This is a genomic window from Pseudomonas parakoreensis, assembly GCF_021602155.1.
GTDB classification, from domain to species: Bacteria; Pseudomonadota; Gammaproteobacteria; order Pseudomonadales; family Pseudomonadaceae; genus Aquipseudomonas; species Aquipseudomonas parakoreensis.
Window position 1 is genome coordinate 343,331 of record NZ_BQHY01000005.1, and the last position, 45,600, is coordinate 388,930.

42 protein-coding genes, 5 tRNA genes and 1 riboswitch (1 of these 48 running past the window's edge) are annotated in these 45,600 nt (G+C 59.8%); of the genes, 37 read left to right on the plus strand and 10 right to left on the minus strand.

The window, feature by feature from the left end; all coding sequences use genetic code 11:
- From L6D63_RS10160 to astE, 13 genes are all read left to right on the plus strand, one after another.
- Positions 1-646, plus strand: the 3' portion of a protein-coding gene (locus L6D63_RS10160; RefSeq protein WP_027612633.1) for an ABC transporter substrate-binding protein. 128 nt of this gene lie to the left of the window's left edge; the window shows 646 of its 774 coding nt (coding positions 129-774); its start codon lies beyond the left edge, outside the window; the stop codon is at positions 644-646.
- A gap of 91 nt (positions 647-737) precedes the next feature.
- Positions 738-1,427, plus strand: coding sequence for an ABC transporter permease (locus L6D63_RS10165; protein ID WP_003227287.1), 690 nt, complete (start codon positions 738-740; stop codon positions 1,425-1,427).
- The gene (locus L6D63_RS10170; RefSeq protein WP_047295854.1) at positions 1,424-2,122 is read left to right on the plus strand and encodes an ABC transporter permease; all 699 of its coding nucleotides are present in this window, start codon (positions 1,424-1,426) and stop codon (positions 2,120-2,122) included. Before L6D63_RS10165 ends, L6D63_RS10170 begins: the two co-directional genes overlap by 4 nt.
- A gap of 1 nt (position 2,123) precedes the next feature.
- Complete coding sequence (locus L6D63_RS10175) at positions 2,124-3,236, plus strand: M14 family metallopeptidase (protein WP_131671204.1); 1,113 nt, start codon at positions 2,124-2,126, stop codon at positions 3,234-3,236.
- Positions 3,237-3,263: 27 nt separating this feature from the next.
- Positions 3,264-4,028: an ABC transporter ATP-binding protein gene (locus tag L6D63_RS10180; RefSeq protein ID WP_003227281.1), complete on the plus strand. Its 765-nt coding sequence runs from the start codon at positions 3,264-3,266 to the stop codon at positions 4,026-4,028.
- Positions 4,029-4,271: 243 nt separating this feature from the next.
- The gene (gene argR, locus L6D63_RS10185; protein ID WP_179294966.1) at positions 4,272-5,264 is read left to right on the plus strand and encodes a transcriptional regulator ArgR; all 993 of its coding nucleotides are present in this window, start codon (positions 4,272-4,274) and stop codon (positions 5,262-5,264) included.
- Between the two features lie 410 nt (positions 5,265-5,674).
- The gene (locus L6D63_RS10190) at positions 5,675-6,895 is read left to right on the plus strand and encodes an aspartate aminotransferase family protein (protein WP_047295848.1); all 1,221 of its coding nucleotides are present in this window, start codon (positions 5,675-5,677) and stop codon (positions 6,893-6,895) included.
- Between the two features lie 240 nt (positions 6,896-7,135).
- Entirely contained in the window at positions 7,136-8,155 is a 1,020-nt protein-coding gene (gene aruF, locus L6D63_RS10195; RefSeq protein ID WP_025112905.1) for an arginine/ornithine succinyltransferase subunit alpha, read from the plus strand.
- 51 nt (positions 8,156-8,206) lie between these two features.
- Positions 8,207-9,232, plus strand: a complete 1,026-nt coding sequence (gene astA, locus L6D63_RS10200) for an arginine N-succinyltransferase (RefSeq protein WP_131671205.1) — start codon at positions 8,207-8,209, stop codon at positions 9,230-9,232.
- The gene (astD, locus tag L6D63_RS10205; protein WP_236170323.1) at positions 9,229-10,698 is read left to right on the plus strand and encodes a succinylglutamate-semialdehyde dehydrogenase; all 1,470 of its coding nucleotides are present in this window, start codon (positions 9,229-9,231) and stop codon (positions 10,696-10,698) included. Before astA ends, astD begins: the two co-directional genes overlap by 4 nt.
- 141 nt (positions 10,699-10,839) lie before the next feature.
- A complete protein-coding gene (gene astB / locus L6D63_RS10210; protein WP_131671207.1) occupies positions 10,840-12,186 on the plus strand; it encodes an N-succinylarginine dihydrolase in 1,347 nt (448 codons plus the stop codon).
- Positions 12,187-12,242: 56 nt separating this feature from the next.
- Complete coding sequence (locus L6D63_RS10215) at positions 12,243-12,530, plus strand: hypothetical protein (RefSeq protein WP_007963090.1); 288 nt, start codon at positions 12,243-12,245, stop codon at positions 12,528-12,530.
- Positions 12,531-12,542: 12 nt separating this feature from the next.
- Entirely contained in the window at positions 12,543-13,553 is a 1,011-nt protein-coding gene (gene astE / locus L6D63_RS10220) for a succinylglutamate desuccinylase (RefSeq protein ID WP_047295839.1), read from the plus strand.
- A 128-nt stretch (positions 13,554-13,681) separates the two neighbouring features.
- Here the strand turns inward: astE and L6D63_RS10225 are convergent, their stop codons facing one another.
- On the minus strand, positions 13,682-14,191 hold the full coding sequence (locus L6D63_RS10225; protein WP_047295837.1) for a 6,7-dimethyl-8-ribityllumazine synthase: 510 nt from the start codon (positions 14,189-14,191) through the stop codon (positions 13,682-13,684).
- A gap of 101 nt (positions 14,192-14,292) precedes the next feature.
- Positions 14,293-14,464, minus strand: a riboswitch (FMN riboswitch).
- Positions 14,465-14,652: 188 nt separating this feature from the next.
- Between L6D63_RS10225 and ltaE the strand changes: the two genes are divergently transcribed.
- The 8 genes from ltaE to L6D63_RS10265 all read left to right on the plus strand — a co-directional run bounded on the left by ltaE (position 14,653) and on the right by L6D63_RS10265 (position 20,767).
- Positions 14,653-15,657, plus strand: coding sequence for a low-specificity L-threonine aldolase (gene ltaE / locus L6D63_RS10230; protein WP_047295836.1), 1,005 nt, complete (start codon positions 14,653-14,655; stop codon positions 15,655-15,657).
- Positions 15,658-15,803: 146 nt separating this feature from the next.
- Positions 15,804-18,422 carry an alanine--tRNA ligase gene (gene alaS / locus L6D63_RS10235; protein ID WP_047295834.1) on the plus strand — a complete coding sequence of 873 codons (2,619 nt, stop codon included), beginning with the start codon at positions 15,804-15,806 and terminating at the stop codon, positions 18,420-18,422.
- Between the two features lie 90 nt (positions 18,423-18,512).
- Positions 18,513-19,754, plus strand: coding sequence for an aspartate kinase (locus tag L6D63_RS10240; RefSeq protein ID WP_025112914.1), 1,242 nt, complete (start codon positions 18,513-18,515; stop codon positions 19,752-19,754).
- A 189-nt stretch (positions 19,755-19,943) separates the two neighbouring features.
- Positions 19,944-20,132, plus strand: coding sequence for a carbon storage regulator CsrA (csrA, locus tag L6D63_RS10245; protein WP_002554426.1), 189 nt, complete (start codon positions 19,944-19,946; stop codon positions 20,130-20,132).
- Between the two features lie 62 nt (positions 20,133-20,194).
- Positions 20,195-20,285, plus strand: a tRNA-Ser gene (locus tag L6D63_RS10250).
- 107 nt (positions 20,286-20,392) lie between these two features.
- Positions 20,393-20,469, plus strand: a tRNA-Arg gene (locus tag L6D63_RS10255).
- A 71-nt stretch (positions 20,470-20,540) separates the two neighbouring features.
- A tRNA-Arg gene (locus L6D63_RS10260) sits at positions 20,541-20,617 on the plus strand.
- Between the two features lie 73 nt (positions 20,618-20,690).
- Positions 20,691-20,767 (plus strand) — tRNA-Arg (locus L6D63_RS10265).
- An 18-nt stretch (positions 20,768-20,785) separates the two neighbouring features.
- Here L6D63_RS10265 and L6D63_RS10270 read toward each other — a convergent pair.
- Positions 20,786-21,304, minus strand: coding sequence for a cell envelope protein SmpA (locus L6D63_RS10270; RefSeq protein WP_095668540.1), 519 nt, complete (start codon positions 21,302-21,304; stop codon positions 20,786-20,788).
- A gap of 321 nt (positions 21,305-21,625) precedes the next feature.
- On the opposite strand from L6D63_RS10270, the gene mgtE reads away from it, so the two are divergent.
- On the plus strand, positions 21,626-23,068 hold the full coding sequence (gene mgtE, locus L6D63_RS10275; RefSeq protein WP_007963078.1) for a magnesium transporter: 1,443 nt from the start codon (positions 21,626-21,628) through the stop codon (positions 23,066-23,068).
- A gap of 266 nt (positions 23,069-23,334) precedes the next feature.
- On the opposite strand, the gene L6D63_RS10280 is transcribed toward mgtE, so the two are convergent.
- Positions 23,335-23,661 carry an Arc family DNA-binding protein gene (locus L6D63_RS10280; RefSeq protein ID WP_003178899.1) on the minus strand — a complete coding sequence of 109 codons (327 nt, stop codon included), beginning with the start codon at positions 23,659-23,661 and terminating at the stop codon, positions 23,335-23,337.
- 112 nt (positions 23,662-23,773) lie between these two features.
- Here L6D63_RS10280 and L6D63_RS10285 point away from each other — a divergent pair, with 112 nt between their 5' ends.
- Positions 23,774-23,929 carry a hypothetical protein gene (locus tag L6D63_RS10285; RefSeq protein ID WP_174377054.1) on the plus strand — a complete coding sequence of 52 codons (156 nt, stop codon included), beginning with the start codon at positions 23,774-23,776 and terminating at the stop codon, positions 23,927-23,929.
- A 120-nt stretch (positions 23,930-24,049) separates the two neighbouring features.
- Positions 24,050-24,619: a phosphonate metabolism protein/1,5-bisphosphokinase (PRPP-forming) PhnN gene (phnN, locus tag L6D63_RS10290; protein ID WP_047295829.1), complete on the plus strand. Its 570-nt coding sequence runs from the start codon at positions 24,050-24,052 to the stop codon at positions 24,617-24,619.
- On the opposite strand, the gene L6D63_RS10295 is transcribed toward phnN, so the two are convergent.
- Together L6D63_RS10295 and L6D63_RS10300 are read right to left on the minus strand one after the other, a co-directional pair.
- Positions 24,594-24,773, minus strand: coding sequence for a PA3371 family protein (locus tag L6D63_RS10295; RefSeq protein WP_047295827.1), 180 nt, complete (start codon positions 24,771-24,773; stop codon positions 24,594-24,596). The two genes, phnN and L6D63_RS10295, sit on opposite strands and share 26 nt — an antisense overlap.
- Before the next feature lie 20 nt (positions 24,774-24,793).
- The gene (locus tag L6D63_RS10300; RefSeq protein ID WP_131671208.1) at positions 24,794-25,024 is read right to left on the minus strand and encodes a hypothetical protein; all 231 of its coding nucleotides are present in this window, start codon (positions 25,022-25,024) and stop codon (positions 24,794-24,796) included.
- 294 nt (positions 25,025-25,318) lie between these two features.
- Between L6D63_RS10300 and L6D63_RS10305 the strand changes: the two genes are divergently transcribed.
- The 5 genes from L6D63_RS10305 to L6D63_RS10325 all read left to right on the plus strand — a co-directional run bounded on the left by L6D63_RS10305 (position 25,319) and on the right by L6D63_RS10325 (position 30,982).
- Positions 25,319-25,395, plus strand: a tRNA-Arg gene (locus tag L6D63_RS10305).
- 311 nt (positions 25,396-25,706) lie between these two features.
- A complete protein-coding gene (locus tag L6D63_RS10310; RefSeq protein ID WP_047295822.1) occupies positions 25,707-27,311 on the plus strand; it encodes a tetratricopeptide repeat-containing response regulator in 1,605 nt (534 codons plus the stop codon).
- Positions 27,308-28,000: a sensor histidine kinase gene (locus L6D63_RS10315; RefSeq protein WP_131671209.1), complete on the plus strand. Its 693-nt coding sequence runs from the start codon at positions 27,308-27,310 to the stop codon at positions 27,998-28,000. The genes L6D63_RS10310 and L6D63_RS10315 overlap by 4 nt, the downstream gene beginning before the upstream one ends.
- Before the next feature lie 300 nt (positions 28,001-28,300).
- The gene (locus L6D63_RS10320; protein WP_236170324.1) at positions 28,301-29,542 is read left to right on the plus strand and encodes a glutamine synthetase family protein; all 1,242 of its coding nucleotides are present in this window, start codon (positions 28,301-28,303) and stop codon (positions 29,540-29,542) included.
- A 69-nt stretch (positions 29,543-29,611) separates the two neighbouring features.
- The gene (locus L6D63_RS10325) at positions 29,612-30,982 is read left to right on the plus strand and encodes an MFS transporter (RefSeq protein ID WP_131671211.1); all 1,371 of its coding nucleotides are present in this window, start codon (positions 29,612-29,614) and stop codon (positions 30,980-30,982) included.
- 255 nt (positions 30,983-31,237) lie between these two features.
- Here the strand turns inward: L6D63_RS10325 and L6D63_RS10330 are convergent, their stop codons facing one another.
- The 4 genes from L6D63_RS10330 to flgA form a co-directional block, all read right to left on the minus strand.
- The gene (locus L6D63_RS10330) at positions 31,238-31,984 is read right to left on the minus strand and encodes a flagellar brake protein (RefSeq protein WP_041074294.1); all 747 of its coding nucleotides are present in this window, start codon (positions 31,982-31,984) and stop codon (positions 31,238-31,240) included.
- Positions 31,985-32,076: 92 nt separating this feature from the next.
- The gene (locus L6D63_RS10335; RefSeq protein WP_027612275.1) at positions 32,077-32,544 is read right to left on the minus strand and encodes a flagella synthesis protein FlgN; all 468 of its coding nucleotides are present in this window, start codon (positions 32,542-32,544) and stop codon (positions 32,077-32,079) included.
- Between the two features lie 48 nt (positions 32,545-32,592).
- A complete protein-coding gene (flgM, locus tag L6D63_RS10340) occupies positions 32,593-32,919 on the minus strand; it encodes a flagellar biosynthesis anti-sigma factor FlgM (RefSeq protein ID WP_041074296.1) in 327 nt (108 codons plus the stop codon).
- A gap of 160 nt (positions 32,920-33,079) precedes the next feature.
- Complete coding sequence (gene flgA, locus L6D63_RS10345) at positions 33,080-33,841, minus strand: flagellar basal body P-ring formation chaperone FlgA (protein WP_095668548.1); 762 nt, start codon at positions 33,839-33,841, stop codon at positions 33,080-33,082.
- Between the two features lie 82 nt (positions 33,842-33,923).
- On the opposite strand from flgA, the gene L6D63_RS10350 reads away from it, so the two are divergent.
- From L6D63_RS10350 to flgE, 6 genes are all read left to right on the plus strand, one after another.
- A complete protein-coding gene (locus L6D63_RS10350; RefSeq protein WP_041074300.1) occupies positions 33,924-34,856 on the plus strand; it encodes a chemotaxis protein CheV in 933 nt (310 codons plus the stop codon).
- Between the two features lie 46 nt (positions 34,857-34,902).
- Positions 34,903-35,730: a protein-glutamate O-methyltransferase CheR gene (gene cheR / locus L6D63_RS10355; protein WP_007963053.1), complete on the plus strand. Its 828-nt coding sequence runs from the start codon at positions 34,903-34,905 to the stop codon at positions 35,728-35,730.
- A 338-nt stretch (positions 35,731-36,068) separates the two neighbouring features.
- Positions 36,069-36,476: a flagellar basal body rod protein FlgB gene (flgB, locus tag L6D63_RS10360; protein ID WP_025112931.1), complete on the plus strand. Its 408-nt coding sequence runs from the start codon at positions 36,069-36,071 to the stop codon at positions 36,474-36,476.
- Positions 36,477-36,479: 3 nt separating this feature from the next.
- The gene (gene flgC / locus L6D63_RS10365; RefSeq protein ID WP_003227217.1) at positions 36,480-36,923 is read left to right on the plus strand and encodes a flagellar basal body rod protein FlgC; all 444 of its coding nucleotides are present in this window, start codon (positions 36,480-36,482) and stop codon (positions 36,921-36,923) included.
- A 15-nt stretch (positions 36,924-36,938) separates the two neighbouring features.
- Complete coding sequence (gene flgD / locus L6D63_RS10370) at positions 36,939-37,667, plus strand: flagellar hook assembly protein FlgD (RefSeq protein WP_047295813.1); 729 nt, start codon at positions 36,939-36,941, stop codon at positions 37,665-37,667.
- Positions 37,668-37,697: 30 nt separating this feature from the next.
- Entirely contained in the window at positions 37,698-39,017 is a 1,320-nt protein-coding gene (gene flgE / locus L6D63_RS10375) for a flagellar hook protein FlgE (RefSeq protein WP_047295811.1), read from the plus strand.
- Between the two features lie 668 nt (positions 39,018-39,685).
- Here flgE and L6D63_RS10380 read toward each other — a convergent pair.
- Entirely contained in the window at positions 39,686-42,580 is a 2,895-nt protein-coding gene (locus L6D63_RS10380) for a ribonucleoside-diphosphate reductase subunit alpha (protein WP_041067575.1), read from the minus strand.
- Positions 42,581-43,435: 855 nt separating this feature from the next.
- Here L6D63_RS10380 and L6D63_RS10385 point away from each other — a divergent pair.
- A complete protein-coding gene (locus L6D63_RS10385) occupies positions 43,436-44,158 on the plus strand; it encodes a response regulator (protein ID WP_095668549.1) in 723 nt (240 codons plus the stop codon).
- Positions 44,155-45,600 (plus strand): histidine kinase dimerization/phospho-acceptor domain-containing protein (locus tag L6D63_RS10390; protein WP_236170319.1); only part of this gene is annotated, 1,446 nt, incomplete at its 3' end. The genes L6D63_RS10385 and L6D63_RS10390, both read left to right, overlap by 4 nt.

Consider the following 45,600-nt stretch of genomic DNA (forward strand, 5'->3'; position numbering starts at 1 on the left):
TGGCAGCATCGTTGGTTTCGACTACGACATCGGCAATGCCCTGTGTGAAGAAATGAAGGTCAAGTGCCAGTGGGTCGAGCAAGAGTTCGACGGTCTGATTCCGGCACTCAAAGTGCGCAAGATCGACGCGATCCTGTCGTCCATGTCGATCACCGAAGACCGCAAGAAATCCGTGGACTTCACCAACAAGTACTACAACACCCCGGCCCGTCTGGTCATGAAGCAGGGCACCGTTGTCAGCGACAACCTGTCTGAGCTCAAGGGCAAGAACATCGGCGTGCAACGTGGTTCGATCCACGAGCGTTTCGCCCGCGAAGTCCTGGCCCCGCTGGGTGCCGAGATCAAGCCATACGGTTCGCAGAACGAAATCTACCTCGACGTGGCCGCCGGTCGCCTCGACGGTACCGTGGCGGACGCCACCCTGCTGCAGGACGGCTTCCTGAACACTGACTCCGGCAAAGGCTTCGCCTTCGTCGGCCCGCAGTTCACCGACGTCAAGTACTTCGGCGACGGCGTAGGCATTGCGGTGCGCAAGGGCGACGCGCTGAAAGACAAGATCAACGCGGCGATCGCGGCTATCCGTGAAAACGGTAAATACAAAGCTATCCAGGACAAGTACTTCGCCTTCGATATCTACGGCAAGTAACACGTCTCTGCGACAAGTCAGAAATGGCGCAAGCAACAGGATCTCTGCGGTTTGCGCCATTTTTTCATCCCAACTTTCGAGGACCTGAATCATGTTGAAAGGCTACGGGGCTGTAATCCTCGATGGCGCATGGCTGACGCTTCAGCTCGCCTTGTCGTCCATGGCCCTGGCCATCGTTCTCGGGCTGATCGGGGTCGCGTTGCGCCTGTCGCCGATTCGCTGGCTGGCGTGGCTGGGCGATCTGTATTCCACGGTGATTCGCGGGATTCCCGACCTGGTGCTGATCCTGCTGATCTTCTACGGCGGTCAGGACCTGCTCAACCGCGTCGCGCCGATGCTTGGCTATGACGACTACATCGACCTGAACCCGCTGGCCGCCGGTATCGGCACCCTCGGTTTCATCTTCGGTGCCTACCTGTCGGAAACCTTCCGTGGTGCGTTTATGGCGATCCCCAAGGGCCAGGCCGAAGCGGGCATGGCGTACGGCATGAGCAGTTTTCAGGTGTTTTTCCGGGTGATGGTGCCGCAAATGATTCGCCTGGCGATTCCCGGCTTCACCAACAACTGGCTGGTGCTGACCAAGGCCACCGCGCTGATTTCGGTGGTCGGTCTGCAAGACATGATGTTCAAGGCCAAGCAGGCGGCAGATGCCACCCGCGAGCCTTTCACCTTCTTCCTCGCAGTGGCGGCGATGTACCTGGTGATCACCAGTGTCTCGTTGCTGGCGCTGCGTCACCTTGAGAAGCGCTACTCGGTAGGCGTAAGGGCGGCTGATCTATGATCTTCGACTACAACGTCATTTGGGAGGCCATGCCGCTGTACCTCGGCGGCCTGCTGACCACTCTGAAACTGCTCGCGCTGTCGCTGTTGTTCGGTCTGCTGGCGGCACTGCCGCTGGGCCTGATGCGCGTTTCCAAGAACGCCGCGGTCAACGGCATTGCCTGGCTTTATACCTACGTGATTCGCGGTACGCCGATGCTGGTGCAGCTGTTCTTGATCTACTACGGTCTGGCGCAATTCGAAGCAGTGCGTGAAAGCTTCATGTGGCCATGGCTGTCCAGCGCGACGTTCTGTGCGTGCCTGGCCTTCGCGATCAACACCAGCGCCTACACCGCCGAAATCATCGCCGGCAGCCTCAAGGCCACGCCGAACGGCGAGATCGAAGCCGCCAAGGCGATGGGCATGTCGCGCTTCAAGATGTACAAGCGCATCCTGTTGCCATCTGCCTTGCGTCGGGCGCTGCCGCAATACAGCAACGAAGTGATCATGATGCTGCAGACCACCAGTCTGGCGTCCATCGTGACCCTGATCGACATCACCGGCGCGGCCCGTACCGTCAACGCGCAGTACTACCTGCCGTTCGAGGCGTACATCACCGCCGGCCTGTTCTACCTGTGCCTGACCTTCATTCTGGTGAAGCTGTTCAAGCTGGCCGAGCGTCGCTGGCTGAGCTACCTGGCCCCGCGGAAGCACTGATATGGAACGCATCGACCACGTATTGCCGTGGAGCCATCTGGGCAGCGAGCGCAAGATTTCGGTCTTCCGCTTCGGTCAGGGCGAGCGCAAGGCCTACATTCAGGCCAGCCTGCACGCTGACGAACTGCCGGGCATGCGCACTGCCTGGGAGCTGAAAAAGCGCCTTGGCGAACTCGAAGCCCAAGGCCTGCTCAACGGCGTGATCGAGCTGGTGCCGGTCGCCAACCCGCTGGGCCTCGGCCAATTGCTGCAAGGCAATCATCAGGGGCGTTTCGAGGCGGGCAGCGGCAAGAATTTCAACCGCGATTTCGTCGAGCTGAGCGCGCCGGTTGCAGCGGCGCTGGCCGAGCATCTCGGTGACGATCCGCACGCCAACATTCGCCTGATCCGTCAGGCCATGGCTGAACATCTGGCGGCATTGCCCGAGGCGAGCAGCCAGTTGCAAGGCATGCAGCGCGTGTTGCTCAGCCATGCCTGCACCGCCGATGTGGTGCTGGACCTGCACTGCGATGCCGAAGCCGCGCTGCACATGTATGCACTGCCGCAGCACTGGCCGCAGTGGCGGTCGCTGGCTGCGCACCTGAATGTGAAGGTCGGTTTGCTGGCGGAAGACTCTGGTGGCAGCTCCTTCGATGAAGCGTGCTCGTTGCCGTGGCTGCGTTTGTCGCGGCAGTTCCCGGACGCGCAGATTCCGCTGGCGTGCCTGGCGACGACTGTCGAGCTGGGCGGTCAGGCCAATACCGACCGCGCCGATGCACTGGCCTGGGCCGAAGGCATTCTGGCGTTCCTCGCCGAGCAAGGCCTGATCACTGGCGAGTGGCCAAAGCCGGCCAATGAACCGTGCGAAGGCATGCCGTTCGAAGGCACTGAATTACTGTTGGCGCCGCACCCCGGTGTGGTGAGTTTTCTGCGTAAACCCGGCGAGTGGGTTGAAGCCGGGGATGAGATTTTCGAAGTGATCGATCCTGTGTCCGATCGGGTCAGCACGGTGTGTGCTGGTACCTCCGGGGTGCTGTTTGCCATTGAACGGCTGCGCTATGCCCAACCCGGTTTCTGGCTGGCCAAGGTGGCGGGGCGCGAAGCGCTGCGTCACGGGCGCTTGCTCAACGACTGACTGACTGTTTTTGTGAGAACCGACCGCATGTACAAACTTGAAGTCCAAGACCTGCATAAACGCTATGGCAGTCACGAAGTGCTCAAGGGCGTGTCCCTGAAAGCGGCAGCCGGCGATGTGATCAGCATCATCGGCTCCAGTGGCTCCGGCAAAAGTACTTTCCTGCGCTGCATCAACCTGCTTGAGCAGCCGCACGCGGGCAAGATCCTGCTCAACAACGAAGAGCTGAAACTGGTGGCCAACAAGGACGGCGCGCTGAAAGCCGCTGATCCGAAACAGCTGCAGCGCATGCGTTCGCGCCTGTCGATGGTGTTCCAGCACTTCAACCTGTGGTCGCACATGACCGCGCTGGAAAACATCATGGAAGCGCCGGTCCACGTGCTGGGCGTGTCCAAGGCCGAAGCTCGCGAGAAAGCCGAGCACTACCTGAACAAGGTTGGCGTGGCCCATCGCAAAGACGCGTTCCCGGGGCACATGTCTGGCGGCGAGCAGCAGCGTGTGGCGATTGCCCGTGCGCTGGCGATGGAGCCGGAAGTGATGCTGTTCGACGAACCGACGTCGGCGCTCGATCCGGAACTGGTGGGCGACGTTCTGAAGGTCATGCAAGCGCTGGCCCAGGAAGGTCGCACCATGGTCGTGGTTACGCACGAAATGGGCTTCGCCCGTGAAGTGTCGAATCAGTTGGTGTTCCTGCACAAAGGTGTGGTGGAAGAGAGCGGCAACCCGCGCGAAGTGCTGGTCAATCCGCAATCCGAGCGCTTGCAGCAGTTCCTCTCGGGCAGCCTCAAGTAATCGCTGCCGTTATGCACCAAATTAGGTCATGCTTCGCGACCTAGAGATCGACTCCAATCCCTGTGGGAGCTGGCTTGCCAGCGAAAGCGTTGGGCCAGATTGCCTATCTGGTGCAGACACACCGCCATCGCTGGCAAGCCAGCTCCCACAGTGGATCGGTGCAGGTTTCGAGATTTGCGTTCATTTACGGGCTAGCATTGGCCCATGCCTTCATCACCGTTCTTCGTTTCGGATTGCCCGCCCATGACTGCCCATCGAATTGGTTTCCTGATTTGGCCCAGCACTAAAGCTCTGACGCTGGCGCTGGCGGAGGAGGCCTTGCGTGTTGCTCAGCGGGTGCATCCGGAGGTGGTTTACGAACTGTCGTTCCTGCAGGCTGAAGCCAGTCCTGAAGCGGCGGCCGATGGAGCCTGGCAACTGCCCGGCGAAGCCTGGACCGGCAAGCTGGAAAACTTCCAGAAACTGTTCCTGCTCGCCGACGAGCCGCCGACCACCCTGGCCCCGGCCCTCAGCAGCGCGCTCAAGCAACTGGTGCGTGCCGGTTGCGTGATCGGTGGTCTGTCGGCCGGTGTGTATCCGCTGGCGCAACTCGGTCTGCTCGACGGTTATCGTGCAGCCGTGCACTGGCGCTGGCAGGACGATTTCGCTGAACGTTTCCCGAAAGTCATCGCCACCAGTCACCTGTTCGACTGGGATCGCGATCGCCTGACCGCGTGTGGCGGCATGTCGGTGCTCGATCTGCTGCTGGCGGTGCTGGCCCGTGATCATGGGGCCGAGCTGGCTGGTGCGGTGTCCGAAGAACTGGTGGTCGAGCGCATCCGCGAGGGTGGTGAACGCCAGCGCATTCCGCTGCAGAACCGCCTCGGTTCCAGCCATCCGAAGCTCACCCAAGCGGTGTTGCTGATGGAAGCCAACATCGAAGAGCCGTTGACCACCGACGAAATCGCCCAGCACGTGTGCGTGTCCCGTCGCCAGTTGGAGCGGATCTTCAAGCAATACCTCAACCGCGTGCCGAGCCAGTACTACCTGGAATTGCGCCTGAACAAGGCCCGGCAGATGCTGATGCAGACCAGCAAGTCGATCATCCAGATCGGCTTGTCCTGCGGTTTCTCTTCCGGGCCGCATTTCTCCAGTGCCTACCGCAATTTCTTCGGCGCGACGCCGCGGGAAGATCGCAACCAGCGGCGCAGCAGCAGTCCTTTCGAACTGTCGTCGGTGCCGCCAGAGCGCGGTTGATGCGCGTCCTGTTCAGGGGCGGGCCGAGTGTTTCGTAGCGTCGACCCTGGCCTCTTTCATCTCGCCTTCGTGGGTGTATCGGGTTGCCCGGTTGTTTCGGCGCTTGGGCGATCGCCTGCGCTGGAAAAGCCCGCCCGGTAAAAACGGCTCTTCAGGGTGATGTGCGGTACATATATACCGCACTCGCCAATTCGTTCTCGGGTACAAATCAGCAAGCTGCCGCAAACGGCTGCGGCCAGTTAAACTGCGCCTTTGCGACGCTATATGTCGCATTGCCGTAAACCCGGGAAAATCCGGGGTTTGCGCTATAAGAAGTTGTCGCTTGGCGACAAGGCCGGGCTGAAAACTGTCCTTACAATCCCCCCATCGCTCGCCAGTTTCAGGCGGGTGTTCCTCTTCAGGAGACTCCGATGTCCGTTGAGCACGCTGCGGTAGAACGCGCCGATTTCGACCAGGTAATGGTTCCCAACTACGCGCCTGCCGCTTTTATTCCGGTGCGTGGCGCCGGTTCCCGCGTCTGGGACCAGAGCGGCCGCGAGCTGATCGACTTCGCCGGCGGGATTGCCGTTAACGTATTGGGCCATGCGCATCCGGCGCTGGTCGGTGCGCTGACCGAACAGGCGAACAAGCTGTGGCACGTGTCCAACGTGTTCACCAACGAGCCGGCCCTGCGCCTGGCGCACAAGCTGATCGACGCCACGTTCGCCGAGCGCGTGTTCTTCTGCAACTCCGGCGCCGAAGCCAACGAGGCTGCCTTCAAGCTGGCCCGTCGCGTGGCGTTCGACCGTTTCGGCAGCGAGAAGTACGAGATCATCGCTGCGCTCAACAGCTTCCACGGCCGTACCCTGTTCACCGTCAACGTCGGTGGCCAGTCGAAGTACTCCGACGGTTTCGGTCCGAAAATCACCGGCATCACCCATGTCCCTTACAACGATCTGGCCGCGCTGAAAGCGGCGGTGTCCGACAAGACCTGTGCGGTCGTGCTCGAACCGATCCAGGGCGAGGGCGGTGTACTGCCGGCGGAACTGGCTTATCTGCAAGGTGCCCGTGAACTGTGCGACGCGCACAACGCGCTGCTGGTGTTCGACGAAGTGCAGACCGGCATGGGCCGTACCGGCCACCTGTTCGCCTACCAGCATTACGGCGTGACCCCGGACATCCTGACCAGCGCCAAGAGCCTGGGCGGCGGTTTCCCGATCGCCGCGATGCTGACCACCGAAGCGCTGGCCAAGCATCTGGTGGTCGGCACCCACGGCACCACTTACGGCGGCAACCCGCTGGCATGTTCGGTAGCCGAAGCGGTGATCGACGTGATCAACACCCCCGAGGTGCTGAACGGCGTCAACGCCAAGCACGACAAATTCAAGACCCGCCTGCAGCAGATCGGCGAGAAGTACGGCCTGTTCACTCAGGTGCGTGGCCTCGGTCTGTTGATCGGTTGCGTGCTGAGCGATGCCTGGAAAGGCAAGGCCAAGGACATCTTCAACGCCGCTGAAAAAGAAGGCCTGATGATTCTGCAGGCCGGCCCGGACGTGATTCGTTTTGCCCCGAGCCTGGTGGTGGAAGACGCCGATATCGACGCCGGCCTCGACCGCTTCGAACGCGCCGCCGCCGCACTGACGCAAGCCTGATAGATCCTTCGACGCCCGAGTATTTCGGGCGTCGAACCCAATTTTGATACCGGGCAATATCAAATGTGGGAGCGGGCTTGTGGTGAGGGGATTTATCCCCGATGGGCTGCGCAGCAGCCCCAAGCTTTTTGAGGGCCGCTACGCGCCCCATCGGGGATAAATCCCCTCACCACAAAAGCCCGCTTCCACAGTATCCGGTGTTTTTTTCAGTAAATTTTTATAAGAGAAAGGAGTGACACCATGCTGGTGATGCGCCCTGCGCAAATGGCTGATCTGGGCGAGGTACAGCGTCTGGCTGCGGATAGCCCGATTGGTGTCACTTCCTTGCCGGATGACGTTGAACGTCTGAGCGACAAGATCGCCGCAAGCGAAGCCTCGTTTGCTGCCGAAGTGAGTTTCAACGGCGAGGAGAGCTACTTCTTCGTTCTTGAAGACACCGCCACCGGCAAACTGGTCGGCTGCTCGGCCATTGTCGCCTCGGCCGGCTACTCGGAGCCGTTCTACAGCTTCCGCAACGAGACCTTTGTCCACGCTTCCCGCGAGCTGAAGATCCACAACAAGATCCACGTGCTTTCGCAATGCCACGACCTGACCGGCAACAGCTTGCTGACCAGTTTCTACGTGCAGCGTGAGCTGGTGGGGTCGCCGTGGGCCGAGCTCAACTCCCGTGGTCGCCTGCTGTTCGTTGCCAGCCACCCGGAGCGTTTCGCCGATTCGGTGGTGACCGAGATCGTCGGCTACAGCGACGAGAACGGCGACTCGCCATTCTGGGATGCAATCGGTCGCAACTTCTTCGACCTCAACTACGCCGAGGCCGAGCGCCTGTGTGGCCTGAAGAGTCGCACGTTCCTCGCCGAACTGATGCCGCATTACCCGATCTACGTGCCGCTGTTGCCGGATTCCGCGCAAGAAGCGATGGGCCAGGTGCACCCGCGTGCGCAGATCACCTTCGACATCCTGATGCGCGAAGGCTTCGAAACCGATCACTACATCGACATTTTCGACGGTGGCCCGACCCTGCATGCGCGTGTTTCGGGGATCCGTTCGATCGCCCAGAGCCGTGTGGTGCCGGTGAAGATCGGCGAGCCGGTCAAAGGTGCCGGGCGCCAGTATCTGGTGGCCAACGCGCAGTTGCAGGATTACCGCGCGGTGCTGCTGGAACTCGATTACGCGCCGGGCAAACCGGTGACCCTGGATCTGGAAGCAGCCGAAGCCCTGGGCGTCGGTGAAGGTGCCAGCGTGCGCCTGGTGGCGGTTTAACGCCTTAGCGAGTTTCACGGGTGGCGAAGGCGGCCCGTTTGAGGAGATAGCATGATTGTTCGTCCCGTACGCAGCAGCGATTTATCCGCGCTGATCGACCTGGCCCGCAGCACCGGCACCGGCCTGACCACGTTGCCGGCCAACGAAGAACGCTTGACCCACCGGGTCGGCTGGGCCGAGAAGACCTTTCGCGGCGAAGCCGGTCGTGGCGACGCGGACTACCTGTTCGTGCTCGAAGACGACAACGGTCGCGTGGTGGGGATTTCCGCCATCGCCGGCGCGGTCGGTCTGCGTGAGCCGTGGTACAACTTCCGCGTCGGCCTGACCGTCAGCGCCTCGCAAGAGCTGAACATTTATCGCGAGATTCCGACGCTGTTCCTGGCCAACGACCTGACCGGCAACTCCGAGCTGTGCTCGCTGTTCCTGCACGCCGATTACCGCACCGGCCTGAACGGCCGCATGCTGTCCAAGGCACGCATGCTGTTCATCGCCGAGTTTCCGGAACTGTTCGGCAACAAGATCATCGCCGAGATGCGCGGCGTCTCCGATGAAGCCGGTCGTTCGCCGTTCTGGGAAAGCCTGGGTCGGCACTTCTTCAAGATGGAATTCAGCCAGGCCGACTACCTGACCGGCGTCGGTAACAAGGCGTTCATCGCCGAACTGATGCCGAAATTCCCGCTGTACACCTGCTTTCTGTCGCCGGATGCGCGCAACGTCATCGGTCAGGTGCACCCGGACACCGAGCCGGCGCTGGCGATGCTCAAGGGCGAAGGTTTCAGCTATCAGGGCTACGTCGATATCTTCGATGCCGGCCCGGCCATCGAGTGCGAAACCAGCAAGATCCGCGCAGTCCGCGACAGCGAAGCGCTGGTGCTGGCGATCGGTACGCCGGGCGAAGACGCCACGCCGTTCATCATCCATAACCGCAAACGCGAAGACTGCCGCATCACGGCTGCCCCGGCCCGTCTGGCCGCCGGCACGCTGGTGGTCGATCCGCTGACCGCCAAACGTCTTCAACTCAGCGCCGGCGATCAAGTGCGCGCCGTGGCGTTGTCTGCTGCTCGGGAGTCGAAATAATGAATTCGCTATACATCGCAGGTGAATGGCTGGCCGGTCAGGGCGAAGCCTTCCAGTCGCTGAACCCGGTGACCCAGCAAGTGCTGTGGTCGGGGGAGGGCGCCAGCGCCGCTCAGGTCGAGTCCGCCGTGCAGGCGGCGCGTCAGGCCTTTCCGGGTTGGGCGCGGCGTTCGCTGGATGAGCGCATCAGCGTCCTCGAAGCCTTTGCCGCCGCCCTGAAAAACCACAGCGACGAACTGGCCCGCACCATCGGTGAGGAAACCGGCAAGCCCCTGTGGGAAACCGCGACCGAAGTCACCAGCATGGTCAACAAGATTGCGATCTCGGTGCAGAGCTATCGCGAACGTACCGGCGAGAAGAGCGGCCCGCTGGGCGACGCCACCGCCGTGTTGCGCCACAAGCCGCACGGTGTGGTGGCGGTGTTCGGCCCTTACAACTTCCCGGGCCACTTGCCGAACGGCCACATCGTGCCGGCGCTGCTGGCCGGTAACAGCGTGCTGTTCAAGCCAAGCGAGCTGACGCCGAAAGTCGCCGAGCTGACGGTCAAGTGCTGGATCGAAGCCGGTCTGCCGGCCGGCGTGTTGAACCTGCTGCAAGGCGCTCGCGAAACCGGTATCGCCCTGGCGGCGAACCCGGGCATCGACGGTCTGTTCTTCACCGGCTCGAGCCGTACCGGCAATCACCTGCACCAGCAGTTTGCCGGGCGTCCGGACAAGATCCTCGCGCTGGAAATGGGCGGCAACAATCCGCTGGTGGTCGATCAGGTCGCTGATCTGGACGCAGCCGTTTACACGATCATTCAGTCGGCCTTCATCTCCGCCGGCCAGCGCTGCACGTGTGCGCGTCGTCTGCTGGTGCCGCAAGGCGCGTGGGGCGACAGCCTGCTCAAGCGTCTGGTTGATGTCAGCGCGACCCTCGAAGTCGGTGCGTTCGATCAACAGCCGGCGCCGTTCATGGGCTCGGTGATTTCCCTTGGCGCGGCGAAAGCGCTGATGGATGCCCAGCAACATCTGCTGGCCAATGGCGCGGTGTCGCTGCTGGCGATGACGCAGCCGCAAGCGCAATCGGCCTTGCTGACCCCGGGCATTCTTGATGTGACCGCGGTGGCCGAGCGTCCGGATGAAGAATTGTTCGGCCCGTTGCTGCAAGTGATCCGCTACGCCGATTTCGCTGCGGCGATCGCTGAGGCCAACGACACCGCTTATGGCCTGGCGGCTGGCTTGCTGTCGGATTCCGAAGATCGTTATCAGCAGTTCTGGCTGGAAAGCCGCGCCGGTATCGTCAACTGGAACAAACAGCTGACCGGTGCCGCGAGCAGCGCGCCGTTCGGCGGTGTCGGCGCTTCGGGCAACCATCGCGCCAGTGCCTACTACGCGGCGGATTACTGCGCGTACCCGGTGGCCTCGCTGGAAACCCCGAGCCTGACGTTGCCGGCGACCCTGACGCCTGGCGTGAAAATGGTGTGATGCCTATTCGCGAGCAAGCTCGCTCCCACAAGGGCGATGAGATCCTGTGGGAGCGAGCTTGCTCGCGAAGGCCGCGACGCGGTCGCACTGAACAGTTAGTTACTGAAGCCTATAACAACAGATTCTCGTGGAGCCTCGCTGATGAAATCCTATGAAGTCAATTTTGACGGTCTAGTGGGGCCGACCCATAACTACGGCGGTCTGTCCTACGGCAACGTCGCGTCCCAGAGCAACAGCCAGCAGTCCTCGAACCCGAAGGAAGCGGCGCTGCAAGGCCTGGCGAAAATGAAAGCGCTGATGGAAATGGGCTTTCAGCAAGGCGTGCTGGCGCCGCAGGAGCGTCCGGACGTGGCCGCATTGCGCCGCCTGGGTTTCAGCGGCACCGACGCGCAAGTGATCGAGCGCGCCGCCAAAGAAGCCATGCCGTTGCTGGTTGCCAGTTGCTCGGCGTCGAGCATGTGGGTGGCGAATGCCGCCACCGTCAGCCCGAGTGCCGACACCGCTGACGGTCGCGTGCACTTCACCGCCGCCAACCTCAACTGCAAATACCACCGCAGTATCGAACACCCGACCACCAGCCGCGTGCTGGGTGCGATGTTCGCCGATCAACAGCACTTCGCCCACCACGCCGCGTTGCCGGCGGTGGCGCAATTCGGTGACGAAGGCGCGGCCAACCACACGCGTTTCTGCCGTGAGTACGGCGAGGCCGGTGTCGAGTTTTTCGTGTTCGGGCGCAGTGCGTTCGACACCCGTTACCCGGCGCCGCAAAAGTACCCGGCGCGCCAGACGCTGGAAGCGTCGCAAGCGGTGGCGCGTCTGCACGGTCTGCGTGACGAGGGCGTGGTCTACGCGCAGCAAAACCCGGCGGTGATCGACCAGGGCGTATTCCACAATGACGTGATCGCGGTGGGTAACGGCGAGGTGTTGTTCTATCACGAGGACGCGTTCCTCGACACCGAGCAAATGCTGGCCGAGTTGCAGGGCAAACTGGCCAAGGTCGGTGGCCAGTTCCAGTCGGTCTGCGTGCCGCGTTCGGCGGTCACCGTGGATGATGCGGTGCGTTCCTATCTGTTCAACAGCCAGTTGCTGTCGCGTGCGGATGGCTCGATGCTGCTGATCGTGCCGGAAGAGTGCCGTGGCAACGAGCGCGTGTGGAACTACTTGCAGGGGCTGACCAGCTCCGGCGGCCTGATCCGCGAAGTCAAAGTCTTCGACCTCAAGCAAAGCATGCAGAACGGCGGCGGCCCGGCGTGCCTGCGACTGCGCGTCGCGCTCAACGAAACCGAGCTGGCGGCCGTCAACCCAGGGGTTATCATGACCGCACCGTTGTACGGTTCGTTGACCGCATGGGTTGAAAAGCACTACCGCGACCGCTTGAGCGAAACCGATCTGGCGGACCCGCAATTGCTGCTTGAATGCCGGACGGCACTGGATGAACTGACGCAAATCCTTAAACTGGGCGCGGTTTATCCATTCCAGATCAATTGATGGCCGGCGCGTCGCCGAACGCGACGCGCGGCTTGTCTCCCCAAGAGAGTAAAAACATGAGCGATTCCCTGCAGCTGATCCTTGAAGACACCGACGGCACGCAACTGCAAACCTCGTGCACCCGCGTCGCGGTCATGTGGCAAGGCAAAGAGCTGTGGATCCAGCAGGACGGCCGTGGCCAGCTGCTGATCGGCGTGGACGTCGAGGAAGGTGACGAAGAGTACGCCAACCTGCTGCTGCGCCCACTGGCAACTAATCTGGTCAGTCTGCAACTGGAAATGGAACCGGCTGAGGTCGGCGACGAAGACCACGTGCACGGCCCGGATTGCAACCACGATCACTAAGGAAACCGCTCTATGCTCGCCCTCGGCAAACTGCTTGAACTGACCCTCGCCGGCCGTGAACCGGCGGAGAAGACTCAACTGACTGTCGAAGGCGTGCGCATGCGCTGGTTGAGCGAGGGTGCGCTGGAAGTCCGGCCCCCCGAGGCGCGCGACAATGGCCTGGACCTGCTGCTGTCGGCAGGCATCCACGGCAACGAAACAGCGCCGATCGAATTGCTCGACCGGCTGCTGCATGACATCGCACGCGGCGATCTGAAGCCGCGTGCACGCATTCTGTTCCTGTTCGGCAATCCGGAAGCGATTCGCAAGGGCGAGCGCTTCGTCGAGCAGGACGTCAACCGGCTGTTCAACGGCCGGCATGAACAAACCAGCGGTTCCGAAGCCATCCGCGCCTGTGAGCTGGAACGCCTGGCGGCGAGTTTCTTCAGCCTGCCGGACCGTCAGCGTCTGCACTACGACCTGCACACCGCGATTCGTGGTTCGAAGATCGAGCAGTTCGCCCTGTATCCGTGGAAAGAAGGACGCCAGCATTCGCGCCGCGAACTGGCGCGTCTGCGTGCTGCCGGGATGGACGCGGTGCTGTTGCAGAACAAACCGTCGATCGTGTTCAGTTCCTACACCTACGACAAGCTCGGCGCCGAGGCTTTCACCCTGGAACTGGGGAAGGCGCGGCCATTCGGGCAGAACCAAGGGGTGGATGTTTCACGTCTGGAAACCCGTCTGAAGCAGATCATCGAGGGCAATGAGCCGGATCTGGCTGCAGAGGGACTGGAGGGTTTGCAGCTGTTCAGCGTCGCCCGGGAAATCATCAAGCACAGCGATGCGTTCCGCCTGAACCTGCCAGCGGACATCGAGAACTTTTCTGAATTGGACGTCGGTTATGTGCTGGCCGAAGATCTGGCCAATACCCGCTGGATCATCGAGGAAGAGGGCGCACGCATCATCTTCCCGAACCCCAAGGTCAAGAACGGCTTGCGCGCGGGCATTCTGATCGTGCCGGCCACCGACGAAAACCTCGCCTGATGGCGTCTCTGAGCTGACAGAAATTCCTGTAGGAGCTGCCGAAGGCTGCGATCTTTAGATCTTTTTTTAGACGATCAAAAGATCGCAGCCTCGTTTCACTCGACAGCTCCTACAGGGGAGCGTTGTGGTCAGACGGCGACTGCGCGCGGCTCACTGCGACGCAGCGCGCGAACCTTCTGCAGCGTATCCGCGCAAGTCCGCGCCGCTTCCTGACCCTTGTGCACGAAGTGCTCGAAGAAGAATTTCTGATGCTCTTCACCGGCATGGAAGTGATGCGGGGTCAGCGATACCGAGAACACCGGCACTTCGGTCTCCAGCTGCACCTGCATCAGGCCGCTGACCACTGACTGGGCGACAAACTCGTGACGGTAGATGCCGCCGTCCACCACCAGAGCGGCCGCGACGATGCCGGCATAACGCCCGGTCTTGGCCAGCAACTTGGCGTGCAGCGGCATTTCAAAGGCGCCGCCGACTTCGAAGAAATCGATGTCCGATTCCTGATAACCCTGAGCGAGCATTTCGGCGACGAAGCCCTTACGGCTCTGGTCGACGATTTCCTTGTGCCAGCAGGCCTGGATGAACGCAACGCGCTCGCCGTGGGGGTGTTTGCTTTTGCTGTCGATAGCGGTGGGTTGCATGTTCTGACTCCTGTTTGTGTGAAAAACAGGGCGTTATGAATCGAAAGGGATTCAAGGGTACGCACGAGCACAAAAGCGCGCGGACGGCCCTTTGGCGTCAATCCCGTTCTCTCTTCATCCGGACTATGACCGTCGGCCCCGGAATCACACCGGGTCTGCTGACCTTGCCGTCGTGCACCGCCAATGCCGTGTCCGTCGTCAAGCGCTCGCGGGCTATGCGCGTTGCGCGCAATTACCGCCGGTGGGGAATTACACCCCGCCCTGAGAACGTTTTTGCCGCCAGTTCTCGGGCGGCGCAGCGTTTTTATCACATATTTTCCGGCCTTGCACAGAACCTGTGGGAGTGTGTTCTCAAGAAGTAATCTGACCTTTTCTCATTCAAGGGTTGATAAATCGGCGCCATGACCGCAGTAATTCACCTTCGAAAAGGGATTTCCCCTGCTGACTCTGAGGCCAGGTTCATGAGCATTATCGATCTTCGCAGCGACACCGTTACCCAACCGACTCCTGCCATGCTCGACGCGATGACGGCGGCGGCCACCGGTGACGATGTGTACGGCGAAGATCCGACGGTCAATCGTCTGGAGGCGGAACTGGCGAAGCGCCTGGGGTTCGCCGCTGCGCTGTTCGTGCCGACCGGCACCATGAGCAACCTGCTGGGCCTGATGGCGCACTGCGAACGTGGCGACGAATACATCGTCGGCCAGCAGGCGCACACCTATAAGTACGAAGGCGGTGGCGCGGCGGTGCTCGGCTCGATCCAGCCGCAGCCGCTGGAAGTGCAGTCCGACGGTTCGCTGGATCTGGATCAGGTCGCGGCAGCGATCAAGCCGGACGACTTCCATTTCGCCCGGACCCGTTTGCTGGCGCTGGAAAACACCATGCAAGGCAAAGTGCTGCCGCTGGAGTATCTGGCCCGCGCCCGCCAATTCACCCAGAAGCATGGTCTGGCCCTGCACCTGGACGGCGCGCGGTTGTACAACGCGGCGGTCAAGCTCGGTGTGGATGCCCGCGAGATCACGCAACATTTCGATTCGGTGTCGGTGTGCCTGTCCAAAGGCCTTGGCGCGCCGGTGGGTTCGGTGCTGTGCGGTTCAGCCGAGTTGATCGGCAAGGCCCGCCGCCTGCGCAAAATGGTCGGCGGCGGCATGCGTCAGGCCGGTTTGCTCGCGGCGGCGGGGCTGTACGCGCTGGATCACCACGTCGAGCGTCTGGCGGATGACCATGCCAACGCGCACTATCTGGCCGAAGGCCTGCGCGAGGCCGGGTTCAGCGTCGAGCCGGTGCAGACCAACATGGTCTACGTGCCAATGGGCGACCGTGCCGAAGCGCTCAAGGCGTTTGCCGCCGAACGCGGGATCAAGTTGAGCGCCGCCGCGCGCTTGCGCATGGTCACGCACATGGACGTCAATCGCTCGCAAATCGAGCAAGTGATCGCGACATTCGTCGAGTTTTCGCGCAAGTGACAGCGTTAGCCGTCCAATTGACCGTTACTATCGTATAAACACGCTGTACCCCGCGCGAAGGGCCGATATAATGCGGCCCTTTGCCGTCGTTTCGTCTGTTGACGTTTCGTACAGGCCTTTGGCCGCAGCCTCCGTGGAAGAACCTAATGAAAAGCGCAGAAATCCGTGAAGCCTTCCTTCGCTTCTTCGAAGAGCAAGGCCACACCCGTGTAGCCTCCAGCTCTTTGATTCCGGGCAACGACCCAACCCTGCTGTTCACCAACGCGGGGATGAACCAGTTCAAGGACTGCTTCCTGGGCCAGGAAAAGCGCGCGTACACCCGCGCAACCAGCAGCCAGAAGTGCGTGCGTGCCGGTGGCAAGAACAGCGACCTGGAAAACGTCGGTTATACCGCTCGTCACCACACCTTCTTCGAAATGCTCGGTAACTTCAGCTTCGGTGACTATTTCAAGCACGACGCGATTACCTTTGCCTGGACCTTCCTGACCGGCGTTCTGAAACTGCCAAAGGAAAAACTCTGGGTCACCGTCTACGCGTCCGACGACGAAGCGTATGACATCTGGACCAAAGAAATCGGTGTGCCGGTCGAGCGCATGATCCGCATCGGCGACAACAAAGGCGCGCCTTACGCCTCCGACAACTTCTGGACCATGGGCGATACCGGCCCGTGCGGCCCATGCACCGAGATTTTCTACGATCACGGCGACCACATCTGGGGCGGCCCACCGGGTTCGCCGGAAGAAGACGGCGACCGTTACATCGAGATCTGGAACAACGTGTTCATGCAATTCAACCGCACCGCCGATGGCGTGTTGCATCCGTTGCCAGCGCCGTCGGTCGACACCGGCATGGGCCTGGAGCGGATCAGTGCGGTGATGCAGCACGTCAATTCCAACTACGACATCGACCTGTTCAAGAACCTGCTCAAAGCCTCGGCTGAAGCCATCGGTTGCGAAAACGGCGATCAGTCGTCGCTCAAAGTGGTGTCCGACCACATCCGTTCGTGCGGTTTCCTGATCGCCGACGGCGTGCTGCCGTCCAACGAGGGTCGCGGTTACGTGCTGCGCCGGATCATCCGTCGCGCCTGCCGTCACGGCAACAAGCTGGGCGCCACTGGCAGCTTCTTCTACAAGATCGTCGCGGCGCTGGTTGCCGAGATGGGCGACGCTTTCCCGGAACTGCAGAAGCAGCAGAGCAACATCGAGCGCGTACTCAAGGCTGAAGAAGAGCAGTTCTCCAAGACCCTGGAGCACGGCCTGAAGATCCTCGAACAGGATCTGCTGGAACTCAAAGGCACCGTGGTGCCGGGCGACGTAGTGTTCAAACTCTACGACACCTACGGTTTTCCGATGGACCTGACGGCCGACATCGCTCGCGAGCGTGGCTTGACCGTCGACGAAGTCGGCTTCGAGCGTGAAATGGAAGCCCAGCGTGTGCGTGCACGTTCGGCCAGCTCGTTCGGTCTGGATTACAACACCCTGGTCAAGGTGGATGTGGCCACCGAGTTCACCGGCTACACCGACACCAGCGGCTCGGCAAAAATCGTCGCTATCTATAAAGATGGCCAGTCGGTCGACGTTTTGAGTGAAGGCGAAGAGGCGGTGATCGTGCTGAACCAGACGCCGTTCTACGCTGAATCCGGCGGCCAGATCGGCGACTGCGGTTTCCTGCAGGCCGGTAACGCACGTTTCGACGTCCGTGATACCACCAAGACCGGCGGCGCGTTCCTGCACCACGGCGTGCTGGATTGCGGCAGCCTGACCATCGGCGCGCCAGTGGAAACCCACGTCGATGCCGAAGTGCGTCACGCGACCTCGCTGAACCACTCCGCGACTCACTTGCTGCACGCTGCGCTGCGTCAGGTGTTGGGCGAGCACGTTCAGCAAAAGGGTTCGTTGGTGGATAGCCAGCGTCTGCGCTTCGACTTCAGCCACTTTGAAGCGATCAAGCCTGAGCAGATCAAAGCGCTGGAAGACATCGTCAACGCCGAGATCCGCAAGAACTCCGCGGTTGAAACCGAAGAAACCGACATCGAAACCGCCAAGCAGAAGGGCGCGATGGCGCTGTTCGGCGAGAAGTACGGCGACAACGTGCGCGTGCTGAGCATGGGCGGCGACTTCTCTGTCGAGCTGTGTGGCGGTATCCACGCCAACCGTACCGGTGACATCGGCCTGCTGAAAATCATCAGCGAAGGCGGTGTGGCATCGGGTGTGCGTCGTATCGAGGCAGTCACCGGTGCTGCGGCGCTGGCCTACTTGAACGCTGCTGAAGAACAACTCAAGGAAGCGGCCAACCTGGTCAAGGGCAGCCGCGACAATCTGATCGACAAGCTGTCGGCTGTGCTGGAGCGCAACCGCGCGCTGGAAAAGCAACTCGAGCAGTTGCAGGCCAAGGCTGCCAGCGCCGCCGGCGACGATCTGTCGAACTCGGCAGTCGACGTCAAAGGCGTGAAGGTGCTGGCTGCACGTCTGGATGGTCAGGACGGCAAGGCGCTGCTGGCGCTGGTTGATCAGCTGAAAAACAAACTCGGTCGCGCAGTGATCCTGCTCGGCAGTGTCCATGAGGAAAAGGTCGTACTGGTTGCAGGCGTAACCAAGGACCTGACTGGCCAACTCAAAGCCGGTGATTTGATGAAGCAAGCTGCTGCGGCAGTGGGCGGGAAGGGCGGTGGTCGTCCGGACATGGCGCAGGGCGGCGGTGTCGACGCCGGCGCACTGGATGGCGCTCTGGCGCTGACCGTTCCATTCGTCGAGCAGGGTTTATAAGACGGCCCGCCGGGCCCGCAGTCTAGTGGCGGGTCCGGCGGCTGTTCGAGTGATTATTGGGCGCCCTTCATGGGCAGAGGCGGCTTTGAAATGGCTTTGATCGTACAGAAATTTGGAGGCACCTCGGTCGGCACTGTCGAGAGAATCGAGCAGGTCGCCGACAAGGTTAAGAAATTCCGCGATGCCGGCGATGACCTGGTGGTTGTGCTGTCTGCAATGAGCGGCGAAACCAACCGTCTGATCGATCTGGCCAAGCAAATCAGTGGCGACGTGCAACCGGTTCCACGTGAGCTGGACGTGATCGTTTCCACCGGTGAGCAGGTGACGATTGCCCTGTTGGCCATGGCGCTGATCAAGCGCGGTGTGCCGGCGGTGTCGTACACCGGTAATCAGGTGCGGATCCTGACGGACAGTGCGCACAATAAAGCGCGTATCTTGCAGATTGATGACCAGAAGATTCGCGGTGATCTGAAAGCAGGTCGCGTGGTGGTTGTCGCCGGTTTCCAGGGCGTAGACGAGCACGGCAACATCACCACCCTCGGTCGTGGCGGTTCCGACACCACGGGCGTGGCACTGGCGGCTGCATTGAAGGCTGACGAGTGCCAGATCTACACCGACGTCGATGGTGTCTACACCACTGACCCGCGCGTTGTGCCAGTCGCTCAGCGTCTGGACAAGATCACCTTCGAAGAGATGCTGGAAATGGCCAGCCTCGGTTCCAAGGTGCTGCAGATCCGTGCGGTGGAGTTCGCCGGCAAGTACAACGTTCCGCTGCGCGTACTGCACAGCTTCAAGGAGGGTCCGGGCACCCTCATTACTATTGATGAAGAGGAAACCATGGAACAGCCGATCATTTCCGGCATCGCTTTCAACCGCGATGAAGCCAAGCTGACCATCCGTGGCGTGCCAGACACCCCGGGCGTGGCGTTCAAGATTCTCGGCCCGATCAGTGCCGCGAACATCGAAGTCGACATGATCGTGCAGAACGTCGCGCACGATAACACCACCGACTTCACCTTCACTGTGCACCGCAACGACTACCAGGCCGCACAGACCGTGCTGGAAAACACTGCTCGCGAGATCGGTGCCCGTGAAGTCGTAGGCGATACCAAGATTGCCAAGGTCTCGATCGTCGGCGTCGGCATGCGTTCCCACGCAGGCGTGGCCAGCCGCATGTTCGAATCCCTGGCCAAGGAAAGCATCAACATCCAGATGATCTCGACGTCGGAAATCAAGGTTTCCGTGGTGATCGAAGAGAAGTACCTGGAACTGGCTGTGCGCGCCCTGCACACAGCTTTCGAACTGGACGCTCCGGCCCGTCAGGGCGAGTAATCCGGTCACTTGAAGGGCGCGGTCTGACCGCGCCCTTTATTTTTTGAATGGCGCGAGCCCCCTGAACTGTTCTTTTGCTCGCGCTGGTCAATACTCAGGCATGTAGGGCTACGATCGCTCCGGTTGTAGGTCGGGTGCCTTTTTTTTGCAGACTGTTGTCCCTGAAATGAAATGCGTGAGGAGAAAGGTATGCTGATTCTGACTCGTCGGTGCGCAGAAAGCCTGATTATCGGTGATGGCGAAATCACCGTGACCGTGCTCGGCGTCAAAGGAAATCAAGTGCGCATCGGCGTCAACGCCCCGAAAGAGGTTGCCGTGCACCGTGAGGAAATTTACCTGCGTATAAAGAAAGAGAAGGACGAAGAACCAAGCCATTAATTTTTATCGATTTTTATGTTTGCAAACGGGGAAGAAGGTGGTTAATATACGCCCCGTGTTGCGGAGAGCTGGCCGAGTGGCCGAAGGCGCTCCCCTGCTAAGGGAGTACACCTCAAAAGGGTGTCGGGGGTTCGAATCCCCCGTTCTCCGCCATTATTTGCTTAGTACGTTGTAATCTGGCTTTTTCTGTAAGTTGTTGAATTTATTAGAAAAAGTGGTTGGAATAGAGATTAGACGGGCTATAATGCGGCGCAACAAATGCACTCGTAGCTCAGCTGGATAGAGTACTCGGCTACGAACCGAGCGGTCACAGGTTCGAATCCTGTCGAGTGCACCATTTAAGAGTTTTTTATAGCGATATAAAGAACTCGGCTTCAGCCAGTTGTGGTCTGGTCAAAAAACACAAATGCACTCGTAGCTCAGCTGGATAGAGTACTCGGCTACGAACCGAGCGGTCACAGGTTCGAATCCTGTCGAGTGCACCATTTTAAGAGTTGTTTGCAGTAATGCAGGTAACTTGGCTTCAGCCAGTTGTGGTCTGGTTTAAAAACACAAAATGCACTCGTAGCTCAGCTGGATAGAGTACTCGGCTACGAACCGAGCGGTCACAGGTTCGAATCCTGTCGAGTGCACCATATTCAAGAAGCCCGCGTTTAACGCGGGCTTTTTGTTGTCTGCGATTTGGTTTTTCCTTTCACGCATCCCCTCTCATCAAAATCGACTTGAGCACTACGGCCGCGTTTCAGGTCATAACGATAGCTCGTTGTCGACGTTCGAATATTCACCTTGTCCGGTTTGCCGAGGGCGCTCTCGACATCCCGCTGGCTCATTCCGGCGATAACGCGACGATTGATGATCGCTTCGCGGCGCTGCCTGGCATTGATCAGGTTGCCGCATTTGTCCTCCAGGCGGCCAACGATGCCCGGTTCACGTCCCTTGATTGTCATACCGGATATTTCTTCGTGATTGTGTTCCGGCATGATCGGCACGACGGAGCCGGGCGTGTAGGGGTGAACCTGCTGCACCGAGAGCTGCTCATCGTTGGCACAACTCAGGCTGGTGAAGGTGATGCCGCCGTCGGGCGCTTCGCATCGGTGAAGGGTGGTGGCGGCCCCGGCGGGCGGCAGGCAGAGCAGGCTGGCGACTACAAAACGGGATGTTCTGGATAGCATTCGACGTCCTCCATGACGGTCTACGCTCAAGGGTAGTCGCTACATTTTTCAATGCCGGTGTGTTTTCTTTTCAAGATGAGTCGTCGCATCTGCACGGGTCAGGACAGCACTCAGCTTTGTTGCGCAAGCGCTTGTTTCGACCGCGATTTTTTAACGTTTAAAACCGTCAGGCGGTGTATCATTGCGCCCGTCAGCCCCGCCGGGGCTTATGGAAAACCTCCATGGACTTACCCAGTAGTTACTCAGTAGCCCGTTTCACCAATCATGAATTGACTGATTGATCCTTCCGGCGTGCCCCGCTGCTGGGAGTGGAGTTCGCCTATGTCCGAAATCGAAGTAAAGAAAACACAGGAAAGCCTGCAGGATCGCCTGGCTCAGGTGGTTGAGCTGCTGCAGCGCCAAAAGGTCGTCGAAGACCTGACTCACCGCCAGGAAGGCGCGCATCACGACCGGGTCGAGAACCTGGTTCACCGGCAGAACCTCGTCGAACTGCAACGCAAACTCGATGATCTGCACTCCGCCGACGTTGCCTACATCCTTGAAGCCCTGCCGCTGGACGACCGTCTGACGCTCTGGCAACTGGTCAAGGCTGATCGCGACGGCGACATTCTTCTCGAAGTATCCGATTCTGTTCGTGAAACGCTGATCGCCGACATGGACGATCACGAGCTCCTGGCTGCGGCCAAGGACATGGACGCCGACGAACTTGCTGACTTGGCCTCCGAGCTGCCGCGAGACGTCGTCCATGAGCTGATGGAAACGCTCGACCAGCAGCAACGCGAGCGCGTGCGTTCGGCTCTGTCCTATGACGAGGAGCAGGTCGGTGCGTTGATGGACTTCGAGATGGTGACCATCCGTGAGGACGTCAGCCTCGAAGTGGTTCTGCGTTACCTGCGTCGTCTCAAGGAGCTGCCGGGCCACACCGACAAATTGTTCGTGGTCGATTACGACGGCGTGCTCAAGGGCGTACTGCCGATCAAACGTCTGCTGGTCAACGATCCCGAGAAACAGGTTGCTGAAGTCATGGCCAGCGATCCGGTGAGTTTTCACCCGGACGAAGACGCCTATGACGCTGCTCAGGCATTCGAGCGTTACGACTTGATCTCGGCCCCGGTGGTCGACAAGAACGGCAAGCTGATCGGCCGTCTGACCATCGACGAAATGGTCGACCTGATTCGTGAGGAGAGCGAAAGCGAAGTCCTCAACATGGCGGGTCTGCGCGAAGAGGAAGACATCTTCGCCTCCGTCTGGAAATCCCTGCGCAACCGTTGGGCGTGGCTGGCGATCAACCTGATCACTGCCTTTGTTGCGTCGCGGGTGATCGGTCTGTTCGAAGGCTCGATCGAGAAGCTGGTGGCGCTGGCGGCGCTGATGCCGATCGTGGCGGGTATCGGCGGTAACTCCGGTAACCAGACGATTACCATGATCGTGCGTGCCATGGCGCTGGATCAGGTCAGCACCGGCAACACCTCACGGCTGATGCGCAAAGAGCTGGCGGTCGCGTTGATCAATGGTCTGGTCTGGGGCGGGGTAATCGGCGTGGTCGCCTACCTGCTTTACGGCAGTTGGTCGCTGGGCGTGGTGATGACGGCAGCGATGACCCTCAACCTGCTGCTCGCGGCGTTGATGGGGGTGTTGATCCCAATGACACTGGCCAAGATGGGCCGCGATCCGGCGATGGGCGCCAGCGTGATGATCACGGCCATGACCGACAGCGGTGGCTTCTTCATCTTCCTGGGGTTGGCGACGATCTTCCTGCTCTGATTCTTTGCAATGCAAAAGCCCGCCAATTGGCGGGCTTTTTTGTGCCTGTGTATTTATCTGTGCCTGTGTATTTATCTGTGCTTGTGTATTGATCTGTGGCGAGGGGATTTATCCCCGATGGGTTGCGCAGCGACCCCGGAAGAGGGCCTGCTGCGCAGTCCATCGGGGATAAATCCCCTCACTACAAGTCTGCCTCGGATTGTCGTGATTAAAATCCGGGCAAAAAAAAGCCAGCATTTAAGCTGGCTTGAGGTGTTCGGTGTCACTCAGGACGCGTCTGCGGCCATCTCGGCGTCGTGAGCAATCAGCGACACCAGAGCGTTCTGTTGACGGTGCGACAGCTGACGGAAGCGTTGCAGCAGCTCACGCTCGTGCAGCGACAGCTCCGGACTGTCCAGGCGCATGCTCAGTTCTTCGCCCAGTGCGCCTTCCTGAATAAGACTCTGCTCAAGGCGCGCAATGATTTCGGAGTTCATGCTGCGATGATGATTGCGAGCCACCTCGGCAATGCGTTCACGCATTCCGTCTGGCAGACGTACGACAAACTTGTCAGCCGTACGGCTGGAATAAATTGCCTGTTTCAATGGGCGCATATATTTAACCGGTTAGTTCAGGGGAGCGGTTCTCGGGATTGGCCGCAGGATGTGTGATAGGACAAGCATCCGCGCCAAATGGTTCAACCTGAATTGTTAAGAGGCCCGCATCATGCCTCAAAATTGCCAGATCATTGGCGTCAATTCTGTGACAAATATTGAGCTGGGTAAAGGCGTAATGCCAGCACCAATTATCAGAAATGCGGACTGGTTTGAAAACTTTGCCTTGGCCCGCATCACTGGCCGCTTCCTGTTGCACATCTATTGATGCCCTAAGACGTCAGAACGTGCATGCTGTGCGGCTTTCAATCCTTGTTCCCTACTTGTACAGGATAGTGGCAATTTGCCGATTTACTAGGGCAAACCCCCATTGGAGGGCGTTTTCAGGATGGATGGCAGGCTTATTTATCTGATGGGACCCTCCGGTTCAGGCAAGGACAGCCTGATCGAGGCCGCGCGTGAGCCATTGCGCCGGTTGAACTGCGAAATCATCCGCAGGGTGATTACCCGATCAGCGGAATCGGTGGGTGAAGATGCCATCGGCGTAACACCCGAAGAATTCGAACGACGTCAGCAGGTCGGGGATTTCTCGCTATCCTGGCACGCCAACGGGCTGGCTTACGGCATCCCGGCAGAAATGGACGAACGGTTACGTGCAGGGCGATTCGTGCTGGTAAATGGCTCACGGGCCAATTTGCGTCAGGCGCATGAGCGCTATCCGACTTTGCTGCCGGTGCTGCTGACGGTCAAGGATGAGGTTTTGCGTGAACGCCTGCTCAAGCGTGGCCGGGAAACACCTGAGCAGATTGATGCGAGGCTGGCGCGCAATGCGCAGTTCAAGGACAGAAGGACCACTGACTTGCCCGTGCATCTGATCGACAACTCGGGCGACCTGGCAACCGCCGTCAAGCAACTGCTGGACTTGATCCGGCTTAACGCAGCACCGGATCAAACTTGATCTTGCGCCCGGCCACCAGGGCCAGCACAAACAACACCGCAAACACGCCGCAGCCAATCAGCGGCAGGGTGACTTCGGTTTCCTCGAACAGCGAAAAATGCACAACGCCACTCAATAAGGCGAGGATCAGAAATCCTGCGGCTGATTTGGACATGCTGTACTCCTGAAGATATTTCAAAAAACCAGACGTTCGGTGTCGCGCGTCGGCAGTGCTTGCTCAGGCTGATTGACTGCCTGCGCGGCGAAGTCGCCCTGATCGCTCAGCACCGCCAACTGCGGCGCTTTCTGCACCTGCAAGTAATGCGGCATACGCTGAGCCACCGGTTCAGCACGCTCTGGAGCAAAATGAAAGCCAACCAAAACCGTCAGTGCGATTGCGTTTGCAAGCAAGAGAGTGCTGTTCATGGGGCTGACTCCGTTTGTTCTGTTATAGGAACAGACAAAGCACCCGGCGTGCCAACAGTCTAACCGCTGTGAAGTCCTTTAAAAACAAGCATTTGGAAGGGTTTTTCCCAAGTGTCGGGTTGCAATCTGCAATGATGGCTTTTTGCGGTAGTGCAAATTGCACGGTAAATGTTCCCGCAGCATTGCAAGCCGCCTGCCTACACTTAAAAAACCCATGGACGACATGACAAACCAAGGGCTGGCCGTTAACATGCTCGCCGTCCGTCGCGCCGTGTCCGGCCGCGACAACTCAGTGTCTCAGTAGCTCAATTGGATAGAGCATCCCCCTCCTAAGGGGAAGGTTGGCAGTTCGAACCTGCCCTGGGACACCATCCATTCCGGACGCTGAATGCGTCTACTAAAAAGCCTCGAACAGAATTATCTTTCGGGGCTTTTTTCATGCGCTGATGGTCAGGCTGATTCGAGCGGTGGCGCGGTCCGTCATCAGACATTCTCATCAGCAGATTCTTCCACAAGGAATCTTGAACCCCTCCACTTCAGAGAACCCCACCCCTTGCCGATAACTCATTCGGCGACCTCAGACTCGCACGAAATCGCTTGATAGCATTTGGCCTCCAGCTATCATCTGCGCGCTTGTGAAAACGCCCCCGGTTCACCTACTTCAATTGCCTGGAAATCCTCGATGCTGTCGTATCACCAAAAGAGTTTTCTGATCGTCGATGATTTCTCGGATTTCCGCAGTTCCGTACGCTCAATGCTGCGCGAGCTGGGGGTCAAGGATGTGGACACCGCTGATACCGGCGAGCAGGCGCTGAAGATGTGTGCGCAGAAGTCCTACGATTTCATCCTGCAGGATTTCCACCTCGGTGACGGCAAGAAGAATGGTCAGCAGGTGCTGGAAGACCTGATGTCGGAAAAGCTCATCAGCCATGAAGCGGTGTTTGTCATGGTCACGGCCGAGACCAGTCAGGCCATGGTGCTCAGTGCCCTGGAGCACGAGCCGGATGCGTACCTGACCAAGCCGTTCAACCGCTCCGGCCTCGCTCAGCGCCTGGAGCGTCTGGAGCAGCGCAAGACGTTGCTCAAACCGATTCTGCAAGCCCTTGATCGCGGTAAACCGGTCGAGGTGCTCAACGCCTGCATTGCGCTGTGCAAGCAGGACATCCGTTATTCGCCGCTGTGCCTGCGTTATCGCGCCGATGCGCTGCGCGACATGAACCAGAACGAAGCGCTCGAACGCCTCTATGACAGCATCATCGCTGACCGGCCGTTGCCGTGGGCGTTTGCTGGGCTGGGCAAGTTGCTGTTCAAGCGTGGGCAAGTGGCGCAGGCCAAGGATGTTTACGAAAAGGCGCTGAAAGTGTTCCCGATGATGCCGGCGTTGTACGACGGCATGGCCGATGTGCTGGTCGCCGAGGGCGATACCAAAGGCGCGCAGCGGGTGCTGGAGGAGGCGATTCGTTTGTCGCCGCTGGCGGTGCGCCGGCAAGCGTTGCTCGGCAAACTGGCGATGGCCAACGAGGATTTCGACACCGCGTCCCGGGCGTATCGCCAGGCAGTGGCGCAGGGGGCGCAGTCGCGGTTCAAGGATCCGGAAAGCAACCTTGGCCTGGCTCATGCGTTGATCAGCAAGGGCAGTGAGCGCGGCCTCGACACGCGCACGCGGCTGGAGATCAACACCACGCTCAGCGCGGTCGCCAAAGAGAACCCGTCTGACCCGGGCCTGCAGATTCGTGCGCGGCTGATGAAGGCCACCAGTCTGTTGCTCAACGATGCCGAGACCGCTGACAAGCTCACCGAACAAGCGCTGATGCGCCTCGACGGCATGGAGCAGTTCATGAGCCCTGAAGCGGCGCTGCTGGTCGCCAAGCAATTGCAGATGCTTGGTCAGGCCGAGGCGGGCACTTCGATGCTCAAGAGCTGTGCGGAGATTTACGGTGATGATCCGGCGGTGATGAAAGACATCGCCAAGCTCACCGACGACCCGACCATCCTCAGTTCGAGCAACGCCGCTGCCGACCTCAACCGGCAGGGCGTACGTGTGTACAAGACCGGCAACCTGGTGGAGGCCCGCGAGGTGTTCCGCAAGGCGCTGAAGATGCAACCGAAGAACATCAGTATCGCGCTGAACATGGCCCAGTCGCTGCTGCATGGCACCGACACCAGTGTGCCGTCGGCGGAGCTGGAAGAATGTCGGGCCTGCCTGAAAATGGTCGGCCTGATGCCCGACACCGACGCGCGCTATGCGCGTTATCAGAAGCTGAAAAGCAAGGCGTTTGGCGAATGAACCAAGACGAGCAGGCGCTGGATTTTTCCACGGTGATCGCCTCCACCGTTCACGACATGAAGAACTCGCTGGCGATGCTGACGCAGGCCCATAGCCAGTGGCTGGCGCGTTTACCTGAGGCTCAGCGGCAAAGCGCGGAGCAGGGCGTGATCGACTTCGAGTTTGCCCACCTCAACGGCATGCTGGTGCAGTTGCTTGGGCTGTACAAGCTCGGCGTCAACCAGTTGCCGCTGCAACCGGCGTATCACGAGCTGGATGATTTCATCGAGGCGCAACTGGCCGCGCACCAGGAGGTGTTTGCCAGTCGCGGGATCATTGCTACCTATGAAGTCGATCCGCTGAGCCCGCTGGGTTTCTTCGATCGTGAGTTGGTTGCGTCGGTGCTGGGCAACTGCATCAACAACGCCATTCGTTATGCCCGCGAGTCGCTGCTGATTACCGTCAGCGACGAAGCCGGGCAACTGGTGTTGAGCATCAACGATGACGGCGACGGTTACCCGGCCGAGATGCTCGAGCGTCAGGCGGATTACGTGCAGGGCATCAATCACGGCAGCGGCAGCACGGGTCTGGGTCTGTATTTCGCCAACCGCATTGCTGCGTTGCATCAGCGCAACGGCGTGGTCGGGCACACCGAAATTCGCAATGGCGGGCCATTGGGTGGCGGGGTGTTCAGCCTCTACCTGCCCTGAAGGCATGCCCCGTGTAGGTGCTGCCGCAGGCTGCGATCTTTTGATTTTTTAAGATTAAAAGATCGCAGCCTGCGGCAGCTCCTGCACGGAAATTCAGTGGTGGCCTTTTTTGTTTGACGCTGCTTGATATTCCGAACAGCCGGAGCCTATTTTGTACGGGTCGCCGCTTGCGGCTCGCACAATAACAAGGATTGCGTCATGACAACCGATGGCCAGCGTTCACTCGCGCAGCGACTGACCGGCATTGATGAGATTGAATGTGTCACGCCGGATTTGAACGGCGTGCCGCGCGGCAAGGTGATGACCGCCGAGGGTTTCCTCGAAGGGCGGCGTTTGCAGATGGCGCGGGGTGTGCTGCTGCAATGCATCATGGGCGGTTATCCGCCGGCGCGGTTTTACGGCAGCGATGACGGTGACCTGGCACTGGTCGCCGAGCCGAGCATGATCCATCCCCTGCCATGGAGCGACGAACCGCGCGCCCTGGCCATCTGCGATGCCGACGAATTGAGCGGCGAAAGCTCCAACCTGTCGACCCGTGGCCAACTGAAGAAAGTGATCGCCCGTTACGCCGCACATGGCTTGGCGCCGGTGGTGGCGACCGAGCTGGAATTCTTCGTCTTCGCGCCGAACACCGATCCGGCCCAGCCGTTCCGTCCGCCGGTAGGTCTTGATGGACGCCGCGAGGATGGTCAGTCGGCGTTCAGCGTCAGTTCCAATAACGGTTTGCGGCCATTCTTCAACGAAGTCTATAAATGCATGGCCGCCCTCGGTCTGCCGCGCGATACCTTCATGCATGAAATGGGCGTCAGCCAGTTCGAAATCAATCTGCTGCACGGTGATCCGCTGTTGCTGGCCGACCAGACCTTCCTGTTCAAGCACCTGCTCAAGGAAGTCGCGCTCAAGCATGGTCTGAGCGTGGTGTGCATGGCCAAGCCGCTGGCGCACACACCGGGCAGTTCGATGCACATTCACCAGAGCGTCGTCGAGATCGCCACCGGCAACAACGTGTTCAGCGACGAGAATGGCCAGCCGACGGCGATGTTCCGCCACTTCATCGGCGGACAGCAGGCGGGCATGGCCGATTTCACTGCGCTGTTTGCGCCGAACGTGAACTCTTATCAGCGTCTGTGCCACCCGTATGCGTCGCCGAACAATGCCTGCTGGTCCCATGATAACCGCGCCGCCGGGCTGCGGATTCCGGCCAGTTCGCCAGTGGCTCGACGCGTGGAAAACCGGTTGCCTGGCGCCGATGCCAACCCGTATCTGGCGATTGCCGCGAGTCTGGCCGCCGGCTTGCATGGGATCGAGCATGAGCTGGAGCCAAGCGCGGCGATTCAGGGCGAATTCGAAGTGCCGGACAATCTTTCGCTGCCGTGTACCTTGCATGCCGCGCTCGAGCGTCTGAAACGTAGCCAATTGGCCAGGGAACTGTTCGGACAGGAGTTCATCGAAGGCTACATCGCTTCGAAGACCATGGAGTTGACCAGCTTCTTTGATGAAATCACTCCCTGGGAACGGCGTGTTCTAGCAGCCCAGGCCTGACGAACCGTCGCCATCGGGCTATCGTTTGGATAGCCCGATACTTACTGCAAGGAGCCGCTCGGAACGCCGATGCGCCAAATCTGGAAATCCTTTCGAGCGCTGTACTTCGCCTCGCTGATGATGTTGATCGGCTCGGGCCTTCTTTCTACTTACCTGGCATTGCGCCTGGCCGCTGACCATGTCGATGGACTGTGGGTGGGTGCGCTGATGGCAGCCAACTACTTTGGTCTGGTATTGGGCGGCAAGATCGGTCACCGCTTGATCGCCCGCGTCGGACACATTCGGGCGTATTCGGCGTGTGCCGGGATCGTCGGCGCGGCGGTGCTCGGGCATGGCCTGGTGGACTGGTTGCCGGCGTGGCTGGTGCTGCGGACCATCGTCGGTCTGGGCATGATGTGTCAGTACATGGTGATCGAGAGCTGGCTCAACGAACAGGCCGACGCCAATCAGCGCGGGCTGGTGTTCAGCGGCTACATGATCGCTTCGTACCTGGGGCTGGTGCTCGGTCAGTTGATTCTGGTCATGCACCCGGGCCTGGGGTTGGAGCTGCTGATGCTGGTCGCGCTGTGTTTTGCCCTGTGTCTGGTGCCGGTGGCGCTGACCCGGCGGATTCACCCGGCGCCGCTGCATCCGGCGCCGATGGAGCCGCGCTTCTTTATCAAGCGCGTGCCGCAGTCGTTGAGCACGGTGCTGGGCGCTGGCCTGATCATCGGCTCGTTCTACGGTCTGGCGCCGCTGTATGCGTCGCAGCAGGGGCTGTCGACCGAGCAGGTCGGTCTGTTCATGGGTAGCTGCATTTTTGCCGGACTGCTGGTGCAGTGGCCGTTGGGCTGGTTGTCCGACCGTTATGACCGAGCGCTGCTGATTCGTTGTTTTGCCGGATTCCTCGCGGTGGCGGCGTTGCCGTTGGCGATCTTGCCGCAGGTGCCGCTTGAGGTGCTGTTCGTGGTCGGCTTCCTTTGTTCGCTGGTGCAGTTCTGCCTGTATCCGCTGGCGGTGGCGTTCTCCAACGACCATGTCGAGGGCGATCGCCGGGTGTCGCTGACGGCGATGCTGCTGGTGACCTACGGGGTCGGCGCGAGTATCGGTCCGCTGCTGGCGGGCGTGCTGATGAAGCTGTTCGGCAGCCAGAGCCTTTACGCGTTCTTCAGCTTCTTTGCGTTGGTGCTGGTGTGGCGCATCCGCCCGAAAGCGGTGACCAATCTGCATCAGGTCGACGACGCACCGCTGCATCACGTGGCGATGCCGGACAGCATGTCGAGTTCGCCGCTGGTGGCGGCGCTCGACCCGCGGGTGGATGAGCAGGTGGTGCAGGAGCAGATGCAGACCACGGTCACGCCGGAGCCGGAGCCCGAAGTGCAGCCCGAAGCGGCGGCCGAACCTGATCCGGCTGATGAGGGCGATAAACCGACACCGGACATCAGTGGGGCCAGGCCCTGAATCGGGTGATTGCAACGATATTCAAAGAGTGACGCTTTATTGTGGTGAGGGGATTTATCCCCGATGGGCTGCGAAGCGGCCCTAAAGCCATTCAGTGCGGAGTGGCAGTGGAATCGAGGCGTCCGGTCTGGGGCTGCTGCGCAACCCATCGGGGATAAATCCCCTCGCCACAGTTATCTCCAGCCCAGGACGGGACAGTAGAAATAAAAAAGGGCAGTCCCGCCAGGGACTGCCCTTTCTATTTGCCTGTGCGAATCACAGATCGTCTTTATCGAACCGGCGTGCTTCACGCTGCAACTGATAGACGAAGCGCTCGACGTTGCGCGCCGCCTGGCCACTGATGTTGTGGAAGCGCAAGCCGGCGAAGGTGATGTTGAGCTTTTCTTCGAAGTGCAGATAGCGCAGCTCGACCGAGATCGGTTGATTGCCGAACAGTGGGGTGGCGATCATGCGGTCATAGACCTGACCCAGTTGCAGGCGGTCGGTGATGTCGCCTTCAAAGCGCAGTTTGCAACCGGTGGCGGAAATATCCAGCAGTTTGCCGTTGATCGGCGCCTTGAGTTTTTCGCCGCCAAGTTCGACGCTGACCAGATCGGTCAGCTTCAACGCGGCACGAAAGGCATTGCGGCGCTGGTGGTAGACCACTTCGGTTGGCAGTTGACCGGTATAGAAGCGGTCACCGTCGGATTCTTCGATGTTCAGCGTGCCGGTGCATTCCCAGGCGATGCGCACACCTTCGTGGAAGCCTTCGACCTTGAACGGTTCGCCCGCCTGCAGAAAACGCTCGCCATCGCGCGGGATCATTTCGTCCAGGGCAATCGTCGCGGTTTCCCGGTCAACCTTGATCAGGTAGCTCTGGAAGCGCTGGCTGCGCTCATGGAAGGTGATGATCAGCGGGTCGTGGCTTTCTTGCAGCTGGCGCAGGTTGCTGGAGATTTCCAGGGGCGTGGTCAGCACCTTTGGTGGCTGCGGAGTATCATCCGCGCTTAGGGCGTTTGGCACGTTTTCTCAATCTCCAGACAAAATTTGACTACGACTAGCCAGCATTTTGCCAGCATGTTTCGCGGGTTGATAGTGCAGGCACATCGAATGGCTCACGCCTGGCTGAGCGTACGCGGCTTGGTGGGTTTGGCGAAAGTGCCCGAGGCGTCATACAGCGCTGGCGGTTCGCCCCCGGTGAGGATTTTCAGCTGATTGGCCGTAGCGGCCTGCTGGATCTGGATCGACTGGCCGTTCTTGACGTTGGCCGCCTGGCACTGGGCAATCAGGTCGGTCAGCACATCGCTTTGGGACAGCAACTGGTCGCCAATGCTCGACTGGCTGGCCAGTTGCTCCAGGCCCTGACGGTCGAGCGGCAGGTTGAGGCTGGCAAGGATTTCGCTGCGCTTGCGGCCATGCTGTTCAAGCAGAATGATCAATGCCTGTTTGCGCGCCAGAATATCTTCGAGCAGAGGCATGTCGCGACCGTGCAAAGCGAGGGACTCGGTTTGCAGCAACTCCAGCAATTGTTGAGCTGGAGCAAAGTCGTCGGTGATCAGTTGCAATAAATTAGTGTCGTGCATGGCTGGCCTTGGGTTCTAAGCGTCCAAAAGCCTGGCGCCGGCAAAAGCCTAGCGCTGGGCTTCGAAGTTGAGCAGTTTGCTGGCTACACGGTTGCTGTCGACCTTGTAGCTGCCATCGGCAATCGCTGCTTTCAACTCGGCCACGCGGGCTTTGTCGACGGCAGGCTGATCGCGCAGCTTGTCAGTGACCTTCTGCAACTGTTGAGCCTCATTGCTGAGGTGTACCGATTCCCCGCTTTTTGCGGTACCGGCCGTTTCGGCCTGGGTATTCAGCGGCGCGGAGGTGCCGGTTTCGGCGGTTTCCTTGGCGTTGCTGGTACGCGTACTGCCCGTAAGTGACGAGGAGCTGTTCAAACGGCTGAAATCGATGACCATGTTAAAAACCTCTGGGAATTTGGACGCTTGCCATGTTCTCGGCCATTCCCTGGAAAACTTTAGGCTCACTTTGCAATGAGCTGCATGTGCCGAAGCGTGTCCTGCTGCGGCACAGTTTAGGGAAGCGTCGGGGCTGGCGCCAGTTTTCTGCTCGAGCGTTTTACATGGCGACTTCCACTTGGCCCGGCGCGATGACCTGCGCCTTGATTACCCGGTTGGAATTGAGGTTTTTTACCCGGATCTGTTCTTTCAAACCGCCATTGGCCAGGGCTTCACCGGGCATGCGCACGGCGAGTGTACCGCTGCGGGCGATGATGACCACCTGATCGCCCTTGCGTACCACTTCTGCCTGTTCCAGATGCACCAGGGTAATCACCTGATCGGCTACCGTTGGTCGGGTTAATTTCTGCCCGATGGCTTCATCCACCGACGTCAGAAAACCCTGATTGACCTGGCTGATGTCGCGTTCACGCAAGATCACGTCTTGCGGTTCGATAATCGCGGCGCGCTTGAGCGGTCGGGTGGTGGTGACAATCTCGCGAAACAGGCGGACTTGAGCGGGCACGAACACCGTCCACGGCGAGCTTCCTTCGCAGCGGACCTTGACCGTCACCCGGCCCAGCGGACGTGCAGGACTCTCCAGTGACGCTGTCAATTCCTTGTCGCACATAGGCATGCGCATACGCGGGTCGAGCTGGTTGACCTCGATTTCATAGCGGCCTTCCGTTTGACTGGTAGCCAGATAGTCTTCTACGGTGAACTCAAGAAAGCCCTGAGTGACGCCGATAAGCATGTCAGGCAAGGTAACCGTATCAGCACCGGCAGGGCTGCCAGCGAAAAACAAGCAGACGGCAGACGTCGCGCACAGCGCTTTGCGGGTGCGGGAGGTCAGGCGTCGAAAAAATGTCGTTTGAGCGTTCATACGAGTTAAAAAGCAAGCGCCGTGCCGTTTAGCAATGAATGTGCGTCGCAACAACACTTGGCGTTGGTGTAGGAGTCTGGGCATGGCTGGTGTAATGGATTCGGTGAACCAGCGCACGCAACTGGTAGGGCAGAATCGCCTGGAGCTGTTGTTGTTCCGTCTCGACGGTCAGCAGCTCTACGGCATCAACGTGTTCAAGGTGCGGGAAGTGCTGCAATGCCCGTCGCTGACGTTGATGCCCAAGTCCAGTCCTGTCGTGTGCGGGGTGGCGAATATCCGGGGGGCGACCATTCCGATCCTTGATCTGGCAATGGCGACCGGTTCCGGGGCGTTGAAAGACAAGAACAGTCCGTTCGTGATCATCACGGAGTACAACACCAAGACCCAGGGTTTCCTGGTTCGCTCGGTGGAGCGCATCGTCAACATGAACTGGGAAGAGATCCATCCGCCGCCCAAGGGCACGGGGCGCGATCATTACCTGACCGCTGTGACTCGAGTCGACAATCAGTTAGTCGAAATCATCGATGTCGAGAAGGTGCTGGCGGAAGTCGCGCCGACGCCGGAAGCGATTTCGGTCGGCGTGGTCGATGTCGAGACCCAGAGCAAGGCGTTGTCGCTGCGGGTGCTGACGGTCGATGACTCGTCGGTGGCGCGCAAGCAGGTCACGCGCTGCCTGCAGACGGTCGGGGTCGAAGTGGTGGCGCTGAACGATGGCAAGCAGGCGCTGGACTACCTGCGCAAGCTGGTCGATGAGGGCAAGAAGCCGGAAGAAGAGTTCCTGATGATGATTTCCGACATCGAGATGCCGGAGATGGACGGGTACACCCTGACGGCGGAGATCCGCAGCGATCCACGCATGCAAAAGCTTCATATCATCCTGCATACTTCGTTGTCGGGGGTATTCAATCAGGCGATGGTCAAGAAAGTCGGTGCCGATGACTTCCTGGCCAAATTCCGTCCTGATGACCTGGCATCCCGGGTAGTCGACCGGATCAAAGCAGCAGATATCAGCTAGGGGCCTTCTGCCCCTGGCGGTCAACACGATTTAAGAGGCGGCATCATTGTCTACGGGTAATTTGGATTTCGAACAGTTCCGGGTCTTCCTGGAAAAAGCCTGTGGCATTTTGCTCGGTGAAAACAAGCAGTACCTGGTCTCGAGCCGTCTCAACAAACTGATGGAGCAGCAAGGCATCAAGTCCCTGGGTGAGCTGGTACAGCGCATCCAGACCCAGCCGCGCAGCGGTTTGCGCGAGCAGGTGGTCGATGCCATGACGACCAACGAAACCTTGTGGTTTCGCGACACCTATCCGTTTGAAGTCTTGAAGAACAAGGTGCTGCCCGAGGCGATCAAGGCCAGCCCCAACCAGCGTCTGCGGATCTGGTCGGCGGCCTGCTCGTCGGGTCAGGAACCGTATTCGCTGTCGATGTCGATCGACGAGTTCGAGCGCAGCAACCTTGGTCAGTTGAAGATGGGCGTACAGATCGTTGCCACCGACCTGTCCGGCAGCATGCTGACCAACTGCAAGACCGGCGAGTACGACAGCCTGGCCATCGGCCGCGGTCTGTCCGCTGATCGCCTGCAGCGCTACTTCGACCCGAAAGGGCCGGGGCGCTGGGTGATCAAGGCACCGATCAAGAACCGGGTGGAATTCCGTTCGTTCAACCTGCTCGACAGCTACGCCAGTCTGGGCAAGTTCGACATCGTGTTCTGCCGCAACGTGCTGATCTACTTCTCCGCCGAGGTGAAGAAAGACATCCTGTTGCGCATTCACAGCACGCTGAAGCCGGGCGGCTATCTGTTCCTTGGCGCGTCCGAAGCGCTGAACGGTTTGCCGGATCATTACCAGATGGTCCAGTGCAGTCCGGGGATCATTTACCAGGCGAAGTGAAACAAAGCATCAGGCATACAAAATCGGGAGCCCCAAGGGCTCCCTTTTTTATGCCTGATGCTTTGTTTCATGCAGGAGCTGCCGAAGGCTGCGATCTTTTCATCCTGTTTTGAACGATCAAGATCAAAAGATCGCAGCCTTCGGCAGCTCCTACAGGGAGAGGTGTTAACAGGACGAAGCGGCAGAAAAGCGGCAGGCAGCGGAAACCGGTTGCCGCTTTTCTGGCATTGCCGCTTTGCCGATTCCCCGCAAAGCCCCGGTTTACGCGGGTTTCTGTGTTTGGCACGGCGCTTGCTAAAGCTCAGGTACGAAAAACCGCTCACCCGAAGGTTCCCGACATGAGCATCAGCTTCGATAAAGCGCTCGGCATTCACGAAAAGGCATTGGGTTTCCGTGCCCAGCGCGCTGAAGTGCTGGCCAACAACATCGCCAACGCCGATACCCCGAACTACAAGGCTCGGGATCTGGACTTCTCCAAAGTGCTCGAAGCACAGAGCCAGAAAAACGCCAACGGCACCATCGCCCTGAACATGACCAACAGCCGTCACATCGAAGCTGAAGGCCTGGGCAATGGCGACGAGTCGCTGATGTATCGCACGCCGATGCAGCCTTCGATCGACCAGAACACCGTGGATGCTCAGCTGGAACAGTCCAACTACGCGGAAAACGCCGTGGGCTTCCAGGCCAGCTTCACCCTGCTCAACAGCAAATTCAAAGGGCTGGTATCGGCCCTGCGCGGAGAGTAATCCATGTCCCTGTCCAGCGTTTTCAACATTGCCGGCAGCGGCATGAGCGCACAAACCACGCGTCTGAACACCGTGGCGTCGAACATCGCCAACGCCGAAACCGTTTCGTCGAGCATCGACCAGACCTACCGCGCCCGTCACCCGGTGTTCGCCACCATGTTTCAGGGCGGCCAGAACAGCGGCAGCAACTCGCTGTTCCAGAGCCAGGATGCCGCAGGGCAGGGCGTGCAAGTGCTCGGCGTGGTCGAAGACCAGAGCAACCTCGAAGCACGCTACGAGCCGAACCATCCGGCCGCTGACGCCAAGGGCTACGTCTACTACCCGAACGTCAACGTGGTGGAAGAAATGGCTGACATGATTTCCGCGAGCCGGTCGTTCCAGACCAACGCCGAAATGATGAACACCGCCAAAACCATGATGCAGAAGGTACTGACCCTCGGTCAGTAATAAGGGGCGACGGCCATGAGTGTTTCCGATACCACCAGCAGCCTGAGCATGAATGACATCCTGTCGAACTCCTCGAAGAAAACGAGCAGTACGACCGGCGATGGCATTGCCTCGGCCACCAACAGCACCACCGGCGGCCAGGCCCTGGGCAAGGATGCGTTCCTGCAACTGCTGGTCACCCAGCTGAAAAACCAGAACCCGCTTGATCCGCAGGACAACAGCGCCTTCGTTGCGCAGCTGGCGCAGTTCAGCAGCCTTGAGGGCATCACCACCCTCAACAGCACCGTCAGTTCGCTGGCCGGCAACTACAACTCCTCGCAAGCCTTGCAGGCGTCGTCGCTGGTGGGCCGCAACGTGATCGTGCAGACCAACACCGTTCAACTGGACGACCCGAGCAAAGGCATGACCGGTTCGGTCAGCGTTCCGTCGTCGATTGCCGGCGGCACCGTCAGCATTACCGACAGCAGCGGCACGGTGGTTCGCACCCTCGATCTGGGCAGTCGCGCCGCAGGCAGCGCGAGCTTCACCTGGGACGGCAAGGACAAGGACGGCAACCTGGTGAAGACCGGTACCTACACCGTCAAGGCCAACGCCTCGATCAATGGCACCTCGACCGATATGGCGACCTACCTGCCAGCCACGGTCAACAGCGTGACCATCAGCCAGACCGGTGGCGAGCTGATGCTCAACCTGTCCGGCAAGGGCACCGTCGCCCTGTCCAAAGTACAAACCATTGGTATATAGAGCCGACCAACCGGCACAAAGGAGTGGAATATGTCTTTCAATATCGGCCTTAGCGGTCTCTATGCAGCCAACAAACAACTGGACGTGACCGGCAACAACATCGCCAACGTCGCGACTGCCGGTTTCAAATCGTCCCGTGCAGAATTCGAAGACGTCTACTCGGCCACTCGCCTGGGTAGCGGCAGCAAGGTCATCGGCAACGGCGTGCGTCTGGCCAACGTGTCCCAGCAGTTCACCCAGGGTGACATCAACAACACCGGTAACGTGCTGGACATGGGCATCAACGGTTCCGGCTTCTTCACCATGAGCAACAACGGCTCGATTTCCTATACCCGTGCCGGTACGTTCAAAGTCGACAACGCCGGTTACATCACCAACACCGATTACACCTCGCGTCTGCAAGGTTACGGTGTGGATGCCAACGGCAAGATCATCAACGGTGTGTTGACCGACCTGAAAATCGATACTTCCAACCTGGCGCCGAAGTCCACCTCGCTGGTGACCTCGACCATCAACCTGAATTCGTCGGCACCGGTGATCACCGATACCGGCGCTAACGCTGTCGTCTTCGACCCGACAAAACTCGAGACATACACCAAGCAGTTCAGTACGCCGATCTATGATTCCCAGGGCAACTCGCACGTCATGGATCAGTACGTGGTGAAGACTGGCCAGAACACCTGGAAGGTCTACACCCTGGTAGACGGTCGTAACCCGGACGCTACCGGCAGCGATCCGAAGGTCACCGCGCCAGTGCCTTCCACCATGACGTTTGACTCTGCTGGCAAGCTGACCCAGGTCAGTACTCCGCCAGGTCCTGTGATCAGCAGTGACCTGAAGCTCACTGGCTGGGTGCCGGGTACTGTGGTTAATGGGACGTTCACGCCTAACGGCGCTTCGGCGAACCCGGCCGGTATCACCATTTCGATGGCGCAGACCACCCAGTACAACGCAGATACCGCTCGTTCGATTCCGACTCAGGATGGTTACGCCACTGGCCAGATCACCAACCTGACCATCGACGGCACCGGTACGCTGTTCGCCAACTTCAGCAACAACCAGAGCAAGGCCATCGGCCAGGTTGCGCTGGCCAGCTTCACCAACGAGCAAGGCCTGCAGCCTGTCGGCGGCACCAGCTGGAAAGAGACGTTCGCCTCGGGTATCCCGGGTTACGACGCGCCGAAAACCGGTACCTTGGGTGAGGTGGTGTCCAACTCGCTGGAAGAGTCCAACGTTAACCTGACCAACGAGCTGGTGGATCTGATCAAGGGCCAGAGCAACTATCAGGCGAACGCCAAGACTATCTCCACCCAGAGCACCATCATGCAGACCATCATTCAGATGACCTGATTGCGGTTTCTGATTGTGCAAGGGAGCCCCTCTTTTTGAGGGGCTTTTTTGTGGGCTATTGTTTTGTGGGCTTATCCGTTGCTGCGGTAACGGCTACTTAGGGTTTCGCCCTTACGGCGAGTCACTTTTTCAGACACCAAAAAGTAACCAAAAGGCTAGGTCCCAGCGTTCGGCCCTCGCCGTGGCTCGGGTTCCTTCGCTACGGTATTCATCCGGGGGGCATCGCCTACGGTTTGCTTCGCTGCACCTCCTCTCGATGTGTTTGGCTTCGCCAAACGGTCGCTGCGCTCCCACCCCCGGGTGAATCCCTCCACTCAGCCTGCCGACGGGCCCTCAGATCAAAAGCGGTACTCGAGCTAACGCTCATCGTGTTGGATGGCGGAAAAGCGAGCGCTTGGCTGTGGGAGTCAGCCTGCTGGCGATGGCGGCCTGACAGCCGACCAATCTCTGACTGAACGCACCCAGGCTCATGTAGGAGCTGCCGAAGGCTGCGATCTTTTGATCTTTGGCAGAGCACTAAAGATCAAAAGATCGCAGCCTCGTTGCACTCGACAGCTCCTACAGGTAAATGGCAGACAAAAGAAAACCCCCGACAAACCAGAAGTCTGTCGGGGGTTTTCTTTTGCCTGGAGGAATCAGGCGTCTCGCGACGCCTGACCCGGCTCAGCTTATTGGCAAGCTTCGCAATCCGGCTCGTCGATCGCGCAAGCCTTTGGCACTGGCGCCGGACCGGCCGGAGCGGCCAGAACCGAATCGTCGCCGTGGTTGCCGCCGCTGGAAACAGCATTCAGCTTGCCGGTGTTGATGGTCGACTTCTCGGTGCTGGTCGCGGCCAGGGCACGGAGGTAGTAGGTGGTTTTCAGACCACGGTACCAAGCCATACGGTAGGTCACGTCGAGCTTCTTGCCCGAGGCGCCGGCGATGTACAGGTTCAGCGACTGGGCCTGGTCGATCCACTTCTGACGACGGCTGGCGGCGTCAACGATCCACTTGGTGTCCACTTCGAACGCGGTCGCGTAGAGCTCTTTGAGTTCTTGCGGGATGCGCTCGATCTGCTGCACCGAACCGTCGTAGTACTTCAGGTCGTTGATCATGACCGAGTCCCACAGACCGCGAGCCTTGAGGTCGCGAACCAGGTACGGGTTGATCACGGTGAATTCGCCCGACAGGTTCGATTTCACATACAGGTTCTGGTAGGTCGGTTCGATCGACTGCGAGACGCCGGTGATGTTGGCGATGGTTGCGGTCGGTGCGATGGCCATGATGTTGGAGTTACGAATGCCTTTCTGTACACGGGCGCGAACCGGTGCCCAGTCCAGGGTTTCGTTCAGGTCAACGTCGATGTACTTCTGGCCGCGCTGTTCGATCAGGATCTGTTGCGAATCCAGCGGCAGGATGCCTTTGGACCACAGCGAACCGTTGAAGGTCTCGTACGCGCCGCGCTCGTCGGCCAGGTCGCAGGACGCCTGGATCGCGTAGTAGCTGACCGCTTCCATCGACTTGTCGGCGAACTCGACGGCAGCGTCGGAACCGTAAGGGATGTGCTGCAGGTACAGCGCGTCCTGGAAGCCCATGATGCCCAGACCGACCGGACGGTGGCGGAAGTTGGAGTTCTTCGCTTGCGGCACCGAGTAGTAGTTGATGTCGATCACGTTGTCGAGCATGCGCACGGCGGTGTTCACGGTGCGTTGCAGCTTGGCGGTGTCCAGCTTGCCGTCGACGATGTGGTTCGGCAGGTTGATCGAGCCCAGGTTGCAAACGGCGATCTCGTCCTTGTTGGTGTTCAAGGTGATCTCGGTGCACAGGTTCGAGCTGTGAACCACGCCGACGTGCTGCTGCGGGCTACGCAGGTTGCACGGGTCTTTGAAAGTCAGCCATGGGTGGCCGGTTTCGAACAGCATGGAGAGCATTTTGCGCCACAGGTCTTTGGCCTGGATGGTCTTGAACAGCTTGACCTTGCCCGGGTACTCGGTCAGGGCTTCGTAGTACTCGTAGCGCTCTTCGAAGGCTTTACCGGTCAGGTCGTGCAGATCCGGTACTTCGGAAGGCGAGAACAGGGTCCACTTGCCGTCATCGAAGACGCGCTTCATGAACAGGTCAGGGATCCAGTTGGCGGTGTTCATGTCGTGGGTACGACGACGATCATCACCGGTGTTCTTGCGCAGTTCGATGAACTCTTCGATGTCCATGTGCCAGGTTTCCAGGTAGGCACACACAGCGCCTTTGCGCTTGCCACCCTGGTTAACGGCTACGGCGGTGTCGTTCACTACTTTGAGGAACGGAACCACGCCTTGCGACTTGCCGTTGGTGCCCTTGATGTACGAACCCAGTGCACGCACCGGCGTCCAGTCGTTGCCCAGGCCACCAGCGAATTTGGACAACATGGCGTTGTCGTGGATCGCGTGGTAGATGCCCGACAGGTCGTCCGGAACGGTGGTCAGGTAGCAGCTCGACAGCTGTGGACGCAGGGTACCGGCGTTGAACAGAGTCGGGGTCGAAGCCATGTAGTCGAAGGACGACAGCAGGTTGTAGAACTCGATCGCACGGTCTTCTTTCTGCTTCTCTTCGATCGCCAGGCCCATGGCCACGCGCATGAAGAAGATCTGCGGCAGTTCGAAACGCACGCCATCCTTGTGGATGAAGTAACGGTCGTACAGGGTCTGCAGGCCCAGGTAGGTGAATTGCTGATCGCGCTCGTGGTTGATCGCCTTGCCCAGTTTTTCCAGGTCGAAGGAGGCCAGCACAGGGTTCAGCAGTTCGAACTCGATACCTTTGGCGATGTAAGCCGGCAGCGCCTTGGCGTACAGGTCGGCCATTTCGTGGTGAGTGGCGCTCTCGGCCACGCCGAGGAAGCCCAGGCCTTCGGCACGCAGGGTGTCCATCAGCAGGCGGGCGGTGACGAACGAGTAGTTCGGCTCACGTTCAACCAGGGTACGCGCGGTCATCACCAACGCGGTGTTGACGTCGTTCAGGGCCACGCCGTCGTACAGGTTTTTCAGGGTTTCGCGCTGGATCAGGTCGCCATCGACTTCAGCCAGGCCTTCGCAGGCTTCGGTGACGATGGTGTTCAGGCGGCCCATGTCCAGCGGCGCGAGGCTGCCGTCGGCGCGGGTGATGCGGATCGACGGGTGCGCGTCGACGGCGGCTTCGACCGGGGTATGGGCTGCGCGTTCTTTCGAACGGGCGTCACGGTAGATCACGTAGTCGCGAGCGACTTTCTGCTCGCCGGCACGCATCAGGGCCAGTTCGACCTGGTCCTGGATTTCTTCGATGTGGATGGTGCCGCCCGACGGCATGCGACGCTTGAAGGTCGCGGTGACTTGTTCGGTCAGGCGGGCAACGGTGTCGTGGATTCGCGACGAAGCGGCAGCGGTGCCGCCCTCAACTGCGAGAAACGCTTTGGTGATAGCGACGGTGATCTTGTCATCGGTGTAAGGAACGACAGTGCCATTACGCTTGATCACGCGCAGTTGACCAGGCGCGGTGGCGGCCAGATCCGAATTCGAATCGGCGGCCTGCGGCAAGGTGCCCTGCGGGTTCTCGCGAGTTGTGTCGGTTTGCATGGGGGGTGATCTCCACATTCTCTATGTTTGTTTGGGCACCATCATGGTGCTCACCGTTCTGGTCCGAAGCACTACAACCGACGGGCGTCGGGCATAACAACTTCGGATCAGTAGGAAAAAGGCTAATGACGCCGCATCCTTGCCGAAGTTTTTGGCTGCGAGCCAGGGCTCGAGCCGGATTCCTTCCCGGATGACAGTAATGACTGCAACACCCGTACCGTTCCGGTCGTTTCCGACCTGAAAAACGGCGCCATCCGCAAGTGCGGTTTGGGCTTTGAAAAACTTGCTTGGTTCAACCGGAAACTGGCAATAAAGCGCTTGAGTTTCAGGCCCGAAATGTGGTTGGTCGCCTGAGCGGAAAACCCTATATGTAGGGTCTCTCCTCGCGCCGTGCTACAAGATAATGCGTTTCGAGAGGGCTTGCAACGTACTAGCTGTGGATAAACCTGTGCGTAAATTGTGTAAGAAACCAGGAATTCCCGTGTAGGCCGCGAACCTGCTGAGCCAGACCGTTTGTCACTGTTTTTCACTTGGGAAAAACGCTTCAGCGGATTTTTAAGGGCGCGAACCCTATCACAAAAAACCGCCTTGTCCGAACGCATTTGCCGACTTGTGTTCTGCCGGTACGCCGTTTATACAATCGGGCGGCGTTTACCCATTCTTATGCTCCCAAAAGATGACAAAAAGACGGGAGCATCGGAATCTGCGGACAACCGCACGCCTGTGTAGGAGCTGCCACAGGCTGCGATCTTTTGCTTTTAAAAGGCAAGGTCAAAAGATCGCAGCCTGCGGCAGCTCCTACAGGGGGCAGTGTGTTTCTGCCTTATTAATAACAATAGAAAGCAGAGGTCACCGGTGGAGCAAGAAGCCTGGCAGGTATTGATAGTCGAGGACGACCAGCGACTGGCCGAACTCACCCGCGAATACCTGCAAGCCAATGGATTGCGCGTGGAGATCGAAGGCAACGGCGCGCAGGCGGCGGCGCGGATCATCAAGGAGCAGCCGGACCTGGTGATCCTCGACCTGATGCTGCCCGGTGAAGACGGCTTGAGCATTTGCCGCAAGGTCCGCGACCGTTACGACGGGCCGATCCTGATGCTCACCGCGCGCACCGACGATGCCGACCAGATCCAGGGCCTCGACCTCGGTGCTGACGATTACGTGTGCAAACCGGTGCGCCCACGGCTGTTGCTGGCACGGATTCAGGCTTTGCTGCGGCGCAGTGACAGCGCCGAGCCGGTCGCGGAAAAAAGCCGCCGCCTGCAATTCGGCCCGCTGGTGGTGGACAACGCCTTGCGCGAAGCCTGGCTCAGTGACAGCGGCATCGAACTGACCAGCGCCGAATTCGACCTGCTCTGGCTGCTGGTGTCGAATGCCGGACGAATCCTCTCTCGCGAAGAGATTTTCACTGCGCTGCGTGGCATCGGCTATGACGGTCAGGACCGCTCGATCGATGTGCGCATTTCGCGCATCCGCCCGAAAATCGGCGATGACCCCGATCATCCGCGCCTGATCAAGACCATCCGCAGCAAAGGCTATCTGTTCGTTCCGGAAGCCTGCGTGGATCTGGCGCTGTGAACTCGATCTTCCTGCGCATCTATGGCGGCATGTGCGCGGCGCTGATTCTGGTGGCGGTGCTTGGGGTGCTGGCATTGCACCTGCTCAATCAGGTGCGCAGCGAGCAATACCGCGAGCGCCTGGCCCATGGCACGTTCTCGCTGATGGCCGACAACCTCCAGCCGATGAACGCAACCGAGCGCCACCGGGCATTGTTGGTCTGGGAGCGCCTGCTGGGGATTCCGCTGGCGCTGAAGACGTTTTCCGAGACCGATCTGGATCTCTCTCAGCGCGCCCGGGTGCTGCGCGGTCAGGCCTTGGTGGAGCAGACCGGCCCGCATGCGGCGCGGGTCTATCGGCTGGTCAGCGACAAGGAACAGTTGCTGCTGACCGGCGATGTCCAGCAGATCAGCGAACAACTGGCCCGTGCGACTATTTACCTGCTGGCCGATGAACTGGTGCGGGTGCCGGTTGGCGAACAGCCCAAGCGGCTGGCGCAGTTGAAGGAGGAGAAAGGTTTCGGTTTTGATTTGCGACTGGTCACGGTCAACGAGGCCGACATGGACGAAGACCAGAGCCGCCGTGTGTCCGAGGGCGATACGGTGATGGCGCTGGGCAAGGGCGGGGACTCGATCCGGGTGTTTGCCGGCATGGTCGGCACGCCGTGGGTGCTGGAGATCGGCCCGCTGTATCAGATGAATCCGTATCCGCCGCAATGGCTGGTGCTGATTGCGGCCCTCGGCCTGAGCCTGATCGGGCTGATCGTTTATCTGTTGGTGCGCCAGCTCGAACGACGTCTGCGCGGTCTCGAAGCCGCCGCCACGCGCATCGCCAAGGGCAGTCTGGAAACCCGCGTGCCGGCCCGTGGCGCTGACTCGGTGGGGCGGCTGGCGGCAGCGTTCAATGGCATGGCCGAGCACTTGCAGCAGTTGCTGGCGATCCAGCGCGAACTGGTGCGCGCAGTGTCCCATGAGTTGCGTACTCCCGTGGCGCGTCTGCGGTTCGGGCTGGAGATGATCGGCTCGGCCACCACCCCGCAGGCGCTGGAAAAGTACCGCGAGGGCATGGATCACGACATCGAGGATCTCGATAAGCTGGTGGACGAAATGCTCACCTACGCGCGGCTGGAGCAGGGGTCACCCGCGCTGACCTTTCAACGCATCGACCTCGATGCGCTGGTCAATCAAGTCATCGAAGAACTGGCGCCGTTACGTGCCGAGGTCACTGTACAACGCGGGTTGTGCCTGTCCGCTGCCGATAATGACGGCGCCTGGGTCGAGGCCGAGCCGCGCTTCCTGCACCGCGCGTTGCAGAACCTGGTGAGCAACGCGATGCGCCATGCGCACTCGAGCGTCACGGTGAGTTATCAGGTTGGGCAACTGCGCTGCCGGGTGGATGTCGAGGATGACGGGCCGGGTGTGCCGGAGTCAGCGTGGGAGCGCATCTTCACGCCGTTCCTGCGT

Coding starts and splice junctions, on each gene's coding strand:
- L6D63_RS10240 (WP_025112914.1), top strand. CDS start 18,513: ATGGCTTTGATCGTACAGAAATTTGGAGGCACCTCGGTCGGCACTGTC.
- flgE (WP_047295811.1), top strand. CDS start 37,698: ATGTCTTTCAATATCGGCCTTAGCGGTCTCTATGCAGCCAACAAACAA.
- L6D63_RS10180 (WP_003227281.1), top strand. CDS start 3,264: ATGTACAAACTTGAAGTCCAAGACCTGCATAAACGCTATGGCAGTCAC.
- L6D63_RS10325 (WP_131671211.1), top strand. CDS start 29,612: ATGCGCCAAATCTGGAAATCCTTTCGAGCGCTGTACTTCGCCTCGCTG.
- flgD (WP_047295813.1), top strand. CDS start 36,939: ATGAGTGTTTCCGATACCACCAGCAGCCTGAGCATGAATGACATCCTG.
- L6D63_RS10315 (WP_131671209.1), top strand. CDS start 27,308: ATGAACCAAGACGAGCAGGCGCTGGATTTTTCCACGGTGATCGCCTCC.
- mgtE (WP_007963078.1), top strand. CDS start 21,626: ATGTCCGAAATCGAAGTAAAGAAAACACAGGAAAGCCTGCAGGATCGC.
- L6D63_RS10225 (WP_047295837.1), bottom strand. CDS start 14,191: ATGCAACCCACCGCTATCGACAGCAAAAGCAAACACCCCCACGGCGAG.
- L6D63_RS10170 (WP_047295854.1), top strand. CDS start 1,424: ATGATCTTCGACTACAACGTCATTTGGGAGGCCATGCCGCTGTACCTC.
- L6D63_RS10215 (WP_007963090.1), top strand. CDS start 12,243: ATGAGCGATTCCCTGCAGCTGATCCTTGAAGACACCGACGGCACGCAA.
- argR (WP_179294966.1), top strand. CDS start 4,272: ATGACTGCCCATCGAATTGGTTTCCTGATTTGGCCCAGCACTAAAGCT.
- L6D63_RS10270 (WP_095668540.1), bottom strand. CDS start 21,304: ATGCTATCCAGAACATCCCGTTTTGTAGTCGCCAGCCTGCTCTGCCTG.
- L6D63_RS10320 (WP_236170324.1), top strand. CDS start 28,301: ATGACCGCCGAGGGTTTCCTCGAAGGGCGGCGTTTGCAGATGGCGCGG.
- L6D63_RS10350 (WP_041074300.1), top strand. CDS start 33,924: ATGGCTGGTGTAATGGATTCGGTGAACCAGCGCACGCAACTGGTAGGG.
- L6D63_RS10380 (WP_041067575.1), bottom strand. CDS start 42,580: ATGCAAACCGACACAACTCGCGAGAACCCGCAGGGCACCTTGCCGCAG.
- L6D63_RS10295 (WP_047295827.1), bottom strand. CDS start 24,773: ATGTCCAAATCAGCCGCAGGATTTCTGATCCTCGCCTTATTGAGTGGC.
- flgM (WP_041074296.1), bottom strand. CDS start 32,919: ATGGTCATCGATTTCAGCCGTTTGAACAGCTCCTCGTCACTTACGGGC.
- L6D63_RS10285 (WP_174377054.1), top strand. CDS start 23,774: ATGCCTCAAAATTGCCAGATCATTGGCGTCAATTCTGTGACAAATATT.
- L6D63_RS10280 (WP_003178899.1), bottom strand. CDS start 23,661: ATGCGCCCATTGAAACAGGCAATTTATTCCAGCCGTACGGCTGACAAG.
- alaS (WP_047295834.1), top strand. CDS start 15,804: ATGAAAAGCGCAGAAATCCGTGAAGCCTTCCTTCGCTTCTTCGAAGAG.
- L6D63_RS10335 (WP_027612275.1), bottom strand. CDS start 32,544: ATGCACGACACTAATTTATTGCAACTGATCACCGACGACTTTGCTCCA.
- astE (WP_047295839.1), top strand. CDS start 12,543: ATGCTCGCCCTCGGCAAACTGCTTGAACTGACCCTCGCCGGCCGTGAA.
- aruF (WP_025112905.1), top strand. CDS start 7,136: ATGCTGGTGATGCGCCCTGCGCAAATGGCTGATCTGGGCGAGGTACAG.
- L6D63_RS10190 (WP_047295848.1), top strand. CDS start 5,675: ATGTCCGTTGAGCACGCTGCGGTAGAACGCGCCGATTTCGACCAGGTA.
- L6D63_RS10310 (WP_047295822.1), top strand. CDS start 25,707: ATGCTGTCGTATCACCAAAAGAGTTTTCTGATCGTCGATGATTTCTCG.
- flgA (WP_095668548.1), bottom strand. CDS start 33,841: ATGAACGCTCAAACGACATTTTTTCGACGCCTGACCTCCCGCACCCGC.
- flgC (WP_003227217.1), top strand. CDS start 36,480: ATGTCCCTGTCCAGCGTTTTCAACATTGCCGGCAGCGGCATGAGCGCA.
- csrA (WP_002554426.1), top strand. CDS start 19,944: ATGCTGATTCTGACTCGTCGGTGCGCAGAAAGCCTGATTATCGGTGAT.
- L6D63_RS10300 (WP_131671208.1), bottom strand. CDS start 25,024: ATGAACAGCACTCTCTTGCTTGCAAACGCAATCGCACTGACGGTTTTG.
- flgB (WP_025112931.1), top strand. CDS start 36,069: ATGAGCATCAGCTTCGATAAAGCGCTCGGCATTCACGAAAAGGCATTG.
- astB (WP_131671207.1), top strand. CDS start 10,840: ATGAAATCCTATGAAGTCAATTTTGACGGTCTAGTGGGGCCGACCCAT.
- L6D63_RS10175 (WP_131671204.1), top strand. CDS start 2,124: ATGGAACGCATCGACCACGTATTGCCGTGGAGCCATCTGGGCAGCGAG.
- ltaE (WP_047295836.1), top strand. CDS start 14,653: ATGAGCATTATCGATCTTCGCAGCGACACCGTTACCCAACCGACTCCT.
- astA (WP_131671205.1), top strand. CDS start 8,207: ATGATTGTTCGTCCCGTACGCAGCAGCGATTTATCCGCGCTGATCGAC.
- L6D63_RS10165 (WP_003227287.1), top strand. CDS start 738: ATGTTGAAAGGCTACGGGGCTGTAATCCTCGATGGCGCATGGCTGACG.
- phnN (WP_047295829.1), top strand. CDS start 24,050: ATGGATGGCAGGCTTATTTATCTGATGGGACCCTCCGGTTCAGGCAAG.